Source organism: Microbacterium sp. NPDC076911 (assembly GCF_040687125.1).
GTDB lineage: Bacteria > Actinomycetota > Actinomycetes > Actinomycetales > Microbacteriaceae > Microbacterium.
In genome coordinates this window covers 297,324-354,994 of record NZ_JBFBMP010000004.1, presented here as the reverse complement: position 1 = coordinate 354,994, position 57,671 = coordinate 297,324, and the positions used below count along the sequence as shown (strand labels likewise).

The following is a 57,671-nucleotide window of genomic DNA, read 5'->3' as shown; positions in this document are numbered from 1 at the left end:
CTCTGCAAAGAAGCAGTCGCAGACGGCTTCGGACAGATCAAGCTCAAAGTCGGCGCCGACCTCGAAGACGACATCCGTCGCATGAGAGTCGCCCGCGCCTCTGTACCGACGGGCTTCCCAATCGCCATTGATGCGAACCAACGCTGGGACGTTGCAGACGCAATCGAATGGGTCCAAGCTCTCGCCGAGTTCGAACCGGCCTGGGTCGAAGAGCCCACCAGCCCTGACGACATCCTCGGCCACGCAGCAATCGCGCGCGGCATCGCACCCATTCGCGTTGCGACCGGCGAACACGTGCAGAATCGCATCGTTTTCAAGCAGATGCTGCAGGCAGGGTCGCTTTCCGTGATGCAGATCGACGCCGCGCGGGTCGGTGGTGTGAATGAGAACATCGCGAACCTGCTTCTGGCTGCCAAGTTCGGGGTGCCCGTCTGCCCGCACGCGGGCGGAGTCGGACTCTGCGAGGCCGTGCAGCACCTGTCGATGTTCGACTACGTCGCAGTCAGTGGCGAAATCGAAGGACGAATGATCGAGTTCGTGGATCACCTGCATGAACACTTCGTCACCCCGACGGTAATCCGCGAGGGTCAGTATCTTGCTCCCACGGCGCCGGGTGCAGGAACCGAAATGCTTGCGGCCTCGATCGAGGAGTACACCTGGCGCGAGAACTAGTCACCACGCAAGAACCATTTGCGCGAAAGCTGGGGTGGCCTCCGCCGTCCCAGCTTTCGCGGTTAACTCACGCGGCTATGCGACGTCTTCAGGCGGGGTGGCTTCGCGCAACCATTCCTCGACGCCGCTGACGTGCGTCAGCATTCGCGCAGCGGCAAGTTCAGGGTCGCCTCGGCGAAGAGCGGTGAGGATCGCACGGTGCTCATCGATCGTTCGCTTCGCGGCACCCTGCTGAGTAATCCCGCGCCAGATTCGAGCGCGCACAGTGCCACCTGAAATCGACTCGACGAGGCGCGCCAAATACTCGTTGCCCGAGGCGTCGACGATTCCCTGATGAAAAGCCACGTCGTGGCTCACAAGCTCTTCGATGCTGCCCTCCGCGTCCGTCTCATCGATTTGAAGCTGCAGAGAGTCGGCAATCTCGTCGGTCATGTGCAACGCGGCCAGTGATGCCGCCGCGGGTTCCAAAATGCGACGCACACCGAAGATCTCCACGAGGGAATGGTCTGTGTGAAGGTCGACCACGAACGTGAGTGCTTCGAGAAGAAGTCGCGGTTCGAGACTGGTGACGTACGTGCCGTCGCCTCGCCTGACATCGAGCACACGCATCACTTCGAGGGCTTTCACCGCTTCTCGCAGCGAGTTGCGTGAGAGGCCGAGGCGTTCCCCGAGTTCTTTCTCGGGTGGCAGCCGCTCGCCGGGCCCGAGTTCTCCCGAGGTGATCATTTCTTTGATCCGGAGAATCGCTTCGTCAGTGACAGCCATATGCCCATGATATCGAGACGTCGGATCTATTGTCGGGTGAGCACGAATCACTCTCACCGGTTCGATGCACAGCCAACGCAACGTAGCGCTGCTGGACGCGCCTCGAGACGTGCGTGAGGGATGCTGCCGCCGCAGTCGATGCACAGCCCGTACGTACCCGTTCTAGATCGCGCGAGTGCAGCATCCAGGTCGGCGAGCTCGTTTCATGGTGCAAAGAGTCCGTTGATCGCGCCGAGCACTAGATTTTCTTGTAGGGATCGCTCAGGGATGTCCATCTGGCACCCGCAACGCACTGGGTCTGAGAGGTCAAGTTGTCCACGCGCGCCTGTGCCAGTGCAGAGCGATCTGTCCGTGAGTAGAGCTTGCTTCACCTCAAGTGGACAGTTGATTGATTTCTAAGAGACCGAGCAGCAAAGAGTAGGGGCGGGTGTGCGCCCCTACTCACACGACCACGGCTCTTGTCATGACCTACTCGGGGCTGTCGTCGTGCTCTTCGGCCCGAATCGCGCGCCGTAACTGAGCAGAATCTCCGTCGCGTTTCACCGCGCTACGGATCTCGTTCGCCAACGCGATGATCTCATCCGGCGTCTCGGCGAATCCGTCGCTTTCGGCCGCGTTCGACTCAAGCGAGACCAGATCGTCGTCGCCAATCTCGACCGAGTACACCACACTGTCGAGCGCGCGCACGCGGGTGCGCATGATCGAGAACGCCCGATAGACACGAAAGGTACGACCAATCGGCGAAGCGATTCCTTGCGCTCGCCGATAAATCGTTTGGTACAGCGCAGCCTGCAGCACCTCGGCGTGTTCGTTCATCAGAGCGAAGTAGTCGTCGTGTGTGCCTAGGCGGTACCAGAACTCATCAGGGCGGGAGTTCGCACGCTCGTCTGTGGATTCTCCGGTCGTGACGAGGGGCAAGGTGGCCCAATTCGCGGTGATCTCCGTCACGATTTCTCGGTTCGGACCCAACGAACGGAGGTCCCTTAGTAGCTTGTCCCCGATGATCCACGCGCCCTCGTCGACGCGGATCTTGACGACCTCATCGTTCGTCAGCCAGCGAACGAACCGCCGATCTCGCTGCCGTAGTGGCGTGAGCTCGGGTTCCGCGAAGCCTGACGCCGGGCGCACGACGTAATCCACGCCATCTCGCGGGCCGACCGGGCGAGCGAACTCGAGCGCACGCTGCGACCCGGCTAGGTCGAAGGCGAACCCGCGCAAGATCAGCTCGGTCTCAGACGGCGGGCTCACGGCACCCCCTGTATGAGTTGTTGCGCAGACGCCTCAGGGCCTAGTACGTCACGACCGATGCTGCGGATCCGATCGAGGTGGGCTTTCTTCTCGCCCGCCGGCCACGACAAGTCGTACGTCACCCAGTCGATGTATGCCAACATGCCTGGCTTGGCGAAGAATACAGCGACGGGTTCCAGCGGAACGTCGACAAAGTCGATGGCGGCAACCCGCCCTTCCCAGCGCCAGTCGCGCTCATCTTTTGACGCTGAGATGTCGATGGCAGGGTCGAACGCGGTGTGCGGGACCTCCTTATGCGTGTAGCCATTTGGCGAGGTAAAACCGCTGCTCAGCCAGGTCTCCAGCGACGCCTGGTACCTACCAACTGCGAACGAGTTCTTCACGACCAGGGCAATGCGGTCGTTCTTAGTCATGGGGCTAGCGAACGACGCCTTGTTGGTGGCAATTCCGCCGGTATCGAAGGGAGAGACCCGGGTGTGAGCATCACCATCGGGGCGGTGATTGCTGAACACGACGATGTCGACATTGAAGGCGGGATCTGTGTAGCCGACGTAGTAATAGCAGTTGCGCCCGATACCGAGGACCGCCTCCGAAGACCCCGTCACATACCCTGACTTCAGTTGCTCGAACTGTCCGGTTAGTCGCCGCCACAGCACCTCATGCCGCGACATCGAATGAACGCCCTTAGGGTCCTCGGGGCGTAGCCCTTGCGTCCACAGCAATGGCATGTCGCGTCGCGTCACAGCACCCCCAGGTTTCAGCTACTGGACATCCTCAAAAAACCTACTGTAGGAGATGGCGATAGCCCCCTCATGAAATGTCCGATGACACGAGCGCGTCTCGCTCCCTGTGTTCCCAGCCCAGCATCCATGCAAGAGGAGGGGCATCACTCCTGTGCGGACACTGTCAGCTCCATCATCCGCTCGGCATAAGTGGCACCGTCGATCTCGCCATCGCCGTACTGGCGCATCAGCTCGTCGATCTGCGCCTTTAGCTCTACTCGCTCCATCACTCACTCCCCTTCGTCGTTCGCTGGTTGACTTGATGCCCGGTGAAACCACGGATGACCGCCTCGCCGGTCGAGTTAGCTCTAGCCATCCATCTCATCCTCGTGTTCGCACCAGTGATCGCCGTCGTGTCCGACCGGCAGTCGACAGAACACGCCGCCAAACTTGCGTCGACCATATGGGAAATACAACGCGTTGCACCACTCACTTGAAACTGTCACAGAAGCCCCTGCCCGTGGCACTCGTGCTCAACGATCCTCGCCAGGCAGTCACTTCTTCAGAAGATTGAGCGAAATAGTTCCGCATGCGCATCTGAGCGATTCCTCCTTCCCCTTGTTCCAGCCCACGTAGATCCACGAATCACAGTTCGGGTTCAAGCATTGGAACAGGCCGAGAAAGTCGCGGGCAGCATCGATCACCGGGCGCAAGTCTTCCGTCGTACCATTTGCCCAGTCGTTGTTGTGGACGAGCTTGTTCAGCAACCAAACTTCGCCATCGTGCTCAGGGATGACCTCGGCGCGACGAGCTTTCAGCTCCGCAACCTGCTGTTGCTGCGCCGGGATCTTCCACACTTGCGCCGAATCCGCCGCCATAGCGAGAAGTTTCGTCTGCCGCCCTTTCGCCGCATCGATGAATGCGGAGAGGTCGTACGCCCCGTCACTGCGGTACACCACCGACCCCCCCAGCCCCTCTGCGATATCGGCGGCGTTTGCCTCCATCGCTCGACGCAGCTTCGCCGCGGCCCCCGCGACATCCCCGGCCACAAGGGCGGACTCCACAGCCGCCCAGAAGTCACCAGTCCCGACCGTTGGGCCCGTATCGACGCTCCATGCGGAGAACCTGGCCATCGTCGACGATGTGACAAGGCCAGCGGATCGCATCTGTCGCGCCCATACTTCGTCGTGTGTAGTGATGATGAACTGCACGTGAGGGAACTCTGACTGTAGAAGTTCGGCGAACCGACGTCGGTGGTTGGCATCGACGGACATCACCACATCGTCCAATACGGCGAAGGTGAACTTCTCGCCCAGCAGTTGTTTGACCAACGCTAGGTAGAGACAGATCCCCATTCCATCCTGATGGCCTTCACTGTGATACGCCGCCGGTGGAAATAGCCCGAGGCTGTAGAAGTCCACCTTGAGGTCGAGGCTGCCGGAAGCGGGGGTCAACTCTGCGCGGAAACTCCCCTCGTCATCCGAGTTCACGAACCTGTAATACTCGCTGAAATCACCCTCGACTGACGCATAGAGCGCCGACAGAGCGGCGTCTGCCGCATCGCAGAAAGTCGTGTAAACCGCGCTCGCGACTTCGTGCACACGAGAACCCTTTTCTGCCTTCGCTCGGGCCAGGCGCACACGCGTCCAACGGTCCTTTGCAATGGTGAGGAAGCTTCGTGCAGCATCTTCTTCAGAGTCATCAGGCATCGCCTCGAGCGCGCGGTCGAGGTCCGTGACTCGCTGTGCCACACCTTCCGGCGAAGACGTGACAGAGGCGGCGAGCGAACCTGAACCCGCCACCGCCAGATCAAATGTGCTGCAGAGTTGCTCAACGGCTCGAATCTTGTCGAGCCACTCATCAAGCTCGTAGGGCAGTTCGGCAGGACCCAGATGCGCCGCGATCGGTCTGACCGCGTCGATCACGCCCCGGAACATGCGTAGTCGCCGGCCATACTCATCGATTGCCGCCTGCACGCTGCTCCTGAGCTGCTGGGCGCGATCAGTTGTTGCGAGTCGATCTGCAATGTGCGTTCGAAGCTCAGCCGCCGACGACCACTCGGATAGGCAGAGCGGGCATCGCGAACCGTCGATCGCATCCAAGCCAGCTACGAGCAATCCCCGATGACGAATCTGGTCAAGTAGCTCAGGCTCGGCAGAAACTGCTTCGAGCGACCGTTCCGCGGCGGCCCTCGCCGCATCGATGCTCGTGGTCACCGCCAACGCACTCGATAGCGCCGTGAGATCTCGCTTTGCGCCTTCGATGTTGAACGCGATGGTTCGCTGGCGCTCACCGACACCCGCGAGAAGGTCTGTATCCGCAGTCAGCTCCTCTAGCGACGCCAAGCCGAGCGTTGTTCGCCGACGATTGATCTCTCTGAGAACTTCGGTCGACAGAAGCGTAGTCACACCGAGGTGTTGCTGAAAGGCCTGCTCTGCGGTATCACGCTCGCCCGACGCTACTTTGGCGTCGGACGTTGCCTTTGACTGTGCGGCCTTGAGCGCCTTCCTGTTACTTTCCACCCGGTCCAGCTTCAACAGCGCCTGCACCTCGGATGCCCTGTCGCCTGGCTTTGCCACGATGAACTTAATCAGCTCCCGGCGTGACAGTGTCAACTCTGGGTGGTTGAGCGCCTCGCTCACGACCGCACGCCATTCGGGGGTGTCGGGGTCAAGCACCAATGCGCCAGCGTTCTTTACTGAACGTGTCAGCGTGGCCGTCTGCCCGCTCAACGCGTCACGAACCGTAAGCGTGACAACGGCTGCACCGGCGTCATCTCGACGGTGCACGTGCGGACCGTGCTTCTGAATCGTTAGCCCCGCTGTGCCTGCTCCGGTGAGTCGAGCGATGTTCCCTGTCAGCGCGAAGTCGATCGCGTCAACCACACCGCTCTTTCCTGACCCATTCGGACCGTAGATGACGAAGGAGCGACCCTCGAGATCAAGATCCAGTTGGCGTATACCGCGGAACTCCTCGATGTGGATGTGCTCGATGCGGATCATACGATCTGATCGCCCGAAGTAGAGGTAATCATTTCGAGCACCGTCGAAGCGGTCGGCGTCCCCTCACCGACGAGCAAGCCGTGCAGCCGGTCGATCAACTCTGCTGGCACATTCTCAACCTCGGTGAGATCTTCCCGGAACTGATCGGCAATTTGTACTTCTAGCGGCGTCGGCGTCGTCACTCGAGACTCTCCAATACATCTACCCGGTCGGGTACTGATATCTGAATCCTAGGTGCGAGCGTAGACACTGCGCCTTGACCCGTTTGTTCTCGCGGGAAGTGGCAAACATGCCATACCGAATAGGCCATACTGGCGCGGCCTATTCGAAACGCTGAATCAGTGGCGAAACGCATCAGACCCGAGGACTCGGCCTGGAGTGACTACGCCGGTGAGCTCGCCACGAATCTTCGCCGCCTCCGCCATGAGGCAGGTCTGAGCCAGGAAGACGTCGCGTACCGCTCCGGCCTCACGCGCTACACGTACCAAAAGTACGAGAAGGGCGAGTCGAAGCCTGGAACACCAGCGAACCCAACAATCCGTACGCTGCTCGCTATGTCACAGGCCTTGGGCGTCTCGCTCATGGACATCCTGCCGGCGAAGATTCCCGACCTACGTCTTCGCTAAGCCCAAGCACCACCTGCAGCTCACGCCGCACAGCGGCGCCGAGCTCGGTGAGCGTGAGCGGCTGTCCCCGCTGAGCTCGTGTGATCAGCGAGCCGCCTGCGTCGGCGCCGAGTCGCTTCATCTGCGTGGCGAGAATGCTGAGCGTCACGCCGATCTCTCGAGCAGCGGCCGTCATCGTGACATGGCGCGCGACAACGAGGAAGCGCTCCGCGCGCTGCGCAGCGTCCTGACCGACGAGGATCCGGCGCAGCAGCGGTGAGTTCCCCGCGCGCGGATCAATGCGGATGGCCGTTGCTCTACTTGCGGCTCCGCGAGCACGTCGCGGGATGCCTGCGGTCTCGAGGTGACGATTGATGGTTGTCATCGTCACTCCCAACTCCACCGCGATCTCGGGGATCGTGTGGCGGTCGTCGAGATGTCGCCGACGCAGCCACTCCGGATCAATCACCGTCCGCCGCCGTCCACGACGCGTTTCGACTCCCTCGTCGGCGAGCACTCGACCGGCGGTCTGCCGCGCGACTCCGTGCTTGATCGCGATCTCGCGTACCGACACACCGGCCGAGTATGCAGCGACCGCTCGCGCAGGCATCACCGCGGCGCGGGCGGGCCGAGCCGTCGCCCAGCTCCTCTCGCCTGCGTCGGCGACATCGGCCAGACGGCCCACAACCTCAGGCGCGGGCAGCCACGAAACAGGCTCGTCCACGCCAAGCGCTCGGAGAAAGTCACCAGCAGATGACGCAAGTGCCTCCGCGACCGCCCCCGGCAGCCCCGACCGAAACTGACCCAGCTCTGCGAAGGAAGGGAACCCCCGCTCCTCGGCGAACGGCGCGCGCGACAGCCTGTTGCCACTCACGAGCGCATAGAGATGTGCGCGGGCGGACTGCCAGCGCCGATCACCACCTGGCTTCACGTTCTCAGCCCGACAGATCTCGACCCATTCGTCGCGCGGCAAGATGCCTGCATAGTCGAGAGACCGGCGACGCGCGAAGTCGATCGGCGTGGATTGCTCGTCCATAAACGCGGCGAGCCGCGCGATCGCTCGAATGGTGTCCACCTCCGGTCCGTTTCGCCCGAGGGAGCGCATCACGTGACTGACCTGGCGGCCTCGGTCTCGACCCCGCCGATGAGTACTACGAACAATGGCGATTCGTTACAGGCGATTGGCTTCGATTCGTTGTCACCGACGAGTTTCCCCGTATTGGCGACGACGCTATCCCTCCCGGAGTGCTGAAAGTGGCTTACTCACTCCGACTCGATTCGCTGACGGCGTTCGCGGCCGGGTTCGACGATCTCGAGGTGATGCCGTGACGGACGAACAAGTGCTCGAACTCCGCAATGAGATCAAAATCGAAACCGCGGGTTCAACGGATTTCGAGATCGAGGCGTTTGCTCGGGTTTTTGCGCGGCGACTCGAGGATGCCGAGCAGATATTCGACTTGAATGTCGAGGCACTGCAATGCCGCGGCCCTCGCGGACGCAAGCTCGAGCTGCTGGGCTATGCCGAGGATGCAACGGACGATTCGTTGACCGTGCTCGCAGGGCGCTACTTCGGAGATGACTCCACCCTCACTCTGACCGAAGCGAAAGACGCGCTCAGTAGGGCGACAGGGTTCCTCGAGAGCGCTTCAGATGGCTGGTTCAACGAGAACCTCGAACCGTCCTCTAGAGAGGCGGAGTACGCCGACTATTTTCGCCGCAAGCTCACGTCGGGGGGAGCTTCGAGGATCCGGGTCGCACTCATCACCGATGGGAAGATGAGCGAGCGTATCCGGACGATCGAAAGCGACACCGTCGCAGGGATCAGAGCCACTTTCGAAATCTGGGATCAACGACGCATAATCGAACTCGCTCGGCCTGAGACGCACAGCGAAGACATCGAGATCGACTTCACCCGCTGGTTGCCCGACGGGTTGCCCTGCCTGATCGCAAGCACGGACGATTCCTCTTTGCCGAGTTACCTCGCAGTGCTCCCCGCGCGAGTGCTGGCCGACGTGTTTGAGGAGCACGGCAGCCTGTTGCTTGAATCGAATGTCCGCACCTTCCTCAGCGCGCGCGGAGCGGTGAACCGTGGTATCCAGGAGACGTTGCGCGATGCCCCGGATCGATTTCTGGCGTTCAACAACGGCCTCACCACTACCGCCGTCGACGTCGAAGTCGACACCGTCCGACGCGGCACCTTCCTCAAATTGATCAGAGGGTGGCAGATAGTCAACGGTGGGCAGACCACGGCATCGATTGCGCACTACCTCAGGGCGAGCAAGGAGCGCACGGTTGACGGCGTCTCCGTCCAAATGAAGCTGGTCGTGGTCGACCCGAATGAGGCTTCCGACGTTGTCCACGCGGTTGCGAAATACGCCAACAGCCAGAATCGGATCAGCGGTGCCGACCTCTTCTCGACTCATGCCTTTCACGTTCGCATGGAGCAGATCAGCCGCCGCCTGCGGGCGCCGGCGAAGGAAGGCCAGCAATACCGATCGGGATGGTACTACGAGCGGGCGCGTGGGCAATGGGAGAACGATCGCGCAGCACGAGGTGCGCTGGCTGAGCAGAAGAAGTTTGAACTCGAGTACCCCAAGCCACAACGGATCACTAAGACGGACTGGGCAAAGTACGCGTACTGCTGGGGGAAGAAGCCGCATCTGGTAAGCAAGGGTGCCCAGAGTGTCTTCGCAGACTACGCACTCGCTGTCGACAAGCAGTGGGAGTCAGATGACGCGCAGTTCGGCGATGGATACTTCGTCAACAATGTCGGCAAGGCGATCATGTATGAGCAACTGCGGTCGGCCGTGCTGAAAGAGTCCTGGTACACCTCAGCACCGGGATACCTCGCGAACATCGTCGCTTATGCGATCGCAAGGTTTGCTCTGCAGATCGAAACTCAGTTCGACGGCGCAAAGTACGACTTCAGCCGCATTTGGCAGAGCCAGGCGATCGATGAGAGCACGCTGAATGCTCTGTTGAACGTCGCGCAGGCGGCCCAATTGAACCTGACGGACGACAGCCGGCCGCAGGCAAACGTGACGCAGTGGGCGAAACAGCAAGCATGTTGGGATCGGTTCTCCAAGGTTCACCTTCAGCTACCAGGGACCGTCCGTATGACTCTTGTCAGCGCGGACGACGCTCGCGCATCTACCCGCGAGGATCGCAAGCTGCGCGTCATGGACACGGGCATTGAGAACATCAGAAGGGTCATGACGGTTCCTCGCGCCACGTGGACATCCGTCCATCAATCCGGTCACCTTTCACCCCTCGAGAGCGACCTTTTACAATTGTTCGGCCTGAAAACCGGCGGGGTGCCGAGCGAAAAACAGGCAAGCGCGTTGCTGGGACTACTAGAGCGCATGGCGGATGGCGGAACAATCGCTCGGGGGTCCTTCTAAGGCCATCGCACCTAGTCCACCGGCTTGAGACACTCAAGCTCAGGTCCAAACGACTCGATACAAGCATCTTGCGTGCGGCAAGCAGAGGTGGCCTCGCCGGGGTCCGCAAAAGAAGTTGGCTCTGTTCTCCGCTCCAGCGCACCTGTCACAGACACAGGTTGCCACCATCCGTCAGCACTCGAACCCGACCGCTCGTGCTCTCGTCAACAGGACAATATTGGCCGATGGAAGTTCGCGGCCCGCCCCGCCGAAATGTCCATGTGGACACCGCGTGGACATTTCATCTGGGAAATGGACAACTTCAAAAAAAACCTACATTTCTACCCGAAGTCGCCCGGGGCCATGTCGGTGAATCGCGAGAAGTGGCCCTGGAACGCCACGGTAAGTGTGTCGGTAGGGCCGTTTCGGTGCTTAGCGATGATCAGGTCGGCCTCGCCAGCGCGAGGACTATCTTTCTCGTAGGCCGCTTCGCGGTGGAGCAACACCACCATGTCAGCATCCTGCTCGATCGAGCCTGACTCACGAAGGTCGCTCAGCGCCGGCTTCTTGTCCGAGCGTTGCTCGGCACCACGGTTTAGCTGCGACAGTGCGACGACCGGTACGCCAAGTTCTTTAGCGAGCAGCTTGAGCGCACGCGAGAACTCCGATACCTCTTGCTGGCGCGATTCAACTCGTTTGCCGCTGGTCATCAGCTGCAAGTAGTCGATGATGACCATCTTCAAGCCGACCCGCTGCTTGAGCCGACGGCACTTGGCACGGATTTCAACCAGAGTCATATTGGGGGAGTCGTCGATATACAGCGGCGCATCATTGATTCGGCCGCGGGTGGAGGCGATGGTCGTCCAATCGCGCGAATCGAGCGTGCCCTTGCGCATTGACTGCAGTGGGATTGATCCCTCGGCACTCATCAAACGCATCGCGATCTCGCTTCGCCCCATCTCGAGAGAGAAAACGATCGTGGGCATGTTGTTGGCGATCGCCGACGAACGAGCGAAATCCAGCGCCAGCGTCGACTTACCCATCGCCGGACGAGCGGCGATGATGATCATCTGGCCAGGGTGCAAACCGTTGGTGAGCTGGTCCAGCCCCGAGAAACCAGTCGGAATTCCCGTCATCTGGCCATCGCGACCACGAGCCGCTTCGATCTCTTCGACTGCAGCGTCGACGGCAGTGGTCAGTGGCACGTAGTCTTCGGTCGCCTCCGCGCCGTTGACCGAGTAGATCTCGGCCTGTGCGTTATTGACCAGGTCGAGGGCTTCGCCTTCGCCCGAGTAGCCCAACTGCACGATGCGGGTGCCTGCGTCGACAAGACGACGCAGCAGAGCCCGCTCCGACACAATGGACGCGTAGTAACCCGCATTCGCTGCGGTCGGCACGATCGATGTGAGGGTGTGGAGGTAGTCGGCGCCACCAGCACGCTGCAGCTCGCCCGTTTTGATCAACTCGTCGGTGACGGCGACCACGTCGGTGGGCTCTCCATGCGAGTACAGCGTCAACACGGCTTCAAAGATCAGCTCGTGTTTCGGTATGTAGAAATCCGTACCGCGCAGTGACTCGATCACGTCGGCGACGGCGTCTTTCGACAGCAGCATGCCGCCGAGCGTGCTTTGTTCTGCGAGAACGTCGTGGGGCGGAGTCCTCTCGAAGTCCCGAGGCTTGCCGAGGCGATCCTCGGAGATGTCCGCAATCGACATAGGTGCAGCGTCCTCCACATCGACCGGGTATTGGGTAGTCCTCAACGCGACATTCGAGAGGACCGCCCCCAACGCTAAGGACGGGTTCGGACACACGCAACATGGCCTGTGGATAACTATGTGGAAAGCCTGCGCGAAACGCCGCATAGCCTGTGCACAACATCTGTGGATAGATTCCGCTTGAACCATGGATTGCGACAATTAAATATGATCTGATCTGGTTTTTGTGTTTCCACACCCTGTGGAGGACTTGTCGGTTGAAGCCGGACTTGAAGGTTGTGGATGCTAGCGCTTCCTGTGCACAACTTCGAAGCCATCCACTCCCGCGGAATCACGCGAAATGCGCACTTTTTTGACTTTCCTATAGACGCGGCGTGCGCAGATCAGTAGGTTGAGTGCTCCAGGCACCCTCAAGCGTTCACCCATCCGGATGGACGTGACGTTTTTTCGTCGACGTGATCAGTCGTGGGAGGTGAAATGGACACCGTAGCTACACACCGTCTGGGCAATCTGCCCCGACTCGCGCTCATCGGCGCCGGTGTCGCATTCGCCTGGTTGGGCCTCTCCCTCACTCTCGGTCTCGGATCGGCCGCCTCACACCCCGCTGACGAATCCGACGACGAACGCAGCGTTCTGGGTGCCGTCACCGGGTTGGTCGACAAGACCGGCTCCAGCGCGACCACGACGGTGAAAAGCGCCGCCGCGACGGTGATCGACGTCGTCGATGAGGTCGTCGAGAAGGCTTCCGAGCCGGTCAAGGCTCCCGTGCAGAAGGTAGCCGAGCGCGTCAAGAAGGCGGTCGAACCGGTCAAGAAGGTGGTGCAGACGGCCACCGCGCCGGTCGCCGAAGTCGTCGACAAGGGCGTCGTCGAGAAGGCCGCCAAGCCCGTCATCAAAGTTGTCGAGACCGTCACGAAGCCCGTCGCGAAGGTCGTCGAAACGGTGACGGAGCCGGTTGTCGAAACGGTCAAGGAAGTCCCGATCATCGGTGAAATCGTCACCGAACTGGGCGTCGACGATATCGTCACCGGGCTGGACGATGCCGTGGCCGATGTCCCCGGAACCCTCACCGACGTGACGCAGACCGTCGACCGGACGCTCGTCGAGACCGTCGATACGGCTGAGACGACCGTCGACGGCGTGTTGCCCACGCGCCCGACCACGCCGCCCACCACGGGCCCCGGTGTGGTGTTCCCGTCGCTCCCCGCTCTCCCCGGCTTTCCGGGTACCCCGACAGTCCCCGCCTCGCCTGACGGCGCTCCGGGACACGCGTCGGCGCCATCTATCGCCCCGACCCTGTCCACTTCTCAGCTCGCAGCGGCCGCGTTGCTCGCGCGCTTTGCCGAAGCGACGCCCCTGTCGTGGGCATCAGATGGTGCGCTCGCGGCGCAATTCCGGTACGCGGCCGGCCAGGTCGTCGCATCCGTCATCTCCCTTGCTCGAGGCGCACTCGCGCCCGCAAACTCGCCGTCGACGCCTGGACTCTGCGTATCGACAGTTTCTTCCGCAGGACCCACTGGTGCGGGTTCTGGTGCCTGGGCGTTGCTCGCCCTGATTCCGCTCGTCGCTCACCGTGCCTGGGTGCGACGCGCTGGACCAGCAGACGAGCACGCGCCGGTGGCACCTGTCGGCAGCACCGACGTCTCTCCCGACTGATCACGCCGCTGTCGCGCTTTGTTATACGCGCGACACGCAGCGGCTTTCGCGCGCCTTCGCCGCGCGCACCAATCGATCAGTCTTCAAAGGAGACACATTATGCGTACTTTCATTTCGCGTGCCCTGCTGGGCACGCTGGTCGCCGGCGGCATCACGCTGTTCGGCGCCACGGTCGCACAGGCGGCCGAGACATCAGGAGAGGACGGCGTCGCCTCGGGCTCGCAAGCCCTCATCGACGTCACCCTCCCGGTGACCGTAGGCGGCAACGCCGCGTCGGTCGTCGGCGACTCCACCTCGCAGCACACCGCAGAGGCCACGAACGAGTCGGCTTCGGAACCGGCCAGCGCGCCGGCACCCCAGCCGAACGTCACTGTCACCGACGGACTCGACGGAGTGCTCTCGGGCACACAAGCCATCGTGAGCGTCAGCGTTCCCGTCATCGTCGAAAACAACGCCGTATCGCTCGTCGGAGACAGCTCATCCGAGTCGGCGCCCGCTGACGGCTCGGCTGACGAGGCGCCGACTGACGGCGCTTCGAGTGCCGAGGAATCTGGTGAGGCGAACGAAGCGGAGTCCGCTCCGGCGAGCGAAGCTCACACCTCGGGCGAGGATGGCGTGCTCTCGGGCACGCAGGCCATCGTCTCGGTCGACGCCCCGATCTCAGTCTCGGGCAACGCCATATCGGTCATCGGTGACAGCCAGTCCACCGGCGCCTCAAGTACGGGATCGGATGCCGCAGTCAGCGACTCAGGTTCCGAGACTGTCGCCACCACCAACGGTGAGGACTCCATCGCCGGCGGCACGCAAGTCCTCGCCCCGGTCACCGTCCCGGTGAGCGTCACGGGCAACGCCATCTCCGTCGTCGGCGACAGCTCATCCACCGGCGGCACGTCGGGTTCGGGATCGGCTGCTGCTGCCGGCGTCGCAGGTTCTGAGGTTGACGGCTGGACCAACGGTGAGGACTCCATCCTCGGCGGCACGCATGTCGTCGCCCCGATCACCGCACCGATCAGCGTGGTCGGCAACGCTATCTCGGTCATCGGAGACAGCCAGTCCTCAGGCGCCACAGGCGCCCCTGTGACGGGCGGGTCTACCGCCGGAACGACGAGCGGTGCAGGAAGCATCCTCGGCGGTCTCCAGGTGATCGCACCGATCACGCTGCCCGTCACGATCGGCGGCAACGCCGTTTCGATCATCGGCGACTCCATGGTGACGCCTGGCGGCTCAGACGGTACGGACGGAACCAACGGAACTGACGGAACCAACGGAACCAACGGAACCAACGGCGCGACCGGAACCGACACCGTGACCACGGTGACTGGTGCGGTGGCGGCATCCGCCGCCACTCCGCTCGCCGTAACCGGAGGGACGGGGGTGCTTCCCGCGCTGCTGACGAGTCTGCTGCTCTTAATGCTCGGCGTGGCAGCACTCGTGTCACGGCGCCGCTCCGCGTGAGCTCTGCGGGAGGGCCACCCAAGCCACCGCCCTCCCGCACAACTTCACAGTTTCCCGTAGGTGGGTCAGGTCGTGCCTGGACTGGTCCACCTACGGGATTTGTCGAGCGCTGAGGCGAGCACACACGTTAACGACAGATGCCGCAGACCCGTAGGGCTGCGGCATCTGGTTCGATCCGAGGATCGAGGGGTCACTGCTACTTGGCAGCGACCACCTGAAGAGTGATCACAGCGGTGAGGTCGTCGCGAAGACGGACCGTCGCCTCGTGCTCGCCGACGACCTTGATCGCCGACGAGATCTGGATCTTGCGCTTGTCGAGGTCACCGAGACCGGCAGCCTTGACTGCGTCGGCGACGTGCCCGGTCTTCACAGAACCGAACAGGCGACCTTCGTTGCCGGCCTTGACCGACAGCTTGACCTTGTTGGACTCAAGGGCATCCTTGAGTGCGACGGCTTCTTCGTGGTCGTGAATCGCACGGGCTTCACGGCCGGCGCGAATCGACGCAACCTGCTTTTCGCCACCGCGGGTCCAGGCCACTGCGAAGCCCTGGGGGATGAGGTAGTTACGGGCGAACCCGTTCTTGACCTCGACTACGTCACCGGCGCTACCAAGCCCGGTGACCTCATTCGTGAGAATCAGCTTTGCCATCGGGTGCTCCTTAGCGGCCAGCGCCGGCGTAAGGCAGGAGCGCCATTTCGCGCGCGTTCTTGATCGCCTTGGCGATCAGACGCTGCTCCTGCACCGAGACACCGGTGATACGACGAGCGCGGATCTTGCCACGCTCTGAGACGAACTTGCGGAGGGTGGCGACATCTTTGTAGTCGATGAGGCCAACGCGGGTCGGCTTTGCCGGGGCTGCGTTCTTCGCGCCCTTCCGCGGCTTGCGGCGGTCGCCGCTTGACTTTCCAGCCATGTTTTTTCCTTACTGAGAAATTGAAATCTGTGTCAAAACGGGGTGTCGTCGCCGTAGGCGCCGGGAGCACTCCATGCATCCGCACCACTGGTGCCGCTGTTGGCGTTGCCGCCAGCGTTTGCGGAACCAGGCGTCGACCACGGCTCGTCAGCAACCTGAGCCTGTCGGCCCTGACCGCCGCCGCCACCAGCTGCGCGTGTGACCTGAGCGGTCGCGTAACGCAAGGAGGGGCCGATGTCGTCGACTTCGAGTTCGATTGCCGTGCGCTTCTCGCCTTCGCGCGTCTCGTAGCTACGCTGCTTCAGGCGACCGGTCGCGATGACACGGGAACCCTTCGTCAGCGAGCCCGCGACGTGCTCCGCAAACTCGCGCCATACGCTCGCGCGGAGGAACAGCGCTTCGCCGTCCTTCCACTCGTTCGCCTGACGGTCGAAGTTGCGCGGCGTCGATGCGATCGTGAAGTTCGCAACGGGGAGTCCGTTCTGCGTATAACGCAGTTCGGGATCAGCCGTGAGGTTTCCCACGACGGTGATGATCGTCTCGCCGGCCATCAGCGTTACGCGTCCTGCTTGACGGCCTTGGCGGGGCGAGCAGCCTTGCGGGCTGCCTTCTCGTCGGCGCGCTGCTTCTCTGACGCGATCATTGCGATAGCTTCCTCGGCGCGGAGCACCTTGGTACGCATGACCTGCTCGTTGAGGCCCAACTGACGATCGAGTTCGTTCGTCACGTCGCTGGTAGCGGTGAAGTTGACGACGGCGTAAATGCCCTCGTTCTTCTTCTGGATCTCGTATGCCAACCGGCGGCGACCCCAGATGTCAACGTTCTCAATTGAGCCGCCACCATTGGTGATGACCTTGAGGAACTTGTCGAGGTTTGGAGCGACCTGTCGCTCGTCAATCTCGGGGTTCAAAATAACCATGAGCTCGTACTGGTGCGTCACTAACCCACCTCCTTCGGACTAGAACGGCTTCCGGGCATTTCCCGAAAGCAGGAGGGTGTGTTGCACGTGTCGGGGCTTCCACACGCAGGGGTGCAGCCAGACAACCCTCCAATACTACCGGATGCTCTGCCAGCGAGCGAATCGCTCTGTTCACGCGCCTGCGAGATGCTCCTCAACCCATGCACGATCGGCGTCAGGCTTGGGCGGCGCAAGCGGGTAGGCCGCTGGTGTCTTCGACAGGGTCATCGGGTTGCGAACCGTCGTTACCCCCGCGCCCGATGCAACCGCAGGCTCCAAGCCCAGATCGCGCGCCCAGTCGAATGCTTCGCCCACACTCAGAATGGGTGCGCACGGCACGCCAGCCTCGCTCAGTAGCGCGGACCACTCCGCCGCCGAACGCGACGCCAGCGCCTCAATCACCACGGGGCGGAGTTCTTCGCGATGGACGCTGCGGTCCGCGGCGCGTGCGAAGTGCGGGTGGGTGGCGGCATCCATCGCCTGAATCACACCGCACAGCGCGATGAACTGTCGATCGTTGCCAATCGCCAGCACCAGGGTGCCGTCTGCGGTGGGGAATGGGCCGTACGGAAAAATGCTCGGGTGGTCGTTGCCAAGCCGCACAGGCATCACCCCGGCGAGCGCGAAGGCTCCCGACTGATTGGCCATGGCCGAAAGCGCCGACGAAATCAGGTTCACCTCGACGCGTTGCCCCTCGCCGGTGGCATCGCGGTGGCGCAACGCGGCGAGTGCACCGAGCCCGGCATGCAATCCGGTGACGACATCAATAATCGCGACGCCCGATTTCGTGGGTTCTGCGTCTGGCGCGCCCGTCACGCTCATCAGCCCCGACAGTGCCTGCGCAAGCACGTCATAGCCCGGCAGCTCTGAACCAGCGCCGAACCCGGTGATAGATACATAGACGAGCGACGGGTTCTGATACCTCACTGCCTCGTAGTCGAGACGGAATCGATCGAGACCACCCGGCTTGAAGTTCTCAAACATCACGTCGGCACGGGCAGTGATGCGTTGCGCGGTGGCGAGGTCATCCGGGTTATCAAGGTCGAGAGTGATCGCTCGCTTGCCTCGGTTGACCGAGAGATAGTAGGTCGACTCACCCTGGTGTTGCGGCGGGGTCCAGTGGCGCGTTTCGTCGCCCGCAGGTCCCTCGATCTTGATAACGGTCGCGCCGAGATCTGCGAGCAACATCGTGCAGTACGGTCCGGCCAACACACGGGTGAAATCTGCAACCACCAGCCCAGCGAGTGGGCCATGAGCAGCATCTGTCATGAAAACGCGCCAATTCCGGTCAAGTGCTGACCCAAAATCAGAGTGTGCACCTCGTCGGTGCCCTCATAGGTGCGCACTGACTCGAGGTTGGCCGCGTGGCGGATGGGGGAGTGCTCAAGCAAGACCCCGTCGCCGCCCAGGATGGTGCGAGCCTCGCGCGCAATCTCGATGGCTTCGCGCACGTTATTGAGCTTGCCGAGTGAAATCTGCGTGGGCGTGAGGGTTCCAGCATCTTTCGCACGACCGATGTGCAGCGCAAGCAGAGCACCCTTCTGTAGTTCAACCACCATGTTCACGAGCTTCTGCTGGGTGAGTTGGAACGACGCGATTGGTACACCGAATTGCTCGCGTGCCAGTGAGCGACGAAGTGCTGCCTCATAGCTGTCGCGCGCAGCGCCCAGCGCACCCCAAACGATTCCGTAGCGCGCCTCGTTGAGTGCTGAGAACGGCCCGCGCAGTCCTTTGGCTTCTGGCAGCAGGGTGGATGCTGACAGTCGCACCTCATCGAAGTGCAACTCGGTCTGGATCGACGCACGCATCGATCCTTTTGGTTCGAGCACGGTGACGTGAAACCCGGGGGCATTGGTCGGCACGATGAAGCCGCGCACACCATCGTCGGTCTGCGCCCACACCACCGCAAGCTGCGCAATCGACGCGAGGCCGATCCAGCGCTTAGATCCGTTGAGAATCCAGTCGTCACCGTCACGCCTGGCAAAGGTCTTCATGCTCGACGGGTCTGAGCCTGCACTCGGTTCAGTGAGACCGAAACTGCCGATCACCTCGCCCGCCGCCATTCGCGGCAGCCATTCGCTCTTCTGCTCTTCGCTTCCCCACCGATGGATGGACCCCATCGCCAGCGATCCCTGCACCGACACGAAAGTGCGAAGCCCCGAGTCGCCTGCTTCGAGTTCTAGCGCGGCCAGCCCATATTCAACAGCGGAGCGCCCGGGGCAGCCGTAGCCATCGAGATGCATGCCCAGCACACCGAGCTTGCCGAACTCGAGGGCAACCTCTGCCGGAAAATACGCCCGGTCAAACCAGTCAGCGATGTTTGGGCGTATCTCGGCATCGACGAACGCTCGCACTCGGTCGCGCGTAGCACGCTCGTGGTCACTGAGTAGCGCATCAAGTCCAAGCACATCAGAGGCGTCGCGCAGCGCTTCGAGGTTGTCGGGATCTCGCGGGGTCACCGTCGGCATACGCTCCTCCTTGAGTTCGACGCGCGGTGCAACGCGCTCACCTTGATCTTGCCTCACCGCGTCGCTCGCTGCTGCGTGAGGCTGCAAATCAGCACCTTCCAGACTGAATCACGAACGACGGGGGCGCCCACCGGTAGCGTGAAGCCATGCAACGGACGGCCGATACCTCCGCAGGCGGCTGGCGCGCCACTACGCAGTGGGCCACGATCGCGTGATGAGCGCTGCCGCACCGCCGCACTATCCGTTCCACACGGCGCCGTTGACTGAGCCCGTCGACGGCAACGCCGCCCGCGCGTTTGAGAAGCACCTGAGGGCAAGCGATCGACTGCCCAAGAAATCCAGTCAAACAGTGCTGCTGGTTGTGGTGGGCGTGGTGTTTACCTTCGTGCTGTTTCCCATGTTCGGTGGAGCCCTCATTGCGGTGATCGGGTCTACCGACCCGCTCGCAGCGCTTCTCGGATTGCTCGCTCTGCTGGTGCCGATTTTGTTCATTGGCGTCGCCGCGGCGGTTGTCGTGGTGATCTTCGTGCGCCGCGGGCCCGCGGGAGCCGCGCGCATGTACCGGCTCGACCATTTCGCTCGCGCGAACGCGATGACGTATGAGCCGTACCTTGCGAATCCCGGGCTGCCAGGCATGATCTTCAACCAGGGTTCCTCGCGAGCATCGAGAGACCTCGTTCGAGGCGTTCAACCTCGCTTCGTTGAGTTCGCGAACTATCGCTATATGACTGGATCGGGCAAGAACCGCACCACCCATCAGTGGGGCTACGTCGCCGTCAAACTCGACGTGCCGTTGCCGCACATCGTGCTCGATGCGCTCGGAAACAACGCGCTGTTCGGTTCAAACCTGCCGACATCTTTCGCCAAGGATCAGCGGCTGAGCCTCGAGGGTGACTTCGACCGGTACTTCTCGCTCTACTGCCCGGGTGGCTACGAACGCGACGCGCTCTATCTCTTCACCCCCGACATCATGGCCCGCTTCATCGACAACGCCGCGGCTCTCGACGTTGAGATCGTTGACGATTGGCTGTTTCTTTACGCGAAGCGCGACTTCTCCACCCTCGATGCAGCAACCTGGGCATGGCTGTTCTCGGTGGTCGGCGCCCTGCTCGACAAACTCGCGCAGTGGGCGCGCTGGCGTGACGATCGATTGAGAACGGATGCTGCTGCCGGTGCCGCCGCACTGCCTACCGGCGCCGCGCCTGATGCCGCGAGCACGAGCACCGGCGCCGCCCATGACGCCGTGCCATTCGCCCCACCGCTTGACCCGCTTCGTCCGCCCCCGGGGGTCGCAGCGCCCGGCAAGCGGCTAGCGCGTCGCGGTCGGTGGATCGCCTTCGTTATTGCGGGCGTATTTGTGCTGCTCTGGTTCGTGCAAATGATCGCGGGCGGATTCTTTCTGCTGCAATAGGCCCGCATTCACCACGAAGCGATCAGGCTTCGGCTGGCGCCTCAACCGGCGCATCGAAGTGCACGCGGCGCAGCGGCATGGCATTGGGAGACTCGCGGCGCACCCAAGCGGCGAGCTCTTCTCGCACCATGCAACGCAGATCCCACAGCGCCCCCGAGTCGCGCGCGCTCACGACAATGCGCACTTGCAGAACCCCACCGACCGCGTCAGTGACCTGCACACCCTGCGACATGCCGTCCCACAGGTCGGTCTCGCCGAGCAGGCGCTCTAGCTCTACCCGCATGTCATCAACCGAGACCCGCCAATCAAGATCGAAGTAGACGGTGCCGAGCAGCTCCTTGCCGTTTTTCGTCCAGTTCTCGAATGGAGTCGTCGTGAAGTAGGTGCAGGGCAACACAAGGGTGCGCTGGTCCCACAGTTCGAGCACGACATAGCTGAGGGTGATCTCTTTGATTCGACCGAACTCACCCTGAACCACGACTACGTCGCCGACACGAATCGCCTCGTTGAACGCGAGTTGCACGCCAGCGAAGAGGTTGCTCAGCACGGACTGTGCGGCAAGACCTGCGACGACCGATGCGATTCCGGCCGAAGCCAGCACACTGGCGCCGATTGCACGCACCGAGTCGAACGTCATCAGGATTGCACCCAGCGCGATCGTGATGATCACAACGATGACAAGACGGCGAATGATCTGCAACTGCGTACGGATTTTTTGCGCGGTAGTGGTGTCGCTGTCTTCAAGTCGGTAGCGGCGAGAGCCCGAATCGACGAAGAACAAGAAGATCTGGGCCAGCAACCACGCGCCTGAGATGATGATCGCGATGACGATGGCATGCACAATCGCTGCATCCCATGCCTCGTCGATAGGCAGAGCTACCGTCGACACCGCCAGGGCGAGCAGGAATAGCGTTGTGCGAAACGGCCAGCGAACTCGGGCGCTGAACTCCGCGGGCCAGGCCTTGCGTCGTCCGATCAGAGCGAGGGTGATGGATGTCGCCACCGAGATCGCGATAACGAACCCCATCAGGATCGCCAGCAGGATCGCCCAATCCATCCATGTCGATGCTTCTGCAGCGTCGTCTATCAAGTCGATGTCCACCGGCTCCTCCCTCGTGCCAGATCACCACGCTAGGCAATCCCCCCGGGGGGAGCGCAAACTCTCGCGGTGATGCGGAGCAAACCCAAAGGTGCGGTGTCGGCGCCAGTTTAGGCCGGAGCGAGGCCGAAATGCCGCAGCTCGGCCTCATTCAGCATCCGTGATCTCACAATGAAGCGTTTGCCTGTCGGGCCCTCGACACTAAAACCTGCGCCTCGTCCTGGCACAACGTCAATCGTCAGATGGGTGTACTTCCAGTACTCGAACTGCGCCTCAGAAATGAAGACATCGATCGGATCGTCAACGCCGACATCGAGAGCGTCGAGGTGCACGTCGCTCGGACCGGTAATGAACATACCGACGGGATAGCACATGGGTGCGGAACCGTCGCAGCATCCCCCCGACTGGTGAAACATGAGCGGCCCGTGCTGGATGGTGAGTTCACGAAGAAGAGATGCTGCCGCATCGCTCACTTCGACTCGATGGTGCGTGGTCATCTCAAGCTCCAAGTTGGATGGCGGTGTTGAGTGAAGGGATAGGTGGCATGACTGCGTCGCTCGGACGGAGCCATGCCACCGGCGGCCGGTTTAGAAGAAGCCCATCGCACCCTCGGAGTACGACACCAGCAGGTTCTTCGTCTGCTGGTAGTGGTCGAGCATCTTCAGGTGGTTCTCGCGGCCGATTCCTGACTGCTTGTAGCCGCCGAACGCCGCGTGCGCGGGGTACTGGTGATAGGTGTTCGTCCATACGCGTCCGGCTTCGATCTGACGACCCGCGCGATAGGCGGTGTCACCCGAGCGACTCCACACCCCGGCGCCCAGTCCGTAGAGCGTGTCGTTGGCGGTCGCGATGCCATCGTCGAAGCTGTCGAAGCTCGTGACCGAGACGACGGGCCCGAAGATCTCTTCTTGGAAGATGCGCATGCTGTTCTGGCCTTCGAACACTGTCGGTGCGAAGTAGTACCCCTCGCTGAGGTCACCGCCGAGGTCGACTCGCTCACCACCGGCGAGCAGCTTGGCTCCTTCTTGTTTGCCGATGTCGATGTAGCTCATAATCTTCTCGAGCTGATCGTTCGAGGCCTGCGCACCGATCATCGTGGCAGGGTCGAGCGGGTTTCCTTGAATGATCTTCGAGACACGGTCAAGGCCGTCGCCCAAGAACTGGTCGTACATTGACTTCTGAATCAGTGCTCGCGAGGGGCACGTGCACACTTCACCTTGATTGAGCGCGAAGAGCGCGAACCCTTCGAGGGCCTTGTCGTAGTAGTCATCACCGGTATCGCGAGCGACGTCGTCGAAGAAGACGTTGGCACTCTTTCCCCCCAGCTCGAGGGTGACCGGAATCAGATTCTGCGACGCGTACTGCATGATGAGGCGACCCGTCGTGGTTTCGCCCGTGAAAGCGATCTTGCGAATGCGCTTGTGCTGCGCAAGGGGCGCACCCGCTTCGATGCCGAAACCGTTGACGATGTTGACGACGCCGGCCGGAAGCAAATCACCAATGATGTCGAACAAGAAGAGGATGGATGCTGGCGTCTGTTCGGCAGGCTTCAGCACGACGCAATTGCCTGCGGCGAGCGCCGGGGCGAGCTTCCACGTGGCCATCAGAATCGGGAAGTTCCAGGGAATGATCTGCCCCACCACACCCAAGGGCTCGTTGAAGTGGTACGCAACGGTGTCTTCATCGATCTGACTCAGTGACCCCTCCTGCGCACGCAGCACACCCGCGAAATAGCGGAAGTGGTCAACAACGAGCGGGATATCTGCGGCAAGAGTCTCTCGAACGGGCTTGCCGTTGTCCCAGGTTTCTGCGACCGCGATGGCTTCTAGGTTGGCTTCGATGCGGTCGGCGATCTTGTTGAGAATGTTGGCGCGGTCGGCTGCGGTCGTGCGCTTCCATGACTCAAAAGCCTTCCAGGCGACATCGACCGCCCGGTCGATGTCTTCCACGGTGCCGCGGCCGACTTCGGTGAACGGCTTTCCGTTGACGGGTGAAAGGTTCTCGAAGTACTCCCCCTTGATCGGCTCAACAAACTCGCCACCAATGTAGTGGCCGTAGCGGGGGCGGTAGTCGGCGACTGCTCCGCGAGTATTGGGAGCGGCGTAGATGCTCGAAACGCCTTCTTCGACGATGGTCATAGCTGGTCTCCTTCGACGGGTGCGCGACCTCAGTGTCGCGTGGCGTCGACGTTAGGTGACGCAACGTTGCATCGAGTTGCACACAGCGTTGCGGCCCGCGACTAATTCGATGCGAGTCGCTCGATGCGCGTGACGAGCCCCGCGCGGCGGGGTGAGCGAGGCGGAAGCATCGTGAGGCACAGCTGCAGCAGGTCGATGTCGCCGGATCCGCTTTCGGTGTCGGCGAACGCCAGCAGCACGTCGATGGATGCTTCGCTCATGAGTGCTTCACGCAGGGCACTCTGCACACTGTCGCGAAACTCCTCTACTCCTGGTGCCGTCGAGTGGGGCAACACTTCGCCGCGGTATGCGGCGAGCGCGACCCGATGTGCACCTCGATCAAGCAGCGACACCACCTGATGGGCGTCGGTCTCTAACTCCAGCCCCAGCCGGTAGGGGCGGGACTGCGGCACGAGGGCAGGTGCTGAGCGTTCCAGCACCTTGCGCATCCGCACCATTTCAGCGCGAAGCGTCGACCCCGCATCACCCTCGCCATAGACGAGCTCGCTCAGTCGTTCGGCCGAAAGTCCCTGACGGTGCACGGCCAGCATCAACAGCAGCTCCGCGTGACGCGCCCCAAGCTCGAACACCGTCTCGGTGCCTTCAGTCGCCGTGCCTCCGCTCGACACCTCCAACATGGCACGGTCGCGCCCCAGCACCCGCAAGGTTGCTCGGACCGCGGGAGGACGTCGTGAACTCTTTCTCGCCGGCATGTCTACAGAACGCTGTCTAAGACGAGCGACGAGCAACTCCCCCTCAATCGCGCGAGCCGTCGCATCCACCAGCAGCTGCGCCTGCGGGGCGGCAGCCTCGGTGCCTCCGGTGACATCGATTACACCCAACAGTCGCCGGGTCTCAGGGTCATGCACGGGTGCGGCGGTGCACGACCATGGCTGCACGAGGCGGTTGTAGTGCTCGGCTCCGTGAATCTGCACCGATCGATCAAGCGCCAGTGACGTACCCGGTGCTGAGGTGCCGACGGCTGCTTCTGACCAATTGGCACCGGCAACGAAGCCCATCTCACCAGTCAGCGCTCGAATATGACGATCTCCCTCTACCCACAGCAGTCGACCCGCCGCGTCGCCGACGGCGACCACCACCCCAGATTCGGCGGGGTCACCTGGCAGAAGCAGTGCTCGCACCATCTCCATCACATCAGCGAGCGGGTGCGCGCGGCGGTATGCCTCGATCTCCTCGGCGCGCACGTCAAGCGGAGGAAGAGCTTCGGCGCCGACCAGGCTCTCGAGCGAACGACGCCACGAGTCCCGCACCATCGGCCGAACATCCAGCAGCCGCTGATCCCCGGCGTTGCCAGCAACTAGTTCTTCGTGTGCGCGCTCGATGAGCAGGCGTGAGGTCTCAGGTGATACCTCACGACGGGATGACCACGGCGTTGACATCGGACTCCGGTCGACGTTGAGGAGCGTGCATCAATTGTATGGCGCACCTGCCTGAACCGGACGGAGTCACTCGATCTCAACCTAGTTGACGGACAACCGAAACCGAGACACTCGTGTTTCCTGCCTCACCTCTCACGGTGAGCGTGAACAGCTGCTCTTCCGCATAGCACTCGTACGACAGCCCGGTGTAGCCGGACGAGTTCAACGAAACCTCATCGAACGGCTGAGCTGAAGCGTTGTTGGTGCCTTCGGCGATCCATGCTTTGTCGGCGTCAGCTGTCGACCACGTGAACGTCAGCGGCACGGTGCTGGAGCGGTCATCGGAGCAAATCGCGATCTCGGGTGAAACCGTGAAGGAGTTGATCACGGCCTTTGCCGCGTCAGGCTCGGCAGGCTCGGCAGACGCACTTGGGCCTTCGTCGGGATCCTCATCAGCTGAAGTCGCGGTGGGCTGCGGCGCCACGCTTGCGGTAGCCGTCGGCGTGGCCTCGAACGTTTCCGACGGGGTGGCGCTGGGGGTTGCGTCAGCAACAGGTTCACTCGGACCGGGTAGGAACGCCCATATCCCAAGGACCAACCCTACGACGATGAGAACGCCGCCACCGATAAACAGCACCAGTCGCCGGCGCTGAGGTGAAGCAACTGCTTCTTCAGAATCATCGGGGACGACTTCGGCATCAGCATCGAGCTCACCTGAGGGATTGTCGTCGGTCATCGTCATCCTTGTCGTGCGTAAAGCTCTCTCACCGCATAGGTGAGCCTAGAGCAGAAAGGGGGCCGCCGAGGCGACCCCCTTTCTGTTGTGTGCTAGATCTGGCGCGCGGCGCGTGCTCGTGCGAGCAACGCAATTCCGGCACCGAGCAGCAGGATCGACATCGCTCCGAACAGGAGGCGAGACGTGTCACCGCCACCGGTCACTGCGAGGTCTCCGGTGTCACCGCTGGATGCGGTGGCCGGTGTCTCGGTGGCAACGGGAGTCGCCGAGGCCGTCGCAGACGCCGTAGGTGTCGGCTCGACAACTGCGGTGGCGACGGTGAGGTCGTCCCAACCGAGCAGCATGCCCTGATTATCGACAACGGCGATCTTGTGGTCACCGAGCGGAGCGTCCGCGGGGATCATGACCTCGAACTCACCGCCGACTAGCTCGAACTCACCAAGCGCGGTCGGATCTGAGAACATCAGCACCGAAACCACACCGTCGCTTGCCTCACCCATCGTGACCGGGATGGTCTCGCCCGGCTCTGCGGAGTCGGGAATGCTGACCATTCCACGCGTTTCGTCGGTGAGGTCTCCCTCGATGACCGATCCAGGAGGCGTCACGCTTTCGCCCTCGGCCGCTGCCCAGAAGATCGCCCGTGCGACGTCGCTGAACGCGCCGACCGGGTGATTGCGGAAGGTCGCCGAGGTGCCGAGCACGAAGGCACGGCTTCCGGACTCGCCGATTGCCGAGAAGGCTGCGGGCTGAGCAGCTGCATCGGCTTGCGCACGACCCTGTGTCGCTGCCGACCAGTGACCCGAGATGAACGGGTCTTCTGCTGCGTATGTCTGCTCAACAGTCGTGTTCTCACCGAGTTCGGTGTACCAAACGAACGGGTAGCCGAAGGCGGTGTCTTGCGGGTAATCGCCCAATACGCCGTCCGCGACGGTGTCCACCGTGGCGATTCCGTTCGATCCGCTCGCGCCGCTAACCGACGAGACCGATGCGATGCCGAAGGCGTTGACGAATGTCGCACCAGCCGACTCGAGACCGACGACGGGCTTGCCAGCAGCGATAAACGCCTCGACCGCAGCAATACCCTCTGCCTGCGAAGAGCTGTTGAAGTTCAGGTTCGATCCAACAAACAGCAGATCGATCTCGGTCAGGTCGACCTCGCCCGAAGTGATCGTGCCCGTGGTCACGGGAACAATGTCATCGAAGCCGAGCTTGGTCAGCGCGTCGCGGTCGTCAGTGTTGTTCGCGTAGCCGATGCGCACCGTGCTCAGGGCTGTGCTCTCGCCGTCACGCAGCTCGCGTCCGTCAGTGGCGGTGAAGTCGACACCGAAGACGTCTGCGACCGTAGCAGCAGCCGCGTAGCTAGCCTCGTCGTTGCCAAGAACCACGGTGCCATCAGGAATCTGAGACAGCGCGATTCCCTCTTCAAGCATCTCGTTGATCGCGACGTAGTCGGCAACACCGCGCGGTTCGAATGCGAGGTATGTACCGGTAGCGGGCACCGATCCGGTGAGTTCTGCGTCGGTGACAGCTTCAAGAGCCGTCGTCGGCGCAGCATCCGTCGTCGTTCCCAGTACGTCTACGTCCGCACCCCAGAGCAACGCCAAGCTCCACGCGGAGATGTCGTACATGCGACCGATGCGGTCGGTGATGTCGGTACCTTCGTCGAGCAACACGTTGGCGAGACCACGCAGCGGCTGGTGCATGTCGACGTAGTACGAACCGGCCGGATAGGTGACGCCGTCGAAGGTGAACTCTTCGGTGGTCTTCGACACGTTGATGTTGTTCACCAGCAACTGCTGAACCAGCGTTTGCGCGTCGGAGTCCGAGCGCTGTGAGTCGCCCATGGGGATTACGTATGCACGCGGGAAGTCGGCGGTGTAGACGTCAGTCTCATCCCAGATCTCGACCCACTCCGTCGGTACGCCTTCGGCGAGGTCGTCCGCGGTGATATCAGCGGGGATCTCGACGCTTGCCTCGCCGTCGGCGCCGCGACGGAAGATCTCGATCTGGTTGTCGAGAAGAACCTCGTGGTGCTCATCGACATAGTCGATGACCGTGTCGATGACGATCTCAGCAACTTCGATGTTGATCGCAGCGCGTTCGGCGTTCACAGGGTTGGATGACGGGTTCAAGCGGCCCAGCGGCAGTTCGACGGTGTTGGTGATCGCACCCTGGAACGCAACGTACTGAGGCGCGAAGATCGGCGGCCAGTCGTCCCAGCCTTCGCGGGTGTCGCGGTAGGGGATCTTGATCTTGCCGGTGTTCTCAGTCGTCACTCGGCCGTTTTCGTCGAGGTAGGTGTTGCCCTCGATGTCGGCCTCGACGACCGCCTGCTCGATAGAGAGTGCGGTCGAGTATGCGTGCGGGAGGAAGAGGTCGTACTCGTAGCTCTCGCCGTGGGGCGGTCCGCACGGTTCGATCTGAAGCACGCTCGTGTAGCCGTGAATGTCGATGAAGTACGTCGGCTGAATGATGCTCGCCAAGTCGCGCACGATGGCAGATTCCGCGGTCGCGCCGGTGACGAAGTCACGGTTGGCGTCGTAGCCGGTGGCCGTTGCGCGCTGTCCGAGAGCGCGGCCGTCGGGGTTGTTCGTCACTGTGAAGTAGAGGCGGTTCTCGGAGACGAGCTCGGCGACCTCGGGGTCGTCGCTGAGGGCAAGTTCTGCGATGTAGTTCAGCGTCGCATCGGTGCCCTCCCACTCGTTGCCGTGAATGTTTCCGTTGAACCAGATGGGGGTCTTGTAGCCCGACTGCAGGGCGTCGTCGGCGACCGCGGTCTCAGCGTCGTATTTGATCGTGTCACGCCACTCCAACTGCTGTGCAGTTTCGGCGGCTGTCTCTGGGCTCGTGACGGTGACCATGTACACGTCACGATCCTGAGCGGACTTGCCAACCACCTGCGCCGAAACGCGATCACTGGTTGCCATCAGCTGGTTGAGGAATGGAGCGATCTCGTCGTAAGGAATCGTTCCACGGTCGATGGATGCATCTGTCTCGAGGTCAGGAAAGACATCAAGCGTGGGTTGCACGGGGTAGCTGGTCGGCATGTCGATATATGGCGACAGCGGTCGAACGATCTCGAGTTCAGGGGTCTCGATGTCGGCGACCGCGACAGGCGCAACGATGAGGCCGGTGACGACCACCGCCGCGCAACTGACGCTCGCTATTAGACGTTTCACGAATTTTCTCCAGGAATGAGCAATCAAGCGGCACGACGGTGGAGCGCGATTCGTGCCGCGGTGAAAACACTCGCCAAAGATCGGACGAATGTCAGGGGTGTTGCCAAATGTAGAGAGCCTATGTTTCAGCTTTGTGTCAGCTGTGAGAAGCCCACCACTCGCGCAGTCGTCGTTCCGCCTCAACCTCGCCGAGCACACCCTCGTCGAGGCGCAACTCAAGCAGGAATCGATACGCTTCGCCCACTTCGCGACCCGGAGCTATGCCCAGAACCTCTTGGATGCGATTGCCATCGAGGTCGGGACGCATTGAGGCGAGCTCTTCTTCTTCAGCAAGCTCTGCAATGCGCCGCTCGATGTCGTCGTATGCACGCGCCAGGCGTGACGCCTTGCGCTTGTTGCGAGTAGTGACGTCAGCTCGCGTGAGAATATGCAGCCGTTCCAATTCGGGTCCGGCATCGCGCACATATCGCCGCACAGCTGAGTCGCTCCAGGCACCCTCCGCGTATCCGAAGAAGCGCAGATGCAGCTCGATCAGCTTCGACACCGCGTCAATCGTCGACGCGTCAAAGCGCAATGCCTTCATTCGCTTCTGTGCCATCCGTGCGCCGCGAATGTCGTGGTGATGAAAGGTCACACCGCCACCGGGCTCGAGTTTGCGGGTCGACGGTTTTCCGATGTCGTGCAACAAGGCGGCGATTCGCAGCGGGATGTCGGGGGGCGAATCGGGGTGTCGGGTACGGTCCAGCTCGATCGCCTGTTGCAAGACGGTCAGCGAGTGCTCGTAGACGTCTTTGTGATGATGATGCTCATCGACCTCAAGTCGCAGCGACGGCACCTCGGGCAAGAACTCATTCATCAGACCGGTGTCGACGAGAAGCCTGATGCCTCGCACCGGATCATCGGCGTGCATGAGCTTCACGAGTTCGCTCTGAATGCGTTCGGGGCTCACTATATTGAGGGTCTCGCGCAGCTCGCCCATGGCCTGGAGCGTCTCACGCGCGACCGCGAACTCCAGCTGCGAGGCAAACCGTGCTGCACGGAGCATCCGCAACGGGTCATCGCCGAAACTCACACTCGCATCTGTGGGGGTGCGAAGTCGTTCACCGAGCAGGTCTTCCACCCCGCCCGTGGGGTCGATCAATGTCTGCGCGGGAACGCGCAACGCCATCGCGTTGACTGTGAAATCGCGGCGTACGAGATCACCGTCGAGGTTGTCACCGAACTCAACAGTGGGCTTTCTCGTGACCCCGTCATAGCTGTCGGCACGGTAAGTGGTGATCTCGACCTGTTCACCTAGCACTTTGGCGCCGATCGTGCCGAATGCACGACCGATGTCCCACTGCGTCGTGCTCACCGGGGTGACGATGCGCAGAATGTCGTCGGGGCGCGCATTCGTGGTGAAGTCGAGGTCGTTCGTCGCCCGACCCAGCAACGCATCACGCACCGGACCGCCGACAATAGCGAGCTCGAAACCGGCGGCATCGAATGCACGCGCGAGTGTCGAAACGACGGGAGAATCAGCGAGCGCGCCGAGGCGCGCCACGCCCTCGGCCATATTGAGCATGTCTCAAGCCTACCTAGCCACTACGGCGAGTTCAGATCCAAGAAGCCCATAGTCGCCAACTCTCGCACTCGCGGGAGAAGGTCGGCGCGCAATGCAGCAGCATCCACGTCAAGCAACTGTGCGATGGCGTCGATGAGCACTCCGGCTGGTAGGTCGCCGTCGCAGGCACCCACGAGTGCCGCAAGACCAGAGTCGACGTTGACCGAACGCCCGAATCCCCCACCCTGGCGCAGTTCGATCACGGTCGGGTCTTCTTCACCGGGCATGTGATGACGTGCCTCCGTGACATCGGGGGCAACCACAAAGAACGATTCGGCGAGCCCCTCGGTATCAAGCGCACTCAGTCGGTCATGGGTTTCAAGCGCTTTGGCGAGATGAGCACCCAGACTGTCTCCGCTCAGTGATTGGTGCAACTTCTCGTATCGGGTGAGCGTGGGAGATCCCGACGATGGCCGACGCAACAGCAGATAGCCGAAGCCGACCGCGCTCACCTTGCGACTGGCGAAGTCATCGAGCCACGCGTCGATCAGAGCGGCGAAGCGCGCGGTGCCGGGCAGCGTGCCGCCATCACGAATCCACAACTCTGCGTACGCCAGCGGCTCAACGCTCTCACGCTCAACTATCCACGCATCAAGCGGGACCGCAGATGATTGCACCCATTCGCGAACTCGATCGAGTCCGTCAATGCCATCGCGTGTCTCCCAGTTGCCGAGAAGTTGGGCCACTCCGCCCGGCGCCAGATGCTCGCCAACTCCCGCCACGAAGGCTGCTACGAGATCATCACCGACCATGCCACCGTCACGATACTCATAGGCTGGCACTTCGGCCGAGCGTGGTGTGATGACGAACGGCGGGTTCGATACGACCCGGTCAAAAGTCTCCCCAACGACGGGCTCGAACAGGCTGCCCGATCGCGTTTCGATCGAATCGATGCCGTTGATCAGCGCATTGAGGCGAGTGAACCACAGGGCCCGCTCAGAAATGTCAGTGGCGATGATGTTGTCAACATTTCGTCGTGCACGAAGCGCTTGGATTCCACACCCCGCGCCTACGTCGAGCCCGCGCACTGCCGGTGTCGGCAACTGCAACGCCGTAAGAGTCAGTGATGCTCGCCCGACGCCCAGCACATGCTCTTCGGGCAAGGGTCCGCCCAATGCGGCCTCATTGAGGTCGCTTGCAATCCACCATTCACCCGCACCCATCGCATCCGCATACGACTGTGGGCGCAAAGCCGCGACAGGAGTCACCGCTGCCTCGTGTTGCGTTGCGAGCCCAAGGGCGACCAAACCATCCGCTCCAACGCTAGGAAGGGCTCTTGACAGGGATGCTGCGGGTTGCGCACGCCCCAGCACAAAGAGCCGTGCCAACACAGCGAGGTCATCGTCGCGATCACCGAGCGCACGCTCAGCGGGGCCGCGCAACCCGCGAGAGATTGCGTCGCCGGCGGGGGCTCCCCAGGCTTCTTTCAACGCCAAGGCCGTGAACGAAGCTGCGCTCAGGTCGGCGGCAAGAGCCTGGCAGAGCAGTGGGTCAGGATCGTGAAGCATCCGTCTATTCAATCGCGTCGCCGGTGCGGTTGGGGTGCCTCAAAGCTTCATCACCGTAGAATCGCAGTCGATCGTGCGGTTCGGATATCGCACAGGAGCAAACCTCACCGCATGACTGTCACCACGTCTGGAAAGCCCGCACGTCGCCGCACTCTCAGTGCACGCATGGCCGCGGGCTTCGTAGCGATGCTCATGGGTGCGTCGCTCGCGATCGCCACGCCCGCCGTCGCGGCAACGCCGGAGCCGACACCGACGCCCATGCCTACCCCCGAGATTCCGCCGGGAACCACGGCATTCACGCTTTCGCCGGTGGGTTCCGGAATCGTCTACCCGGGAGACAGCCTCACGGTTTCGGTGACACTACAAAATGCCACGCGAGTACCGACCGAGCCCGTTGAAGTAACTCTTGAACTCGGCAATGAGCCGATCGTCGACCGCCGAGCTCTGACATCGTGGCTCGATGGATCCGGCACAAACCTCGAAACATCGCCGGTAGCCACCACGACGCTGGAAAGCGTGGACGCGCAGAGTGAATACTCCCAGGGAATGCTCGTCCACGCGGATGATCCGTCGATGCTCGATCTCGCGAGCGGCGTCTACCCACTAGTGGCGACGTACGAAGACGAAGAAGAAGAAGAAGTTCTCTCTACTAGCGTGATGATCATCCCTGACGACTCCGACGCAGCAGAGACCGCTGTCGGCGTGATCGTGCCCATCACCGCGCCCTCCCTCACCCAGGGACTGCTCACCTCGAACGAGCTCACAGCGCTGACGTCGGCCAATGGGTCGCTGTCCAACCAGCTGAAAGCTGTTGAAGGCACGCCGGCCATCCTGGCCATCGACCCGGCAATTGTCGCCGCGATCCGCGTGCTTGGCACCGCGGCGCCAGACTCTGCTGTCGAGTGGCTGAACAATCTGATGACGCTACCAAACTCACGCTTTGCGTTGCAGTTCGGCGACGCAGACGTTGCCGTGCAGCTCGAGGCTGGCCTCTCTGAACCTCTGCAGCCGAAGGCGCTGACGGCATACATGTCGGAGCAGGATTTTTCAGGCCAAAGTGAAGAATCACCCGTTGAAACACCGGGCCCAACGCCCTCTCCCGACACCGACACCGATGCCGATACCGACACCGAAGCTGACGGATCGTGGCCTGATCTCTCCAGCCTGCTCGACATCGGCGGGGCAAGTGCTGGTATTTATTGGCCCGCGGCAAAATCCCTCGACAACGGCATCCTTGAGACCCTCGGTGGGGTCATGATCGATGATCTGGCGTCGGTGACGCTGTTGGGCTCACAAGAAACCGCGGCCGGCGCCGCAGGAGCGACGGTCGGCGCGCGCGTCGGCATCGACGATGCCGACGCGCTTGCCTACGACACCGAAATCTCGGCGGCGCTGCACGCGGCATCGTTGCAAGACAACTCAGCACTGCGCAGTGCTGACCTGACGGCGGCCACCGCGCAGTTGATGCTCGCCGGTGCCAACTCTGGCGGGGCGGCATTGCTTGTCACTGTCGACCGCGATTTCGATCGCTCCAGCGTCGCATTGCGCACCGCCATCCTCGCTGCTGCCGAGGCACCGGGCTTCGCTGCGACCGACCTCAGCACACTGCTCGCCGCGAGCGAACGTCGGATGCAGTTGGTCGAAGCTGAAGAGGTGCCGGAGCGCGTAGCGGAGGCCAAGAGGCTGCTCGACGACGAGACCGCGCTGGACAGATTCGCAACGATTCTTGATGATTCCACGTTGCTCACCGGGCCCGAGCGCGCCGAAGTGCTGCAACTGTTGGCTGTCTCGTGGATGACGAATCAAGGCTGGAGCAGGGAGATTGACGCTCACCGCGAGCAGACCGATGCGACCTTAGACTCCGTCGCCCTGTTACCAAGTAGCACCATCAACTTGCTCGGCTCTGGCGCCGGCCTCGGATTCTGGGTGCGCAATGACCTGCCGTATCCAGTGAATGTTGTGCTCTACACCTCGCCCGACGATCTGCGCCTTGACGTGCAAAGAGCCACTCCAGTCGTTGCGACCGCATTGAGCAATACCCGTGTCGAGGTTCCCGTGCAGGCGCGCGTGGCAAACGGTGAAGTGACGCTCACACTTCAGCTGCGCAGCCGCGCCAGCGTCGCCATCGGCGATGCCGAGTACGTGCAAGTCAATGTGCGTGCCGAATGGGAAGCATTCGGCATCGGCGCCCTCGCCGTTGTGGTCGGCGGGTTGCTGATCGTTGGTGTCATTCGCACAGTGCGACGCACCAGGGCGCGGGGTCACGAAGTCACCCCTCCTGAGGCACCACCGAGCGCGTTGGCATCGGATGAGCGTTCCGATCGCAAGGTCGAGGAGTGACCGGGATTGGGCGCGCAAGCGTCCTAATAGGTGCGGGAACTGTCGTCTCACGACTAACGGGTTTCGTTCGCTCTGCGGTGCTGGTTGCTGCCGTCGGTTCGGTCTCAGAGGCAGCAGATGCGTTCGGGGTAGCGAACCAGCTACCCAACAACATCTATGCCATCGTGGCGACGGGCCTGGTCGCCGCGGTGATCGTGCCGCAGATCGTTCGCGCCTCACGCGATGCCGATGGCGGTCAGAGTTTCATTTCGAAGCTCATGACGCTCGGAGCCGTTGCGCTACTGGCCGTCACCGTCATCGCGACCGCGGCTGCTCCGCTCCTCGTGCAGATCTACGCTCCGGGGTTTGCGCCCGACCAGCTCGCCCTGGCGACTGCCTTCGCGTACTGGTGCCTGCCTCAGATCTTGTTCTATGGCATGTATGCACTGCTCGGTGAGACGCTCAACGCTCGCAGGGTGTTCGGGCCCTATACCTGGGCTCCAATCATCAACAACGTTGTGTCTATTGCGGGTTTCGTAGCGTTCATCGTGATGTTCGGCGGCGATCAGACCACCGTCGCTGCGTGGACGCCGCAGATGATCGCTCTGCTCGCTGGTACCGCAACCTTCGGTGTCGTTGCGCAGTCGGTAGTTCTCGTGATGTTCTGGCGTCGCGCCGGGCTTCGCGTGCGCCCCGACTTCCACTGGCGCGGCATCGGACTGCGCCATTTGGGACGCCTGGCGGGGTGGACCTTTCTGATGGTCATCGTGGGTCAACTGGCTGGTCTCATGCAGTCGCGTGTGTTGTCGTTGGCGTCGGGAGTCGGTCCATCCAACTTCGCCTCGGGTAACGCCTGGTTGCTGTTTATGCTCCCGTATTCGATCATCGTGCTCTCGATCGGTACCCCGTACTTCACCCAGCTCAGCGAGCATGCCAAGGCCGGTCGCGACGACGCGGTTCGCGCTGACATTCCACGCAGCATCCGAACCCTAGGGCTTTTCATCGTGATTGCGACCGCCGCGCTGGCTGTCGCCTCGGTTCCCGCCTCGCGCATTCTGACCAATAGTCGCGATGACGCCGTAGATGCGGGTTCACTGCTCAACGCGTTTCTCATCAGTCTCATTCCACTCGCCGTGCTGTTCGTTATCCAGCGCACTTTCTATGCCTACGACGACACCCGCACCCCTTTCGTTTTCACGGTGATCCAAGCGTCTCTCGTTGTCGTCGCCGCACTCGTTGCGCGGCAACTCGCGATCGATGAGGTAATTCCCCTCTCCTTGCTTGCGGCAGCGGTTGCTTTGGGCCAGTCATGTGCCACGGTGATTCAGGTGATCATCGCCACGTGGTTGTTGCGCCGACGCCTCGGTGACATAGGAATTCGATCATGGATGCTGGCACTTGTTCGTTTCGCGCTCGCAGCTGTGCCTGCGGCGATTGTTGCCTGGCTCGTGTACCAGTGGAGCGGCGGGGTCGATGGATGGATGGTTTCTAGCCAGCTGATGGGCGCCGTGGGTTCAGCGGTGTTGTGCATGGTCGCGTTTGTCGTCTACGTCCCCGCGCTCGCGATACTGCGCGCTCCTGAACTCGGCCCGGCCTTGACGATGCTCAAGCGATTCTTGCCCAACCGTTGATCTGCCGTTCGTGAAGTTGAGGCTTCATATAGGGGTCACCACTCTGTGCGAGTGGCTAGCTCTCAGCGCGTGGGAATGAGCCGCGGCTACCATGTGTTGTGGCAAGTGGCGCGAGTGTAGCGTCGTGCCAAAGACTTCTGAAAGGGTCTCCCGTGCGTAATGTCATCATCATTGGATCCGGTCCTGCCGGGTACACCGCCGCGATCTATGCCGCCCGAGCAAACCTCGAGCCGCTGGTGGTTGCAAGCTCTGTAGAGGCAGGTGGAGATCTCATGACTACCACCGACGTAGAGAACTTCCCTGGTTTCCCCGAGGGCATTCAGGGGCCTGAGCTCATGGGAAAAATGCAGGAGCAGGCCGAGCGATTCGGTGCCGAGGTGCTCTTCGATGACGTCGTAACGCTCGACGTCGATGGACCAGTCAAAAAGGTCATACTGGGTAGCGGCAAGGAGTACGAGGCAGACGCCATCGTTTACGCGACCGGCTCAGCGCACCGCAAGCTCGGCGTTGAAGGCGAAGAGCGCCTTTCTGGGCGCGGTGTTTCCTACTGTGCCACCTGCGATGGGTTCTTCTTCCGCGACCGTGAGATCGCCGTCATTGGTGGCGGTGACTCAGCCATTGAAGAGGCAACGTTCCTCACGAAGTTCGCGTCGAAGGTCTATCTGGTGCACCGTCGCGACGAGTTGCGAGCCTCAAAGATCATGCAACAGCGTGCGTTCGACAACGAGAAGATTGAGTTCGTGTGGAACAGCCAGGTCGCCGACGTCGTGGGTGAAGACGCTGTCACTGCTCTCGTGCTCGAATCAACCGTCGATGGCTCACGCCGAGAGTTGCCGGTTGAGGGCGTTTTCGTCGCCATCGGAAATGACCCTCGCACCCACCTAGTGCACGGAAAGCTAGACCTCACCGATGCAGGCACCGTGTGGGTGGACGGCCGCTCGTCGCGCACCTCCGTCGCAGGTGTGTTTGCAGCTGGCGACGTCATCGACCCGACGTACCGACAGGCCGTCACCGCCGCCGGAAGCGGCACGGTGGCTGCTCTCGACGTTGAGCACTTCCTCGCAGGAAAGAACGAGGCAGGTTCGCCCGAAGCGGATGCATCACAGATCGACAACCTCGCTGGCGCAAAAGCCTAAATCTGACAGCAGGAACAATCCGCGACGCGCGAGCGTTCCTTTCAAACAAGCGTCTTACAAAAGGAGACAGAATTCATGACCGCACAGGCAACCACCTCAGCTACGTGGGAACAAGACGTCCTTCAGGCCGAAGGGCCCGTACTCGTTGATTTCTGGGCCGTCTGGTGCGGTCCTTGCCGCATGGTCGCTCCCGTACTCGACGAGATTCAGAGCGAGCACCCCGACAAGATCACGGTGCTCAAACTGAACGTCGATGAGAACCCAGACCTTGCCATGAAGTACCAGATCACGTCGATCCCGGCGATGAAGGTCTTCAACAAGGGTGAGGTAGAAAAGACCATCATCGGAGCAAAGCCCAAGTTCGCTCTCGAGCAGGATCTCGCCGCCTACATCGGCTGATCTCTTGCGCCTGAAAGACCCCAGCATTCGTTTGTGAGCAAGCGCGTGCCGGGGTCTTTCAGTTTTCCCCGTTCATCTCGCTTACGAGATGTCTGCACGCACCGTCGCGTCCCACGGCCGATGAGTGTTGGCATCGCCCAGCAGACGCCACACCGCCTCTGTCAACGGGGGGTAGTCAATCGCGATCTGGCGCAGTACGCGGTAGTGACGAGCAGCATTGGGTTTGGCTCCCCCGTTCTCTGCGATGTTGTCGGCTCGCAGAATGAAGACGACGAGTTCGTCGACACTGGGGAGATCCTCCATGAAGTCCCACGGGTCTTGCCCACCGCGCAGGCGCTCCGAGACCAGCACCGAAAGCTCGTCGGCTGCTTCCGCACGGAGCAGTTCCAAACTGGCTCGACGTCTAGGCGTATCTTGGTCGTTTCCCACTCATCAAGCGTACGCTCAGACCGTTGCGGTCAGGCCGAACCGTAGCCGGTCTCGCCCAACTCCTCAAGAATCCGATTCAGATCTTGGATGCTGGCAAAATCAATACTGACCTGGCCTTTACGTGCGGTAAGTGAGATCTTCACGCGCGTGTTGAGCCGATCCCCCAGTCTTTCTGCGACTTCGTCAAGATGCGATCGTCGAGAACCGGCTTGAGGCCGCGGTGCGCGAGAAGCCCCAGCCTCTGGGCCTTTTGCGGCAGCCTCCGCCGCACGGACAGAGAGATCTTCGTTGACAATCTTGTCGGCCAGACGTTGCATCGATTCCGCCGTGTCGAGTGACAGAATCGCGCGTGCATGTCCCGGGGTAAGGACCCCCGCGGCAACCCGCTGTTGCACGGGCACCGGCAGCTTAAGGAGTCGGATCGTATTGCTGATCTGGGGCCGCGAACGACCAATGCGCGTAGCGAGCTCCTCTTGCGTGATCCCGAAATCTTCAAGCAGCTGCTGATATGCAGAGGCCTCTTCAAGAGCGTTGAGTTCAGAACGATGCAGGTTCTCGAGAAGCGCGTCGCGCAAGAGGTGCTCATCGGCAGTTTCGCGGATGATGGCTGGGATCGATGTGAGGCCCGCTTCACGCGAAGCTCGCGTGCGGCGCTCGCCCATGATCAGCTCATACGTGCCGTCCTCTTTCGCACGCACCACAACTGGCTGTAGCAACCCGAACTCACGCACACTGTGGACGAGTTCCGCGAGGTCGTCGGGCTTGAAGTTGGTGCGCGGCTGACGCGGATTGGGAACGATCTGATTCGGATCGATGTGAACAAGTCGCGCACCAGGCACAACCACCAGCTCATCGGCAGGCTCACTGGAGGGTGCTTCGATCGAATCGGACGACTCTGAAGATTGTTCCGCGTTCGTGCGCGGAAAGAAGACGTCGGACGGTCTGTCGTCTGTCGCTTCACTTGTGGGGATGAGGGCACCGATACCGCGCCCTAGTCCTGTGCGCTTTGCCATCAGGCGCGTCCTTCCTTCGTGGACGCATTATCGCGTCGAATAATTTCTACCGCTGCTTCGCGATATGCAATCGCACCAGCAGACTGCCCATCATAGGCAATCACCGTCTGCCCGAAACTCGGAGCCTCAGAGACACGCACAGACCGGGGAATGACGGTATCAAGTACCTGCTTGGCGAAGTGCTCACGCACCTCTTCCGCAACTTGCTGAGCTAGGCGAGTTCGGCCGTCATACATCGTCAAAAGAATGGTCGAGAGCACAAGCTCAGGGTTGAGATGCTTCTGAATCATGCGAACAGTGCTCAGCAGTTGGCTCAATCCCTCAAGTGCGTAGTACTCGCACTGAATGGGAATCAGCAACTCGCTGGCTGCAGTGAAAGCATTGATTGTGAGCAAGCCCAACGATGGTGGGCAGTCGATGAGAACAAAGTCCATCGTGTTCTCCGGCGACGACAGGTAGTCATCGAGTGCGGTGCGCAGTCGATGCTCTCGGGCCACCTGTGACACGAGCTCAATCTCAGCGCCCGCCAGGTGTATCGTGCTCGGCGCACAAAACAGGTTCTCTGCTTCGGGGCTTGTTTGAATGATGTCAGCAAGCGGAAACTCATCAATGAGCACGTCGTAGATGCTTGGAATGTCTGCGGTGTGCGGCACACCGAGAGCCGTGGATGCGTTCCCTTGAGGATCCAGATCGATAACCAACACACGCGCACCTACTGATGCGAGTGCCGCAGCAGTATTCACCGCTGTCGTGGTCTTCCCCACGCCGCCCTTTTGGTTCGAGACAGTCAGCACCCGAGTTTTCCCCGAAAGCACCACGTCCGCCGCGGCCAAAGCTCGCCGGCGCGCACTGAGATCGGCGATTTCACGGGCGAGAGGGGTGTCGTCTAACGAAAAAACTTCCGTAGTCTCCGACTCGTCGGGCTGTTTCACGTGAAACACTTCTCTCTTTTGCGAGCCTGCAACAACTCTTTCTACTCTAGTCGTCCTCACCCCCACGCACCGCGTGTTGCCGAGACACTCGCCCAAGGATCGAAACAGGTGAACCACCCTATGTTTCACGTGAAACCGGGAGGGCCCGAGAAGACACTGCGAGGTGTCGGGTGCTCAAAGAACGTCTACGGTGTAGCGGTTGACGTGTAGGCCTCTCCCACGGGCCACCAAGCAACGCTTGCTACGCGCGCCAAAATCGGTCGAAAGGCGCATATGCGGCGATCCACGTGAAACGCCAGTGTCTGCGCAAATACGTGGATGGGCGACATCCGCACGCCGACACGGTCATTGGTCGACACGGTGATTGGCACACAGTCATTGGCACACACGCCATTGGCACCTCGAAGGATGGGATGTTCATTGGTGGCGCCGATTGCATCGCCTAGTGACCCGCAGCGTCGTTTCACGTGAAACATGTCGTCTGTTGCGCGGTACGGTGAATCTGGTGGGAAGCTCACGCGCATCGGTGCTCAGTCAATCCAGTCAGTCCCACGTCGCCCTTCCCCATTCAACGTCCTGGGGCTGGTTCACGTGAACACACTCGCGCGTTGGTGTTGAGTCACACGTTCCTTCGGGGGCTGTTCTACCGCCATACCTCGCTCACGTGACAGGGGCTACGGCGATCAGAGCCCAGGGACACTCGACTTCGGCTGACCGGCATCCAAGCCCTTACGACGTGGCGGCGAAAGTCCTCGGTGAGAAAACAGGTTCGTTGCGCCTGGATGAACGAGCGGAGTTCATCACCCCACAGCCATCCGAATCCAAAGCGCTGCCTGCATGGTTTCACGTGAAACAACCTGATCGTCGCAGCGCCCCTTCATGGCCATTTCTTTGGCACATCCGATTCACATTGCACATAGATTGAGACAAAAGACGGCTTCTGCCACATTCGGACAACGCCGTCACGAAACCGGCATTCTTCAACCACGACAATGCAGTTGACGCCGCTGATATGACCCGAGTGCATCGCCGCCATCCGGCGAACGGGGCGGGCGGGGGCATACTGTTTCACGTGAAACGCTGGAGTGCCTCAGGCGCCAAGAGTCATGGTGGGTTGCAACCCCCACGATTGGGCCAGCCTCGTGCTCCATGCTCGCCGGAGGAGGCTAGCGCGCCGGGCATGCCTAGCGCCTAACGTGGAGCGCGAACAGTCGCACGAACGACGCGCGAAGGCTCGTCGAGCAGGCCCTCACCTACGATATCTACGCGGGTGTCCGAAAGTCTGAACTTACGAAGAACCTTCTCGGCAGCCGTGATCTCATTGGACGCGTTAGCGCCTTTCAGCAGAATAAGCTCTCCACCATCGCGCAAAAGCGGCGCTGTGAGCGGCACGAGAGTGCGCAACGCGCTGACGGCCCGCGCGGTCACCGCATCAAGAACTCCACCGCGGTTCCAGTCCTCAGCCCGCGCGCGGAGCACTTCCACGTTATCCAACCCGAGCTCCTGCGCTTGCTCCGAAAGCCACGCGACGCGACGTTCCATGGGTTCGATCAGTACCCACTCGATGTCTGGACGCGCGATTGCGAGCACGATACCGGGAAGGCCGGCCCCCGAGCCCACATCGCCCACGCGGCCGGCAGGAAACAGGGGGGCGATGATGGCGCTATTGAGGACGTGACGGGTCCACAGACGTGGTGGCTCCAACGGGCCGATGAGCCCACGTTCCTCACCATGGGCTGCAAGTGCCGCCGTGAATTGTCGTGCCAGCTCAAGCCGGTCACCAAAAATCCGGCTCGCGGCTGCCGGTTCTTCTTCTACGTCGATCATGAAAGTTTCACGTGAAACATCAAAAGCTCGTCAACCGCGTCGGATAACGGTGTGACGGTCGGCGCCCTCACCGTACGACTCAGAGACAAATCCGCGATCCGCCACGATGTCATGGACGAGTTTGCGCTCATAACTGGACATTCCTGGCAACGACGCTTGGGAGGCGCCCTCATCGAGACGAGCGATAGCACGGTCAACGAGAGTTGCCAGCTGCCGCTCGCGCGTCTGACGAGATCCGCCGACATCCAAGATCAAGCGGGAAAAGCGACCGGTGCGAGTCTGCACCGCAATACGTGTGAGTTCTTGGAGCGCTTGCACGGTGTCGGGTTGCGCAATCAGTTCGACCGACCCCTCTTCAGGAGCTTCTACCGAGACGTATGCACGTCCCGAACGCACGTCGAGATCGAGATCACCATCGATGTCAGCAATATCGAGCAGGCCCTCGAGAAAGTCGGCGGCGATATCCCCCTCTTGTTCGAGCTGCTCAACCGTTGCCGGAACGCGCTCGGCAGTCGCGGGCGCCGTGGATTCAGTAGTCATCATGCCTCTCAAAAGTTAGTCAGGACGCCGAGTTCGCGCCACCGTCACCGGCGGGCTTGTCAGTCGACGGATTCGCTTTGCGCTGAGCCTGCGACTTGTTCGGTTGATTCTTCCCGGACTGTTGCTTCTTGGCGCGCTGCTTGCTTACTGGCTGCTGGCGCTTGGGTGCAGCCAACCGTGCGGCTTCAGCCTCGTCGAAAAGTCGCTGCTGCTCAGCCTCATACTTCTCCATAGGAATGACTTTGCCGGAAGCATCGAGCGCCTTTCCCTTCCGAGCAAGACGTTCCTCGCGAGCCTTCGCCGCATCGGAACCAGGGGTCGGCATCTCACGAATGACCAGGAACTGCTGCCCCATAGTCCAGAGGTTTGAGACGAACCAGTAGATGACAACACCGAGCGGGAAGAACACCCCGGAGAACACAAATGCGAAGGGCAACACATACAGCATGATCTTCTGCATCTGGTAGGCCTGGCCAGTTTTAGCCTCGGGGGAAAGGTTCTTCGAGATGATCTGGAGCTGCGTGAAGAACTGCGAAGCAATCATGAGAACAACCAGCGTCACGAGGATGGCGATCGCTGGTACGTTGCCCGTGTTTACCGCGTCGATCAACGTCTCGTGCAGCGACGCGACGCCGAAGAGCTTCGCGTTGTAGAACTCCTGTGTCAGCTCGGCACTGAGCAACCCGACTCCACCTATGCCCGCAGCAGCGTGCTTGGTCACATCGTTGAGCACACTGAACAATGCAAAGAAGATCGGCATCTGTACGAGCAGTGGCAGACAGCTCGCCACAGGCGTGGTGCCGTGCTTCTTATACAGCGCCATGGTCTCTCGGCTCATGGCCTCGCGAGAGAGCTGATCCTTCTTCCCCTTGTACTTTTCCTGAACTTTCCGCAGTTCAGGGGCTATTTCCATCATCTTTCGCTGACTCTTGATCTGCTTCACAAAGAGCGGAACGAGAGCAGTACGAACGACTAGCACCAGGCCAACGATCGACAGCACCCAAGTGATGCCGTCAGCTGCTGGTAGCCCAATAAGAGTGAAGAACCAGTGCCAGAAGACAAGCACTGCCTCCACTGCCCACTTCAATGGCCAAAGAATGGTTCCGAGAAGGTCAAACCCACCGCCTGACGAATCAGTGGATGTGGAAGTAGCGGCCAACAAGAGATCCATGCGGAGGATCAGTCCTTTCCGGTGGGGGATGGCACAACGAATCCGTGAGGAGTCAATGCATGCCGAAAGTTCTTGTGGGCCGGAACGTCGTCGACGCCCCCCTGAGCCCAGGGGTGACAACGCGCCAAACGCGTTGCAGTGAGAGTAAAGCCTTTGAAGATGCCATGTTGCTGATAGGCCCCAACGGCATAGGCCGAGCAAGATGGGTAGTACTTGCACACATCGCCGTAGGTATGCGAAACCGTCGCTCGATACCCGTGGAGCAGTGCTAACGCGGCATTGCGTGGAATCAGAGGAGCGAAGCGCGCCAAATTCGCGGGTGTCAGCACCGCATCGCCGAGGGTGTATGCCGGCAGAACGCTCATGCTGCTCGCCTACTCAAACAACGCGAAACCTCTTCGCGAAGCTCAGCGAACGTCGCGTTAGCTGCTGAGGGAAGGGCACGGATCACGATGTCGTTTCCTGGCTGCAATGAAGGAAGGGCTTCGTTGCACACGGCTTTGAGCCGACGTCGAACGGAATTGCGTACAACAGCACCGCCCACCTGGCGGCTTACGATGAAGCCGAACCGAGTGGGCGTTGCAAGAACTGTTGGTGTGACATAGGTCACGGTGTGTGCACCGGCACAACGACGACCCCGGCGGACGACGGCCTTGTATTCCGTCCCGCGGGTGAGTCGGTTAGGCCGCGCCAGCACCGTGTGGGTCAGGCCGAAAGTTCGGTGCGACCCTTGGCGCGACGCGCCGCAAGGATGCCGCGACCTGCGCGAGTGCGCATGCGAGCGCGGAAGCCGTGCTTCTTGGCACGACGGCGGTTGTTGGGCTGGAAGGTGCGCTTGCTCATGGAGATCCTCCGGATCAGATGTCACCGGGATGCTCTGCCGGGACGTTCGTGTATGGGGACGGCCCACAAAGGGCGTAAGTCAACCGATTAAGGCTACGTCTTGTCCGCCAATAACTCAAACTGAGAACAACGAAACCGCATTATGCCCAATCCCCTAAAGAGACTGGCAAGACACGCGGGCCGCACCTACAGTGGAGTTTGCTCCCGGACTTCCATCGAACTAGCGTTGCTCCGGCAGTTATCCACAGGCGCTCCGTGATTTTTCCGCGGGTTCGAGTGGACTCATCAACAACCCGGGGGGGCCATGTCATCGCACGATATTCCAGATGTTCCGGTCTGGTCAGCAGTGCTCGACGTTCTCGCCACTGACGACCGCATTACGCCACAGCTGCAAGGGTTTCTCAGTCTCGCCGTTCCACAAGGCGTCATGGGCGGAACTTTGTACCTCGATGTGCCCAATGATCTGACATCGGCCCAGTTCACAAAACGCATGCGTGCTCCGATCATGGAGGCTCTTGCGGCAGTAGGCCAAGGCGATCAGCCGCCCACTGCGACGTTCCGAGTCGTCGTGAATCCCGAGATCGCCGATCCCCGTTTCACCGCGCCGACGGAGATTCGAGAAGAGCCAACACCGCAGCAGTTGAACACCGCTACGACCCGCTCGCCCATGGAACAGCCCATGGACACCCAGCACACCGGTTCCCGCAATGACACGCGCTTGAACCCGAAGTACACCTTCGACAACTTCGTGATTGGACAATCCAACCGCTTCGCACACGCCGCCGCTGTTGCCGTCGCCGAAGCGCCGGCGAAGGCGTACAACCCGCTGTTCATCTATGGCGACTCCGGACTAGGAAAGACGCACTTACTGCATGCAATTGGTGACTATGCCATGAGCTTGTACAGCGGAATCCGCGTTCGCTATGTCTCGAGTGAAGAGTTCACCAACGACTTCATCAATTCCATCGCTAACAACCGCGGATCAGCATTTCAGGCGCGATATCGCGATGTCGACATTCTGCTCATCGACGACATCCAATTCCTTCAGGGGCGAGCTGAAACCCAGGAAGCCTTCTTCCATACGTTCAACACCCTGCACGATCACGACAAACAGGTCGTCATCACCAGTGATGTTCCGCCAAAACACCTCACCGGTTTTGAAGATCGTATGCGCAGCCGCTTCGAGTGGGGTCTGATCACTGATGTTCAGGCGCCCGACCTTGAAACCCGCATCGCGATTCTCCGCAAGAAAGCACAAAGCGAAAGACTTCATATTCCCGATGAAGTACTCGAATACATCGCCACTGTGGTTTCATCCAACATCCGTGAACTCGAAGGGGCGCTCATTCGTGTGTCCGCGTTCGCGAGTTTGAATCGATCCTCACTCGACATCGCACTCGCACAGACAGTGCTGCGCGACATCATCGATCAGGACGATGCGAATGTCATCTCACCGACAGACATCATCACCGCAACCGCCCAGTACTTCAAGCTCACCGTCGATGATCTCTACGGATCAAGTCGCTCTCAATCGGTGGCCACTGCGCGCCAGATCGCAATGTATCTGTGCCGTGAGCGCACCAGCCTGTCACTCCCCAAAATCGGACAACTGTTCGGCAATCGCGATCACACAACGGTGATGTACGCCTATAAGAAGATCAGTGAATTGATGAAGGAGCGCCGGTCGATCTATAACCAGGTCTCCGAGATCACCACTCAACTCGGCCGAAACGGGCGTTGAATGCGTCGCGCAGCATCCGATCACTATTCCACTTGACAGCCCCTCTAATGCGGCCTTATATTTCGGTTCTTCACAGTGTGGAAAACCTGTGGATAACTTTGAAACTCTGCGGAATCAGTGTGCACGACAGCACCGCTCCTGTGGATAGATGAAAAACTCCACAATCGGAGAGGTCGAGTTTCTCGACAGAGTCCGCAGCTATTCCACAACTCACAACCGTGTAGTTCCAATACCGTCACAGGGATCCACAGAGTTATCCACAGTTTCCACAGCGGTTAACACCATGACAAATAGTTCTAGTGATGAAAAGGATTCGATCACCTGAACACAAACGCACTGTCAAAACCACCGATCTGGCCTTCGTCACTTGTGAGAGCCTCGAGTGGCACTAACATGAGAACCCCAACCCGGACTCGAGGGAGCATTCGTGAAGTTCCACGTCAATCGCGATGTGTTCAGCGAAGCAGTGTCGTTCGTCGTCAAGCTCCTGCCACAGCGAAACCCGCAGCCGATCTTGGCTGGTGTGCTGATTGAAGCAACGGATGAGGGTCTTTCCCTCTCGGCGTTCGACTACGAAGCGTCCGCCAGGACCACCATCGAAGCGACGGTTGACAGCCCCGGCACAATTCTCGTTCACGGCCGGCTGCTCTCTGAGATCGCGAGCCGCCTTCCCAACGCTCCGATTCAGATCGAAGTCGAAGAAGACGGCGGAATCCTTCTCACTTGTGGTTCTGCACGCTTCACGCTCTCTTCAATGCCTGTCCAGGAATACCCAGCCATCCCCGAAGTCTCGGGTGATTCAGGTCTGGTTCCAGCAGATGAATTTGCGATGGCAATCGCCCAGGTTGCGTTTGCTGCATCTCGAGACGATGTGACACCTGTGCTCACCGGTGTGCAGCTCGAAGTCACCGGAAACCGCCTGAGCTTGGTAGCCACCGACCGCTACCGCGTCGCGCTTCGCGACATTCCGTGGGACGGTGGGGCGGTTGACGCTGATGAGGCGACGACTGCACTCGTTCCCGCTCGCACGCTTGCCGAGGTGGGTAAGACCTTTTCGCACAGTGGCAATATCTCTATTGCCTTCTCTGGCTCGGGAGATCGCGAGATCATTGCGTTCACTTCGGGCAACAAGACGGTTACCTCTCTGCTCATCAAGGGCAATTTTCCTCCCGTTCGTCGCTTGTTCCCCGAGCAGACTGAGCACCACGCTGTGGTCAATACTGCTGAGCTCGTTGAAGCCGTTCGTCGCGTCTCTCTCGTACTCGACCGTTCTGCTCCGCTGAGATTCACTTTCACGGCCGACACAGTGTCGATGGATGCATCGGGAACAGAGCAGGCACGTGCGACGGAGTCCGTTGACTCCAATCTCGTCGGCGAGGACGTCACCCTTGGCCTCAACCCGCAATACCTGCTGGAATCCCTCAGCGCCGTGAAGAGCGAATTCGTTCGTATGACCTTCACCTCGAGCGACAACGCGAACAAGCTGAGCCCGGTACTCATCACTCCGCAGACGTCTGTCGACAAGTCGGGTGAAGAGTCCTTCCGCTACCTGCTCCAGCCCAACCTGTTGTTGCGCTGATCTGCAATCGATCGAACGCCGTTGTCGAAGGCGCCGGGTAGTCTGACCCGGTGATCGTCGAGCACCTGAACATTGTCGACTTCCGCAATTACGCGGCAGCCGATGTCACGCTGGCGCCCGGGCCCAACGTTTTTGTGGGAAGGAACGGTCAAGGCAAGACCAATCTCGCCGAGGCGATCGGATACTTCGCGACACTGGGTTCGCACCGGGTGTCTAGTGACGCACCGATGGTGAGAGATGGCTCCGAGGCCGCGATCGTTCGCGCAAGATTGTCACACGGCGAGCGAAGTGTGCTTCTTGAAGTACAAATCAACCGGCAGGGCTCGAACAAAGCCCGAGTCAACGGTGCAGCTGTGAAACCGAATGAGCTGCCACGGTACGCCCAGGTTGTGCTGTTCGCGCCCGAAGATCTGCAAATCGTTCGTGGAGATCCATCCTCTCGGCGCAGATTTGCTGATCAACTACTTGTACAACGCTCACCGAGACTCGCAGCCGTTCTCGGTGACTACGAACGCGTTCTGAAACAGCGCAACGCGTTACTCAAATCTGCACGCGCTCGAGGGGTGCGGGGCGACGCTCTCGCGACGCTCGACGTGTGGGACGAGAAACTTGTGACTCTTGGCACAGAAGTGATCGAAGCCAGAGTCGCGCTCAGCGTGGAGCTTTCAGGACCACTCGCTGCCGCCTACTCCTCCATCGCTGGCGCGGATCATCAACCCCAAATCGAATGGGCGCTCTCTGTAGCGGGTGGTGATCCAGAAGAGGGAGGCGGTCTTTCGAATGTGGATGCTGCGGCTGGCCGCACCGCGGAACTTTTTCGCTCGGCTCTCGCCGACAAACGTGCGTCGGAGTTGGATCGCGGCGTGACGCTGGTTGGACCCCACCGCGACGATCTGATGCTGCGGGTGCGAGGGCTTCCGGTGAAGGGCTACGCCTCTCACGGAGAATCATGGTCCGTTGCCTTGGCATTGCGACTTGCTTCAGCAGAACTCTTGCGCGCAGAATCCCAACTCGGCGATCCGGTGCTCATCCTTGATGATGTATTCGCCGAACTGGATGCCGATCGACGCGCCAGACTCGCAGCGTTGGCCGGCGCTTATGAACAGGTTATCGTCACCGCCGCCGTCGAAGAAGACGTACCGACGGCCTTGCGGGCCCGAGTAGTGCGCGTTCATGCTGGGCAGATCGTGGAAGCACAGCATGAGTGATTCCGCTGACGAGATTCCAGAAACCGTTGCCACCTACCTGCGGCTGCGAGGACTCGCTCCTTCAGCGCGGTCATTCAAGCGACGAAAACGACGAGCCGTCGATGAAGAAAACACACCGTTTTCTGCAGGAAGAGATCCCAAAGGTATCTCTGACGTTCTTGGTGATCTCACCAGACAAGCTGGCTGGGAGCCACAACTCGCGCGCGAAGACGTCGTGCGTGCGTGGGCAGAGGTCGCCGGAGCAGAGACTGCTGAACGAACCCGGCCGGTCGCGTTTTCCGACTCGACCCTGACGATCCAGGCTGATTCGACAGCGTGGGCCAAGCAACTGCAACTCATGCGAGCGCACATCCTTTCGGAAATCGTTCGCCGCTTTCCTGAAGCGGGAGTCGAAACCATCCGTTTCATCGGACCGGACGTTCCCTCTTGGAAATGGGGCCACAGAACGATTCCAGGGCGTGGCCCGCGCGATACCTATGGATAAACCACCATCTGGGTTGTCCTAGGGAATTTGATCGCGTCAGAGGGGCGTAGAACCCGCGAAGATCGGCCTCTGGTTGGTAGACTGTCAGCATCCTCGCCTATCGATGTGGAGCGCTCGAACCCTTATGACGTCTGAAACCCCTGAAAGCGTTCCCACGGAACCCGAAACGCCAGCAGAAGCGACAGTTCCGAACGAGTACGGGGCCGATGAAATCCAGGTGCTAGAAGGGCTCGAAGCAGTCCGAAAGCGCCCCGGCATGTACATCGGTTCGACCGGTGCACGCGGATTGCATCACCTCGTGCAGGAAATCGTCGACAACTCGGTCGATGAAGCGCTCGCTGGATACTGCGACACGATCGATGTGACGATTCTCGAAGATGGCGCCGTGCGTGTCATCGACAATGGTCGAGGCATCCCCGTCGACATGCACAAGACCGAGGGAAAATCGACTGTTGAGGTCGTTTTGACGGTGTTGCACGCCGGAGGAAAATTCGGTGGCGGCGGCTATGCCGTATCGGGTGGCTTGCACGGTGTTGGTTCATCGGTTGTCAACGCACTCTCGACACGACTCGAGGTCGCCGTGAAGCGTCAGGGCTTCGTCTGGCGACAGTCGTATCGCGATGGCGGTTTTCCACAAGCGCCGCTGGCACAAGCTGAAGAGAGTTCTGAGACCGGAACCACGATCACGTTCTGGCCCGACGCGACAATCTTCGACACCGTCGACTTCGACTACGACACCTTGCGCACACGCTTTCAGCAGATGGCGTTCTTGAACAAGGGCCTGCGTATCAACTTGCGCGATGAACGCGCGGAGCTTTTCGCTGACACCGGGGAACCTGGCGAAGAACAGCTTGGGCCGCGCGAAGACAGCTTTCTCTATGAGCGGGGACTCGTCGACTACGTTGAGCACCTCAACAAGGTGCGTCACGCTGAAGTTGTCAACGACGAGATCATTGACTTCGAGACGGAAGATACCGAGCGAAAGATCGCGCTCGAGGTCGCTATGCAGTGGACGACGAGCTACACCGAGAACGTCTTCACATACGCAAACACCATCAACACCCACGAGGGTGGTACGCACGAAGAAGGTTTCCGCGCTGCGCTGACCACGCTTGTCAACAAATACGCACGTGCACAGAATCTGCTCAAAGAGAAGGACGACAATCTGTCGGGCGATGACGTTCGTGAAGGTCTTACCGCGGTCATCTCGGTGAAGCTATCGGAACCACAATTCGAAGGACAGACCAAGACCAAGCTCGGCAACACCGAAGCGAAGGCTTTTGTGCAGAAGGTGGTCGGTGACCAGCTTGGTGACTGGTTCCAGCGCAATCCCGCTCAAGCCAAGAATGTTGTTCGCAAAGCCATCGACGCAGCGACCGCGAGACTTGCCGCGCGTAAAGCCCGTGAAACAGCACGGCGAAAGAGCGTGTTCGAATCGGCTGCAATGCCCGACAAACTGAAGGATTGCACGAGCAAAGATCCCGCGATCAGCGAAATCTTTCTTGTCGAGGGCGACTCGGCCGGCGGCTCAGCGGTGCAGGGTCGTGACCCGCACACTCAGGCGATTTTGGCTTTGCGCGGAAAGATCCTCAACGTTGAGCGTGCACGCCTCGATAAGGCGCTCGCGAATAAAGAAGTCCAGGCCATGATTCAGGCTTTCGGCACGGGTATCGGTGAAGATTTCGATATCGCTAAGGCTCGATATCACAAGATTGTGTTGATGGCGGATGCTGATGTGGACGGTCAGCACATTACGACCCTGCTGTTGACTTTGCTATTCCGGTACATGCGCGGATTGATTGAGGCGGGTTTCGTATACCTCGCTATGCCGCCGCTGTACCGACTCAAATGGACGAATGCGCCGCACGAGTACGTCTATTCGGATCGGGAGCGCGATGCGCTTCTCACTGACGGGCTCGCCAACGGACGCCGAATCCCGAAGGATGCGGGCATTCAGCGCTACAAGGGTCTTGGCGAGATGAACCCCAAAGAGCTGTGGGAAACCACGATGGATCACACCACTCGCACCCTTCAACAGGTGACGATCGATGACGCCGCTGCCGCAGATGAGATCTTCACCGTGCTGATGGGCGAAGACGTCGAGTCGCGGCGCGGGTTCATCCAGCGAAACGCCAAAGACGTCCGCTTCCTCGACATCTGATTCTCGATTATGCCCTGCGGCAATCGAACACCGAAAGTGACAAATGACTGACGAAGAGCGTCCCGAAAGCTTCCACGAGCACGGCAAGATCGACCAAGTTGATCTGCAGCTCGAAATGCAGCGCAGCTACCTCGACTACGCAATGGCTGTCATCATCGGTCGCGCGTTGCCCGACGTGCGCGATGGCCTAAAGCCTGTTCACCGTCGTGTGATCTATGGCATGTACGACGGAGGATTCCGTCCCGACAAGTCGTTCTCAAAGTGTGCGCGCATCGTCGGCGAAGTAATGGGTCAGTATCACCCGCACGGTGACACCGCCATCTATGACGCACTCGTGCGTCTCGTGCAGCCGTGGTCAATGCGTTACCCGCTCGCACAAGGGCAGGGAAACTTCGGTTCACCAGGAAACATGGGTGCAGCTGCGCCTCGATATACCGAAACAAAGATGGCTCAGCTCGCGCTCGAAATGGTGCGCGACATTGAAGAAGAGACTGTCGACTTTCAAGACAACTATGACGGCCAGACCCAAGAGCCGTCGGTGTTGCCCGCGCGCTTTCCGAACCTGCTCGTCAACGGTTCGGTGGGCATCGCGGTGGGTATGGCGACGAACATCCCGCCTCACAATCTGCGCGAAGTAGCGTCGGGAGCCCTTTGGGCACTGGAAAACCCTGAGGCAACTCGCGAAGAACTGCTCGAAGCGCTGATGCAGCGCATTCCCGGGCCTGACTTTCCCACTGGCGCGCAGATTCTCGGCACGAGCGGTATTCGCGAGGCGTATCGCACAGGGCGCGGATCGATCAAAATGCGCGCAGTCGTCTCGATTGAAGAACTGCAGGGTCGTACCTGCTTGGTGATTACCGAGCTGCCCTACCAGGTCAACCCCGACAACCTCGCGGTGAAGATCGGTGACCTCGCGCGCGACGGCAAGATCACGGGAATCGCCGATATCCGTGATGAGACCAGCGATCGAACCGGACAGCGCCTCGTCGTCGTGCTCAAGCGCGATGCCGTAGCGAAGGTTGTGCTCAACAATCTCTACAAGCACACGCAACTGCAAGAGAATTTCGGCGCGAACATGCTCGCGATCGTTGATGGAATTCCGCGCACCCTACCAATCGACGGCTTCATCTCGCTGTGGGTCGACCACCAGATTGAAGTCATCGTTCGCCGCACGACCTACCGTCTGCGTAAAGCCGAAGAGCGCATGCATATTCTGCGGGCGTACCTGAAGGCACTCGATGCACTTGACGAAGTGATCGCCCTGATTCGTCGCTCGCCGACTGTCGACGAGGCACGCACGGGCCTAAAGGTGCTTCTTGAGATCGACGACATTCAAGCTGACGCGATTCTCGCGATGCAGCTTCGTCGCCTCGCCGCGTTGGAACGTCAGAAGATCATCGATGAGGCGACCGAGCTTGAGGGTCAGATCGCTGATTTCAAGGCCATTCTCGCTGATCCGATTCGCCAGCGCACCATTATCCGCGACGAACTGACGGCAATCGTCGACAAGTTTGGCGATGACCGTCGCACGCAGATCATGCACGGCTTCGATGGTGACATGACCGACGAAGACCTCATTCCCGAAGAAGAGATGGTCATCACGGTCACCCGCGACGGCTACATCAAGCGCACGCGCAGCGACAACTATCGTCAGCAGCACCGCGGGGGTCGCGGCGTGAAGGGTGCACAGTTGCGCGCCGACGATGTCGTTGAGCACTTCTTTGTCACTACGACGCATCACTGGCTGCTGTTCTTCACCACGAAGGGGCGCGTCTACCGAACGAAGGCGTACGACGTCGCGGAGGCAGGCCGTGACGCAAAGGGCCAACACGTCGCAAACCTGTTGGCTCTCCAACCAGACGAAGAGATCGCTCAAGTGCTGGACATCCGGGACTATTCAGTCGCGACTTACCTTGTACTGGCAACTCGCGGTGGACTAGTGAAGAAGACCCGTCTCACCGAATACGACACCAACCGTCAGGGCGGAGTGATCGCTATCCGCTTGCGTGAAGGCGACGAGGTCGTAAGCGCTCTGTTCGTCGATGAGGGTGATGATGTTCTGCTCATCAGCCGTCACGGCATGTCATTGCGGTTCACCGCCACCGATGAAGCACTTCGTCCCATGGGCCGTAGCACCGAGGGTGTAAAGGGGATGTCCTTCCGGGAGGGCGATAGTTTGCTCTCCGCATCGTTCGCACGCGACGCAGGCTATGTTTTCGTCGTCACCGAGGGTGGCTACGCCAAGCGCACGGCGGTCGATCAGTATCGAACCCAGAGTCGTGGTGGACTTGGCATCAAGGTGGCCAAGCTGAACGACGATCGTGGGGAGCTGGCGGGCGGTCTGATCGTCTCAGAACAGGACGAAGTTCTTGTGGTTCTTGCCAGCGGCAAGGTGGTACGCTCTGCCGTGGCCGAGGTGCCTGCTAAGGGTCGCGACACCATGGGTGTTGTGTTTGCTCGTGCGGGCGACGATGACAAGATCATCGCCATTGCGCGCAATGGCGAGCGGAGCTTGGCCGAGACCGCGGAAGAAGCGGTTGACACTGAGCCCACAACCCCTGAAGCGTCTCCCGAGAACCCCGAAGAAAGTACTGACGAATGAGCACAGTAGCGGACAAGCTCGCAAAAAAGTCGAGCTCCAAGTCGAGCAACAAGCAAGTGCGTCTTCGCCTGGTCTACATTGATTTCTGGTCGGCAGTGAAGATGTCGTTCTTGGCAGCAATCGCGATCGCCATCGTTACCGTGGTATCGATGGTCATGGTGTATTTCGTCGTCGAGACGACAGGCCTCATCACTCAAGTTGACGAACTGGTCGGCACGCTCTCTGATGGAAGCTTCACACTGCAGCAGTACCTCAGCTTGCCGCAGGTGCTTGCGTTCTCGGCTGTCATCGCCATTCTCAATCTGGTCGTCGTCACCGTGCTCGGCGCGGTCGTTGCCGGCATCTACAATCTTGCGGTCAAGGTGACCGGCGGCCTGTTGGTTGGATTCACATCCAACTAACGGTTTGCATTGACGGCTCGATTTCAGAAATCATCCCAAATCGGGTAAAGTCTTGGAGGTTGCCGACGCAAGGACAGCAACGAAAACGGGGCTATAGCTCAGGCGGTTAGAGCGCTTCACTGATAATGAAGAGGTCCCTGGTTCAAGTCCAGGTAGCCCCACGCAGTACCCCCTCACGGGGCCTTAGCTCAGTTGGTAGAGCGCCTGCTTTGCAAGCAGGATGTCAGGAGTTCGAATCTCCTAGGCTCCACAGAAAGAAGAAGACGCCGGCCCGATGGGTCGGCGTCTTCTTCTTTTAGTCAATTGAGCAACCTGCTCCGCGATCCCTTGCTGCTCGAGGCACCTGCTCAGCTCCTGTCGCGGGCCGCTCGGCCCCTTAGGTGAGTACCTGAATGTGATGCGTACGGCGTCAGCGGGTGATCTGGGGGTGAGATTTCGCTCATGGCCCGCGACGCCTGTTTCTTCCGTGCCACCATGCATAGAAAGTGTGGGGCAAGGGAGCGGGTATAACGACCAGCGCCGACTGAGATGCCTCTCAAGGAAAGGTAACGAGTATGTGCACGCGAGTTGTTTGGGCCGATGCAAACGGGTCAGTCATCGTGGGTCGGAACATGGACTTCCACATGGATCTGCTCTCCAACATCTGGAAGTACCCGCTGGGCATGGAGCGCACCGACGGTGTGGACGGAAACCTCTCTTGGACGTCGAAATACGGGAGCATTGTTGCAACCGCATTCGATCTGATCGCCACAGACGGCATGAATGAGCAAGGCTTCGCGGGCCATATCCTGTGGCTCGCAGAGTCTGACTATGGCAAGCCCGAAGCGACTGCAACTCAGCTGAGTCAGGCAGTGTGGCTTCAGTACTATCTCGACAACTTCGCGACCGTAGAAGAGGCTGTCGCGTGGACGAACGATACGCAGGTCGAAATCTCGCAGCTGTTTGATCCGACCGGTCACCTGGTGCCCACATTGCACCTTGCTATCAACGACGCATCCGGCGATTCCGCCATCATTGAGTACACCGACGGCAAGCCCCGGGTGTATCACAGCCGTGACTACAAGGTGATGACTAACTCGCCCACTTTCGACAAGCAGCTCGAGCTCGTGAAAACTGTTGCCGGACTCGGCGGAGATACACCTCTCCCCGGCTCGACACTCGCGAGCGATCGCTTCGCGCGTGCGTCGTTCTACGTTGAGCACCAGGTGCAGCCCAAGACACAAGTCGACGCGATTGCGGCGATGTTCAGCATCATCCGTAATGCGGCCCAGCCGTTCCGCACGCCCGAGCCTGGTAAGCCAGACGCATCGCAGACGATCTGGCAGGTCGTGCTCGACCTTACAAACAAGCGCTATGTCTTCGAGTCCACCACTCGGCCCGGCATGGTGTGGATCGACCTTGACAAGCTCAGCTTCAACAAGGAAAGCAAGGTACTCAGGCTCGATCTGGTGAGTCGACTGATGCTCGAAGGCGGGCTTGCCGGAGACGTTAGCCACAAGTTCTCAGACGTCGGAGAGGCAGCCACCGAGGTGCAGGGGATTCTTGTCTCTTTGGTGTTCGCGACTTCGTAAACTTCATGTGACAAGGCGAAAAATATCAGTTCCCGTAGGAAAAATTGGTTCGTCCCCACTAGCATTGCTCAGAACAGGGCAACCGAACGGGGCTTGGCATGACGCAACCAGGAGTCGAGCGTGGATGCTCTTGGCTGGTCGTGGAACGATGAAGGCGCTCGCGGGCTTCCTGGTCGCCGCTGCCATGCTCGTAGTTTTGGGGGGCGCTAGCCCCGCCCAGGCATCTTCGAGCCTTTCGCCGACCCAAACCCTCGCCGCGTCATTCTCAGCGCCGAACGCCGACATCGCCACCATCCTGGCCGACACCAATGTGCAGCGCGCAAACGCGGGGCTCGTACCCCTTGTGCTGAGCGAACAATTGACGCGGGTTGCGCAGGAATGGTCGGCCGCTCAGGCGGCGGCGAATGCGATGAGTCACAACCCGAACTATTCGTCCCAGATCTCGAGCGGCTGGACACGCGCGGGAGAAAACGTTGCCCGCGGATATCAGCCGTCAACCGTTGTGTCCGCGTGGATGGCATCGAGCGGTCACCGTGCGAATATTCTCGGCAACTTCAACACGATCGGTATCGGGTATGTCAACGGATATTTCACGCAGGTCTTCGCCCTCTACCCGAGCTTTTCGGACAATGCTGATGGTGTGACGCGGATTGCGGGTCGGGATCGGTATGCGACGAGCGCGGCCATTTCGGTGGATCAGTTCGCGCCTGGTGTGGCGACGGTGTATTTAGCTTCGGGGGAGAGTTTTCCGGATGCGTTGTCGGCTGCTGCTGCCGCGGGTGCTGCGGGTGTGCCTGTTCTTTTGAGCCGTTCGACTGCGCTTCCGGCGGAGATCATTTCGGAGTTGGCTCGTCTGCGGCCGGAGAAGATCGTTGTGCTGGGTGGTGAGAATACGATCTCTGACTCGGTTTTACACGCCGCGGAGGCGTACGCCACTGATGGTGTGACGCGGATTGCGGGTCGGGATCGGTATGCGACGAGCGCGGCCATTTCGGTGGATCAGTTCGCGCCTGGTGTGGCGACGGTGTATTT

General features: G+C 60.7%; 51 protein-coding genes, 2 tRNA genes and 1 pseudogene (1 of these 54 only partly in view). 22 read left to right on the top strand and 32 right to left on the bottom strand.

Annotated features, from left to right (window positions below; all coding sequences use genetic code 11):
• A protein-coding gene (locus tag AB0O81_RS08540; RefSeq protein WP_363583218.1) for an L-fuconate dehydratase crosses the window boundary here: on the top strand, positions 1-672 show its 3' portion. 612 nt of this gene lie to the left of the window's left edge; the window shows 672 of its 1,284 coding nt (coding positions 613-1,284); its start codon lies beyond the left edge, outside the window; its stop codon occupies positions 670-672.
• Between the two features lie 75 nt (positions 673-747).
• Here AB0O81_RS08540 and AB0O81_RS08535 read toward each other — a convergent pair whose 3' ends face one another.
• The 7 genes from AB0O81_RS08535 to AB0O81_RS08505 form a co-directional block, all read right to left on the bottom strand.
• Positions 748-1,437: a FadR/GntR family transcriptional regulator gene (locus AB0O81_RS08535; RefSeq protein WP_363583216.1), complete on the bottom strand. Its 690-nt coding sequence runs from the start codon at positions 1,435-1,437 to the stop codon at positions 748-750.
• 53 nt (positions 1,438-1,490) lie between these two features.
• On the bottom strand, positions 1,491-1,583 hold the full coding sequence (locus AB0O81_RS08530; protein WP_363583370.1) for a TraR/DksA C4-type zinc finger protein: 93 nt from the start codon (positions 1,581-1,583) through the stop codon (positions 1,491-1,493).
• A gap of 322 nt (positions 1,584-1,905) precedes the next feature.
• Positions 1,906-2,685, bottom strand: coding sequence for a hypothetical protein (locus tag AB0O81_RS08525; RefSeq protein WP_363583214.1), 780 nt, complete (start codon positions 2,683-2,685; stop codon positions 1,906-1,908).
• On the bottom strand, positions 2,682-3,428 hold the full coding sequence (locus AB0O81_RS08520) for a hypothetical protein (protein WP_363583212.1): 747 nt from the start codon (positions 3,426-3,428) through the stop codon (positions 2,682-2,684). The genes AB0O81_RS08525 and AB0O81_RS08520 overlap by 4 nt, the downstream gene beginning before the upstream one ends.
• Before the next feature lie 143 nt (positions 3,429-3,571).
• Positions 3,572-3,697: a hypothetical protein gene (locus AB0O81_RS08515; RefSeq protein ID WP_363583376.1), complete on the bottom strand. Its 126-nt coding sequence runs from the start codon at positions 3,695-3,697 to the stop codon at positions 3,572-3,574.
• A 264-nt stretch (positions 3,698-3,961) separates the two neighbouring features.
• On the bottom strand, positions 3,962-6,409 hold the full coding sequence (locus AB0O81_RS08510) for an AAA family ATPase (RefSeq protein ID WP_363583210.1): 2,448 nt from the start codon (positions 6,407-6,409) through the stop codon (positions 3,962-3,964).
• Entirely contained in the window at positions 6,406-6,591 is a 186-nt protein-coding gene (locus tag AB0O81_RS08505) for a hypothetical protein (RefSeq protein WP_363583208.1), read from the bottom strand. Before AB0O81_RS08505 ends, AB0O81_RS08510 begins: the two co-directional genes overlap by 4 nt.
• Positions 6,592-6,750: 159 nt before the next feature.
• Between AB0O81_RS08505 and AB0O81_RS08500 the strand changes: the two genes are divergently transcribed.
• The gene (locus AB0O81_RS08500; protein ID WP_363583206.1) at positions 6,751-7,035 is read left to right on the top strand and encodes a helix-turn-helix transcriptional regulator; all 285 of its coding nucleotides are present in this window, start codon (positions 6,751-6,753) and stop codon (positions 7,033-7,035) included.
• Here the strand turns inward: AB0O81_RS08500 and AB0O81_RS08495 are convergent.
• Positions 6,989-8,089 carry a LysR family transcriptional regulator gene (locus tag AB0O81_RS08495; RefSeq protein ID WP_363583204.1) on the bottom strand — a complete coding sequence of 367 codons (1,101 nt, stop codon included), beginning with the start codon at positions 8,087-8,089 and terminating at the stop codon, positions 6,989-6,991. The genes AB0O81_RS08500 and AB0O81_RS08495 overlap by 47 nt on opposite strands.
• Positions 8,090-8,160: 71 nt before the next feature.
• On the opposite strand from AB0O81_RS08495, the pseudogene AB0O81_RS08490 reads away from it, so the two are divergent.
• Positions 8,161-8,343, top strand: a pseudogene (locus AB0O81_RS08490) (PD-(D/E)XK motif protein); the annotation flags it as partial.
• Entirely contained in the window at positions 8,340-10,415 is a 2,076-nt protein-coding gene (locus AB0O81_RS08485; RefSeq protein WP_363583202.1) for an AIPR family protein, read from the top strand. The pseudogene AB0O81_RS08490 and the gene AB0O81_RS08485, both read left to right, overlap by 4 nt.
• A 320-nt stretch (positions 10,416-10,735) precedes the next feature.
• On the opposite strand, the gene dnaB is transcribed toward AB0O81_RS08485, so the two are convergent.
• Positions 10,736-12,109 carry a replicative DNA helicase gene (gene dnaB, locus AB0O81_RS08480; RefSeq protein WP_337336658.1) on the bottom strand — a complete coding sequence of 458 codons (1,374 nt, stop codon included), beginning with the start codon at positions 12,107-12,109 and terminating at the stop codon, positions 10,736-10,738.
• A gap of 477 nt (positions 12,110-12,586) precedes the next feature.
• Here dnaB and AB0O81_RS08475 point away from each other — a divergent pair, with 477 nt between their 5' ends.
• Both AB0O81_RS08475 and AB0O81_RS08470 read left to right on the top strand, forming a co-directional pair.
• Positions 12,587-13,765 carry a hypothetical protein gene (locus AB0O81_RS08475; RefSeq protein WP_363583199.1) on the top strand — a complete coding sequence of 393 codons (1,179 nt, stop codon included), beginning with the start codon at positions 12,587-12,589 and terminating at the stop codon, positions 13,763-13,765.
• 99 nt (positions 13,766-13,864) lie between these two features.
• Positions 13,865-15,220 carry a chaplin family protein gene (locus AB0O81_RS08470; protein WP_363583197.1) on the top strand — a complete coding sequence of 452 codons (1,356 nt, stop codon included), beginning with the start codon at positions 13,865-13,867 and terminating at the stop codon, positions 15,218-15,220.
• Between the two features lie 196 nt (positions 15,221-15,416).
• Here the strand turns inward: AB0O81_RS08470 and rplI are convergent, their stop codons facing one another.
• The 6 genes from rplI to AB0O81_RS08440 all read right to left on the bottom strand — a co-directional run bounded on the left by rplI (position 15,417) and on the right by AB0O81_RS08440 (position 19,560).
• A complete protein-coding gene (gene rplI, locus AB0O81_RS08465) occupies positions 15,417-15,869 on the bottom strand; it encodes a 50S ribosomal protein L9 (RefSeq protein WP_363583195.1) in 453 nt (150 codons plus the stop codon).
• Positions 15,870-15,879: 10 nt separating this feature from the next.
• Positions 15,880-16,134 carry a 30S ribosomal protein S18 gene (gene rpsR / locus AB0O81_RS08460; protein WP_337336662.1) on the bottom strand — a complete coding sequence of 85 codons (255 nt, stop codon included), beginning with the start codon at positions 16,132-16,134 and terminating at the stop codon, positions 15,880-15,882.
• 32 nt (positions 16,135-16,166) lie between these two features.
• Positions 16,167-16,685, bottom strand: coding sequence for a single-stranded DNA-binding protein (locus AB0O81_RS08455; protein ID WP_363583193.1), 519 nt, complete (start codon positions 16,683-16,685; stop codon positions 16,167-16,169).
• 5 nt (positions 16,686-16,690) lie between these two features.
• Positions 16,691-17,074 (bottom strand): 30S ribosomal protein S6, encoded by a 384-nt coding sequence (rpsF, locus tag AB0O81_RS08450; protein WP_363583191.1) that lies wholly within the window; start codon positions 17,072-17,074, stop codon positions 16,691-16,693.
• Between the two features lie 150 nt (positions 17,075-17,224).
• Positions 17,225-18,361 (bottom strand): CoA transferase, encoded by a 1,137-nt coding sequence (locus AB0O81_RS08445; RefSeq protein ID WP_363583189.1) that lies wholly within the window; start codon positions 18,359-18,361, stop codon positions 17,225-17,227.
• Positions 18,358-19,560: an acyl-CoA dehydrogenase family protein gene (locus AB0O81_RS08440; protein WP_363583187.1), complete on the bottom strand. Its 1,203-nt coding sequence runs from the start codon at positions 19,558-19,560 to the stop codon at positions 18,358-18,360. The genes AB0O81_RS08445 and AB0O81_RS08440 overlap by 4 nt, the downstream gene beginning before the upstream one ends.
• A gap of 214 nt (positions 19,561-19,774) precedes the next feature.
• Between AB0O81_RS08440 and AB0O81_RS08435 the strand changes: the two genes are divergently transcribed.
• Entirely contained in the window at positions 19,775-20,971 is a 1,197-nt protein-coding gene (locus AB0O81_RS08435) for a hypothetical protein (protein WP_363583185.1), read from the top strand.
• 22 nt (positions 20,972-20,993) lie between these two features.
• On the opposite strand, the gene AB0O81_RS08430 is transcribed toward AB0O81_RS08435, so the two are convergent.
• The 8 genes from AB0O81_RS08430 to AB0O81_RS08395 all read right to left on the bottom strand — a co-directional run bounded on the left by AB0O81_RS08430 (position 20,994) and on the right by AB0O81_RS08395 (position 32,652).
• On the bottom strand, positions 20,994-22,073 hold the full coding sequence (locus tag AB0O81_RS08430; protein WP_363583183.1) for a mechanosensitive ion channel domain-containing protein: 1,080 nt from the start codon (positions 22,071-22,073) through the stop codon (positions 20,994-20,996).
• Between the two features lie 107 nt (positions 22,074-22,180).
• On the bottom strand, positions 22,181-22,567 hold the full coding sequence (locus AB0O81_RS08425) for a DUF779 domain-containing protein (protein WP_363583181.1): 387 nt from the start codon (positions 22,565-22,567) through the stop codon (positions 22,181-22,183).
• Positions 22,568-22,657: 90 nt separating this feature from the next.
• Positions 22,658-24,208: an aldehyde dehydrogenase family protein gene (locus AB0O81_RS08420; RefSeq protein ID WP_363583179.1), complete on the bottom strand. Its 1,551-nt coding sequence runs from the start codon at positions 24,206-24,208 to the stop codon at positions 22,658-22,660.
• A gap of 101 nt (positions 24,209-24,309) precedes the next feature.
• The gene (locus AB0O81_RS08415; RefSeq protein ID WP_363583177.1) at positions 24,310-25,647 is read right to left on the bottom strand and encodes a transcriptional regulator; all 1,338 of its coding nucleotides are present in this window, start codon (positions 25,645-25,647) and stop codon (positions 24,310-24,312) included.
• 76 nt (positions 25,648-25,723) lie between these two features.
• Positions 25,724-26,362, bottom strand: coding sequence for a hypothetical protein (locus tag AB0O81_RS08410; protein ID WP_363583175.1), 639 nt, complete (start codon positions 26,360-26,362; stop codon positions 25,724-25,726).
• 92 nt (positions 26,363-26,454) lie between these two features.
• Positions 26,455-29,541: a M14 family zinc carboxypeptidase gene (locus AB0O81_RS08405; protein ID WP_363583173.1), complete on the bottom strand. Its 3,087-nt coding sequence runs from the start codon at positions 29,539-29,541 to the stop codon at positions 26,455-26,457.
• Between the two features lie 136 nt (positions 29,542-29,677).
• Positions 29,678-31,105 carry a CCA tRNA nucleotidyltransferase gene (locus AB0O81_RS08400; RefSeq protein WP_363583171.1) on the bottom strand — a complete coding sequence of 476 codons (1,428 nt, stop codon included), beginning with the start codon at positions 31,103-31,105 and terminating at the stop codon, positions 29,678-29,680.
• A gap of 20 nt (positions 31,106-31,125) precedes the next feature.
• The gene (locus tag AB0O81_RS08395) at positions 31,126-32,652 is read right to left on the bottom strand and encodes a methyltransferase (protein ID WP_363583169.1); all 1,527 of its coding nucleotides are present in this window, start codon (positions 32,650-32,652) and stop codon (positions 31,126-31,128) included.
• 111 nt (positions 32,653-32,763) lie between these two features.
• Between AB0O81_RS08395 and AB0O81_RS08390 the strand changes: the two genes are divergently transcribed.
• The 4 genes from AB0O81_RS08390 (at position 32,764) to trxA (ending at position 38,137) form a co-directional block, all read left to right on the top strand.
• Positions 32,764-34,992 carry a DUF6049 family protein gene (locus AB0O81_RS08390; protein ID WP_363583167.1) on the top strand — a complete coding sequence of 743 codons (2,229 nt, stop codon included), beginning with the start codon at positions 32,764-32,766 and terminating at the stop codon, positions 34,990-34,992.
• Positions 34,989-36,602: a murein biosynthesis integral membrane protein MurJ gene (gene murJ, locus AB0O81_RS08385; RefSeq protein WP_363583165.1), complete on the top strand. Its 1,614-nt coding sequence runs from the start codon at positions 34,989-34,991 to the stop codon at positions 36,600-36,602. Before AB0O81_RS08390 ends, murJ begins: the two co-directional genes overlap by 4 nt.
• A gap of 152 nt (positions 36,603-36,754) precedes the next feature.
• On the top strand, positions 36,755-37,738 hold the full coding sequence (gene trxB / locus AB0O81_RS08380; protein WP_363583163.1) for a thioredoxin-disulfide reductase: 984 nt from the start codon (positions 36,755-36,757) through the stop codon (positions 37,736-37,738).
• A gap of 75 nt (positions 37,739-37,813) precedes the next feature.
• Positions 37,814-38,137 carry a thioredoxin gene (trxA, locus tag AB0O81_RS08375; RefSeq protein ID WP_363583161.1) on the top strand — a complete coding sequence of 108 codons (324 nt, stop codon included), beginning with the start codon at positions 37,814-37,816 and terminating at the stop codon, positions 38,135-38,137.
• Between the two features lie 81 nt (positions 38,138-38,218).
• On the opposite strand, the gene AB0O81_RS08370 is transcribed toward trxA, so the two are convergent.
• The 9 genes from AB0O81_RS08370 to rpmH all read right to left on the bottom strand — a co-directional run bounded on the left by AB0O81_RS08370 (position 38,219) and on the right by rpmH (position 44,892).
• Positions 38,219-38,566: a tryptophan synthase subunit alpha gene (locus AB0O81_RS08370; RefSeq protein ID WP_363583159.1), complete on the bottom strand. Its 348-nt coding sequence runs from the start codon at positions 38,564-38,566 to the stop codon at positions 38,219-38,221.
• 29 nt (positions 38,567-38,595) lie between these two features.
• Entirely contained in the window at positions 38,596-39,579 is a 984-nt protein-coding gene (locus AB0O81_RS08365) for a ParB/RepB/Spo0J family partition protein (RefSeq protein ID WP_363583157.1), read from the bottom strand.
• Entirely contained in the window at positions 39,579-40,520 is a 942-nt protein-coding gene (locus tag AB0O81_RS08360) for a ParA family protein (RefSeq protein WP_363583155.1), read from the bottom strand. The genes AB0O81_RS08365 and AB0O81_RS08360 overlap by 1 nt, the downstream gene beginning before the upstream one ends.
• A 1,182-nt stretch (positions 40,521-41,702) precedes the next feature.
• A complete protein-coding gene (rsmG, locus tag AB0O81_RS08355; protein ID WP_363583153.1) occupies positions 41,703-42,338 on the bottom strand; it encodes a 16S rRNA (guanine(527)-N(7))-methyltransferase RsmG in 636 nt (211 codons plus the stop codon).
• A gap of 30 nt (positions 42,339-42,368) precedes the next feature.
• The gene (locus AB0O81_RS08350; protein ID WP_363583151.1) at positions 42,369-42,878 is read right to left on the bottom strand and encodes a R3H domain-containing nucleic acid-binding protein; all 510 of its coding nucleotides are present in this window, start codon (positions 42,876-42,878) and stop codon (positions 42,369-42,371) included.
• A 19-nt stretch (positions 42,879-42,897) separates the two neighbouring features.
• A complete protein-coding gene (yidC, locus tag AB0O81_RS08345) occupies positions 42,898-44,049 on the bottom strand; it encodes a membrane protein insertase YidC (protein WP_363583149.1) in 1,152 nt (383 codons plus the stop codon).
• 8 nt (positions 44,050-44,057) lie between these two features.
• A complete protein-coding gene (gene yidD / locus AB0O81_RS08340) occupies positions 44,058-44,414 on the bottom strand; it encodes a membrane protein insertion efficiency factor YidD (protein ID WP_363583147.1) in 357 nt (118 codons plus the stop codon).
• Positions 44,411-44,746: a ribonuclease P protein component gene (rnpA, locus tag AB0O81_RS08335; protein WP_363583145.1), complete on the bottom strand. Its 336-nt coding sequence runs from the start codon at positions 44,744-44,746 to the stop codon at positions 44,411-44,413. The genes yidD and rnpA overlap by 4 nt, the downstream gene beginning before the upstream one ends.
• Positions 44,747-44,754: 8 nt before the next feature.
• Positions 44,755-44,892 carry a 50S ribosomal protein L34 gene (gene rpmH / locus AB0O81_RS08330; RefSeq protein ID WP_013584598.1) on the bottom strand — a complete coding sequence of 46 codons (138 nt, stop codon included), beginning with the start codon at positions 44,890-44,892 and terminating at the stop codon, positions 44,755-44,757.
• A 304-nt stretch (positions 44,893-45,196) separates the two neighbouring features.
• Between rpmH and dnaA the strand changes: the two genes are divergently transcribed.
• The 11 genes from dnaA to AB0O81_RS08275 all read left to right on the top strand — a co-directional run.
• Positions 45,197-46,633, top strand: coding sequence for a chromosomal replication initiator protein DnaA (gene dnaA, locus AB0O81_RS08325; protein WP_363583143.1), 1,437 nt, complete (start codon positions 45,197-45,199; stop codon positions 46,631-46,633).
• A gap of 427 nt (positions 46,634-47,060) precedes the next feature.
• The gene (gene dnaN, locus AB0O81_RS08320; RefSeq protein ID WP_363583141.1) at positions 47,061-48,212 is read left to right on the top strand and encodes a DNA polymerase III subunit beta; all 1,152 of its coding nucleotides are present in this window, start codon (positions 47,061-47,063) and stop codon (positions 48,210-48,212) included.
• A 50-nt stretch (positions 48,213-48,262) separates the two neighbouring features.
• Positions 48,263-49,420 (top strand): DNA replication/repair protein RecF, encoded by a 1,158-nt coding sequence (gene recF / locus AB0O81_RS08315; protein ID WP_363583139.1) that lies wholly within the window; start codon positions 48,263-48,265, stop codon positions 49,418-49,420.
• Complete coding sequence (locus AB0O81_RS08310) at positions 49,413-49,904, top strand: DciA family protein (RefSeq protein ID WP_363583137.1); 492 nt, start codon at positions 49,413-49,415, stop codon at positions 49,902-49,904. The genes recF and AB0O81_RS08310 overlap by 8 nt, the downstream gene beginning before the upstream one ends.
• A 124-nt stretch (positions 49,905-50,028) precedes the next feature.
• A complete protein-coding gene (gyrB, locus tag AB0O81_RS08305) occupies positions 50,029-52,065 on the top strand; it encodes a DNA topoisomerase (ATP-hydrolyzing) subunit B (RefSeq protein WP_363583135.1) in 2,037 nt (678 codons plus the stop codon).
• A 43-nt stretch (positions 52,066-52,108) separates the two neighbouring features.
• Complete coding sequence (gene gyrA / locus AB0O81_RS08300) at positions 52,109-54,667, top strand: DNA gyrase subunit A (protein ID WP_363583133.1); 2,559 nt, start codon at positions 52,109-52,111, stop codon at positions 54,665-54,667.
• Positions 54,664-55,068: a DUF3566 domain-containing protein gene (locus AB0O81_RS08295; protein WP_363583131.1), complete on the top strand. Its 405-nt coding sequence runs from the start codon at positions 54,664-54,666 to the stop codon at positions 55,066-55,068. The genes gyrA and AB0O81_RS08295 overlap by 4 nt, the downstream gene beginning before the upstream one ends.
• Before the next feature lie 87 nt (positions 55,069-55,155).
• A tRNA-Ile gene (locus tag AB0O81_RS08290) sits at positions 55,156-55,229 on the top strand.
• A 16-nt stretch (positions 55,230-55,245) separates the two neighbouring features.
• Positions 55,246-55,318, top strand: a tRNA-Ala gene (locus tag AB0O81_RS08285).
• Positions 55,319-55,622: 304 nt separating this feature from the next.
• Positions 55,623-56,639, top strand: coding sequence for a linear amide C-N hydrolase (locus AB0O81_RS08280; protein ID WP_363583129.1), 1,017 nt, complete (start codon positions 55,623-55,625; stop codon positions 56,637-56,639).
• Positions 56,640-56,763: 124 nt separating this feature from the next.
• The coding region (locus AB0O81_RS08275) for a cell wall-binding repeat-containing protein (protein WP_363583127.1) at positions 56,764-57,671 on the top strand (908 nt) is incomplete at its 3' end.

Bases quoted from the DNA above. Each gene is read 5' to 3' on its own strand.
- rsmG (WP_363583153.1), bottom strand. From the start codon at position 42,338: ATGATCGACGTAGAAGAAGAACCGGCAGCCGCGAGCCGGATTTTTGGT.
- AB0O81_RS08280 (WP_363583129.1), top strand. From the start codon at position 55,623: ATGTGCACGCGAGTTGTTTGGGCCGATGCAAACGGGTCAGTCATCGTG.
- trxA (WP_363583161.1), top strand. From the start codon at position 37,814: ATGACCGCACAGGCAACCACCTCAGCTACGTGGGAACAAGACGTCCTT.
- AB0O81_RS08400 (WP_363583171.1), bottom strand. From the start codon at position 31,105: ATGCTCAATATGGCCGAGGGCGTGGCGCGCCTCGGCGCGCTCGCTGAT.
- AB0O81_RS08420 (WP_363583179.1), bottom strand. From the start codon at position 24,208: ATGACCATCGTCGAAGAAGGCGTTTCGAGCATCTACGCCGCTCCCAAT.
- AB0O81_RS08470 (WP_363583197.1), top strand. From the start codon at position 13,865: ATGCGTACTTTCATTTCGCGTGCCCTGCTGGGCACGCTGGTCGCCGGC.
- AB0O81_RS08455 (WP_363583193.1), bottom strand. From the start codon at position 16,685: ATGGCCGGCGAGACGATCATCACCGTCGTGGGAAACCTCACGGCTGAT.
- yidC (WP_363583149.1), bottom strand. From the start codon at position 44,049: ATGGATCTCTTGTTGGCCGCTACTTCCACATCCACTGATTCGTCAGGC.
- AB0O81_RS08395 (WP_363583169.1), bottom strand. From the start codon at position 32,652: ATGCTTCACGATCCTGACCCACTGCTCTGCCAGGCTCTTGCCGCCGAC.
- AB0O81_RS08310 (WP_363583137.1), top strand. From the start codon at position 49,413: ATGAGTGATTCCGCTGACGAGATTCCAGAAACCGTTGCCACCTACCTG.
- AB0O81_RS08390 (WP_363583167.1), top strand. From the start codon at position 32,764: ATGACTGTCACCACGTCTGGAAAGCCCGCACGTCGCCGCACTCTCAGT.
- gyrA (WP_363583133.1), top strand. From the start codon at position 52,109: ATGACTGACGAAGAGCGTCCCGAAAGCTTCCACGAGCACGGCAAGATC.
- AB0O81_RS08415 (WP_363583177.1), bottom strand. From the start codon at position 25,647: ATGTCAACGCCGTGGTCATCCCGTCGTGAGGTATCACCTGAGACCTCA.
- AB0O81_RS08535 (WP_363583216.1), bottom strand. From the start codon at position 1,437: ATGGCTGTCACTGACGAAGCGATTCTCCGGATCAAAGAAATGATCACC.
- rplI (WP_363583195.1), bottom strand. From the start codon at position 15,869: ATGGCAAAGCTGATTCTCACGAATGAGGTCACCGGGCTTGGTAGCGCC.
- AB0O81_RS08440 (WP_363583187.1), bottom strand. From the start codon at position 19,560: ATGCCGACGGTGACCCCGCGAGATCCCGACAACCTCGAAGCGCTGCGC.
- AB0O81_RS08435 (WP_363583185.1), top strand. From the start codon at position 19,775: ATGAGCGCTGCCGCACCGCCGCACTATCCGTTCCACACGGCGCCGTTG.
- rpsR (WP_337336662.1), bottom strand. From the start codon at position 16,134: ATGGCTGGAAAGTCAAGCGGCGACCGCCGCAAGCCGCGGAAGGGCGCG.
- AB0O81_RS08295 (WP_363583131.1), top strand. From the start codon at position 54,664: ATGAGCACAGTAGCGGACAAGCTCGCAAAAAAGTCGAGCTCCAAGTCG.
- dnaB (WP_337336658.1), bottom strand. From the start codon at position 12,109: ATGTCGATTGCGGACATCTCCGAGGATCGCCTCGGCAAGCCTCGGGAC.
- dnaA (WP_363583143.1), top strand. From the start codon at position 45,197: ATGTCATCGCACGATATTCCAGATGTTCCGGTCTGGTCAGCAGTGCTC.
- AB0O81_RS08475 (WP_363583199.1), top strand. From the start codon at position 12,587: ATGGACACCGTAGCTACACACCGTCTGGGCAATCTGCCCCGACTCGCG.
- AB0O81_RS08410 (WP_363583175.1), bottom strand. From the start codon at position 26,362: ATGACCGACGACAATCCCTCAGGTGAGCTCGATGCTGATGCCGAAGTC.
- AB0O81_RS08510 (WP_363583210.1), bottom strand. From the start codon at position 6,409: ATGATCCGCATCGAGCACATCCACATCGAGGAGTTCCGCGGTATACGC.
- rpmH (WP_013584598.1), bottom strand. From the start codon at position 44,892: ATGAGCAAGCGCACCTTCCAGCCCAACAACCGCCGTCGTGCCAAGAAG.
- gyrB (WP_363583135.1), top strand. From the start codon at position 50,029: ATGACGTCTGAAACCCCTGAAAGCGTTCCCACGGAACCCGAAACGCCA.
- AB0O81_RS08365 (WP_363583157.1), bottom strand. From the start codon at position 39,579: ATGGCAAAGCGCACAGGACTAGGGCGCGGTATCGGTGCCCTCATCCCC.
- yidD (WP_363583147.1), bottom strand. From the start codon at position 44,414: ATGAGCGTTCTGCCGGCATACACCCTCGGCGATGCGGTGCTGACACCC.
- AB0O81_RS08425 (WP_363583181.1), bottom strand. From the start codon at position 22,567: ATGACCACGCACCATCGAGTCGAAGTGAGCGATGCGGCAGCATCTCTT.
- AB0O81_RS08445 (WP_363583189.1), bottom strand. From the start codon at position 18,361: ATGACAGATGCTGCTCATGGCCCACTCGCTGGGCTGGTGGTTGCAGAT.
- AB0O81_RS08350 (WP_363583151.1), bottom strand. From the start codon at position 42,878: ATGACTACTGAATCCACGGCGCCCGCGACTGCCGAGCGCGTTCCGGCA.